46 protein-coding genes and 3 pseudogenes (1 of these 49 only partly in view) are annotated in these 51680 nt (G+C 68.6%); 13 read left to right on the top strand and 36 right to left on the bottom strand.

Annotated elements, in window-relative coordinates:
• Positions 1-87: 87 nt before the first annotated feature.
• Positions 88-801: an ABC transporter substrate-binding protein gene (locus tag ABQE89_RS12245; RefSeq protein WP_448416767.1), complete on the bottom strand. Its 714-nt coding sequence runs from the start codon at positions 799-801 to the stop codon at positions 88-90.
• 115 nt (positions 802-916) lie between these two features.
• Here ABQE89_RS12245 and ABQE89_RS12240 point away from each other — a divergent pair, with 115 nt between their 5' ends.
• Positions 917-2203, top strand: coding sequence for an HNH endonuclease (locus ABQE89_RS12240; protein ID WP_448416765.1), 1287 nt, complete (start codon positions 917-919; stop codon positions 2201-2203).
• Here ABQE89_RS12240 and whiA read toward each other — a convergent pair whose 3' ends face one another.
• From whiA to ABQE89_RS12200, 8 genes are all read right to left on the bottom strand, one after another.
• The gene (gene whiA, locus ABQE89_RS12235; protein WP_448416790.1) at positions 2204-3181 is read right to left on the bottom strand and encodes a DNA-binding protein WhiA; all 978 of its coding nucleotides are present in this window, start codon (positions 3179-3181) and stop codon (positions 2204-2206) included. It lies immediately after the preceding gene.
• Entirely contained in the window at positions 3178-4200 is a 1023-nt protein-coding gene (gene yvcK / locus ABQE89_RS12230) for a uridine diphosphate-N-acetylglucosamine-binding protein YvcK (protein ID WP_448416763.1), read from the bottom strand. The genes whiA and yvcK overlap by 4 nt, the downstream gene beginning before the upstream one ends.
• The gene (gene rapZ, locus ABQE89_RS12225) at positions 4197-5132 is read right to left on the bottom strand and encodes an RNase adapter RapZ (protein ID WP_448416761.1); all 936 of its coding nucleotides are present in this window, start codon (positions 5130-5132) and stop codon (positions 4197-4199) included. Before rapZ ends, yvcK begins: the two co-directional genes overlap by 4 nt.
• A complete protein-coding gene (gene uvrC, locus ABQE89_RS12220) occupies positions 5129-7111 on the bottom strand; it encodes an excinuclease ABC subunit UvrC (protein ID WP_448416759.1) in 1983 nt (660 codons plus the stop codon). The genes rapZ and uvrC overlap by 4 nt, the downstream gene beginning before the upstream one ends.
• 101 nt (positions 7112-7212) lie before the next feature.
• Positions 7213-7665 (bottom strand): PH domain-containing protein, encoded by a 453-nt coding sequence (locus tag ABQE89_RS12215; RefSeq protein WP_448416757.1) that lies wholly within the window; start codon positions 7663-7665, stop codon positions 7213-7215.
• A complete protein-coding gene (gene ribH, locus ABQE89_RS12210) occupies positions 7662-8144 on the bottom strand; it encodes a 6,7-dimethyl-8-ribityllumazine synthase (RefSeq protein WP_448416755.1) in 483 nt (160 codons plus the stop codon). The genes ABQE89_RS12215 and ribH overlap by 4 nt, the downstream gene beginning before the upstream one ends.
• Positions 8141-9412 (bottom strand): bifunctional 3,4-dihydroxy-2-butanone-4-phosphate synthase/GTP cyclohydrolase II, encoded by a 1272-nt coding sequence (locus tag ABQE89_RS12205; protein WP_448416753.1) that lies wholly within the window; start codon positions 9410-9412, stop codon positions 8141-8143. Before ABQE89_RS12205 ends, ribH begins: the two co-directional genes overlap by 4 nt.
• Before the next feature lie 42 nt (positions 9413-9454).
• Positions 9455-10054: a riboflavin synthase gene (locus ABQE89_RS12200; RefSeq protein ID WP_448416751.1), complete on the bottom strand. Its 600-nt coding sequence runs from the start codon at positions 10052-10054 to the stop codon at positions 9455-9457.
• Between the two features lie 87 nt (positions 10055-10141).
• Here ABQE89_RS12200 and ABQE89_RS12195 point away from each other — a divergent pair, with 87 nt between their 5' ends.
• Both ABQE89_RS12195 and ABQE89_RS12190 read left to right on the top strand, forming a co-directional pair.
• Entirely contained in the window at positions 10142-10840 is a 699-nt protein-coding gene (locus ABQE89_RS12195) for an LppX_LprAFG lipoprotein (protein WP_448416749.1), read from the top strand.
• Entirely contained in the window at positions 10801-12405 is a 1605-nt protein-coding gene (locus ABQE89_RS12190; RefSeq protein WP_448416747.1) for an MFS transporter, read from the top strand. The genes ABQE89_RS12195 and ABQE89_RS12190 overlap by 40 nt, the downstream gene beginning before the upstream one ends.
• A 1-nt stretch (position 12406) precedes the next feature.
• On the opposite strand, the gene ABQE89_RS12185 is transcribed toward ABQE89_RS12190, so the two are convergent.
• A complete protein-coding gene (locus ABQE89_RS12185; RefSeq protein WP_448416745.1) occupies positions 12407-12577 on the bottom strand; it encodes a hypothetical protein in 171 nt (56 codons plus the stop codon).
• A gap of 194 nt (positions 12578-12771) precedes the next feature.
• On the opposite strand from ABQE89_RS12185, the gene ABQE89_RS12180 reads away from it, so the two are divergent.
• Genes ABQE89_RS12180 through ABQE89_RS12170 form a run of 3 tightly spaced genes read left to right on the top strand, consistent with a single transcriptional unit; the run spans position 12772 to position 15436 of the window.
• Entirely contained in the window at positions 12772-13335 is a 564-nt protein-coding gene (locus ABQE89_RS12180) for a type 1 glutamine amidotransferase domain-containing protein (protein ID WP_448416743.1), read from the top strand.
• Positions 13336-13390: 55 nt separating this feature from the next.
• Positions 13391-14440, top strand: a complete 1050-nt coding sequence (locus ABQE89_RS12175; RefSeq protein ID WP_448416741.1) for an ABC transporter permease — start codon at positions 13391-13393, stop codon at positions 14438-14440.
• 3 nt (positions 14441-14443) lie between these two features.
• Entirely contained in the window at positions 14444-15436 is a 993-nt protein-coding gene (locus tag ABQE89_RS12170) for an ATP-binding cassette domain-containing protein (protein WP_448416739.1), read from the top strand.
• Positions 15437-15439: 3 nt separating this feature from the next.
• On the opposite strand, the gene ribD is transcribed toward ABQE89_RS12170, so the two are convergent.
• From ribD to ABQE89_RS12130, 8 genes are read right to left on the bottom strand one after another with little or no spacing between them, the layout of a single operon-like run.
• Positions 15440-16441: a bifunctional diaminohydroxyphosphoribosylaminopyrimidine deaminase/5-amino-6-(5-phosphoribosylamino)uracil reductase RibD gene (ribD, locus tag ABQE89_RS12165; protein WP_448416737.1), complete on the bottom strand. Its 1002-nt coding sequence runs from the start codon at positions 16439-16441 to the stop codon at positions 15440-15442.
• Entirely contained in the window at positions 16438-17136 is a 699-nt protein-coding gene (gene rpe, locus ABQE89_RS12160; protein WP_448416735.1) for a ribulose-phosphate 3-epimerase, read from the bottom strand. The genes ribD and rpe overlap by 4 nt, the downstream gene beginning before the upstream one ends.
• 37 nt (positions 17137-17173) lie before the next feature.
• Complete coding sequence (locus ABQE89_RS12155) at positions 17174-18544, bottom strand: RsmB/NOP family class I SAM-dependent RNA methyltransferase (RefSeq protein ID WP_448416733.1); 1371 nt, start codon at positions 18542-18544, stop codon at positions 17174-17176.
• On the bottom strand, positions 18541-19470 hold the full coding sequence (gene fmt, locus ABQE89_RS12150; protein ID WP_448416731.1) for a methionyl-tRNA formyltransferase: 930 nt from the start codon (positions 19468-19470) through the stop codon (positions 18541-18543). The genes ABQE89_RS12155 and fmt overlap by 4 nt, the downstream gene beginning before the upstream one ends.
• A 22-nt stretch (positions 19471-19492) precedes the next feature.
• Positions 19493-20029, bottom strand: a complete 537-nt coding sequence (locus ABQE89_RS12145) for a LemA family protein (RefSeq protein WP_448416729.1) — start codon at positions 20027-20029, stop codon at positions 19493-19495.
• A complete protein-coding gene (locus ABQE89_RS12140) occupies positions 20023-21834 on the bottom strand; it encodes a DUF2207 domain-containing protein (RefSeq protein WP_448416727.1) in 1812 nt (603 codons plus the stop codon). The genes ABQE89_RS12145 and ABQE89_RS12140 overlap by 7 nt, the downstream gene beginning before the upstream one ends.
• Before the next feature lie 48 nt (positions 21835-21882).
• Positions 21883-23883 (bottom strand): primosomal protein N', encoded by a 2001-nt coding sequence (locus ABQE89_RS12135; protein WP_448416725.1) that lies wholly within the window; start codon positions 23881-23883, stop codon positions 21883-21885.
• On the bottom strand, positions 23884-24621 hold the full coding sequence (locus tag ABQE89_RS12130; protein ID WP_448416723.1) for a lysoplasmalogenase: 738 nt from the start codon (positions 24619-24621) through the stop codon (positions 23884-23886).
• Here ABQE89_RS12130 and ABQE89_RS12125 point away from each other — a divergent pair.
• The 3 genes from ABQE89_RS12125 to ABQE89_RS12115 are packed head-to-tail and all read left to right on the top strand — an operon-like array spanning position 24620 to position 27709.
• Positions 24620-25570, top strand: coding sequence for an alpha/beta hydrolase (locus tag ABQE89_RS12125; protein WP_448416721.1), 951 nt, complete (start codon positions 24620-24622; stop codon positions 25568-25570). The genes ABQE89_RS12130 and ABQE89_RS12125 overlap by 2 nt on opposite strands.
• Before the next feature lie 17 nt (positions 25571-25587).
• Positions 25588-26181: a TetR/AcrR family transcriptional regulator gene (locus ABQE89_RS12120; RefSeq protein WP_448416719.1), complete on the top strand. Its 594-nt coding sequence runs from the start codon at positions 25588-25590 to the stop codon at positions 26179-26181.
• Between the two features lie 55 nt (positions 26182-26236).
• Positions 26237-27709, top strand: coding sequence for a flavin-containing monooxygenase (locus ABQE89_RS12115; protein ID WP_448416717.1), 1473 nt, complete (start codon positions 26237-26239; stop codon positions 27707-27709).
• Between the two features lie 62 nt (positions 27710-27771).
• Here ABQE89_RS12115 and metK read toward each other — a convergent pair whose 3' ends face one another.
• The 12 genes from metK to pyrR form a co-directional block, all read right to left on the bottom strand.
• A complete protein-coding gene (metK, locus tag ABQE89_RS12110; RefSeq protein ID WP_448416715.1) occupies positions 27772-28980 on the bottom strand; it encodes a methionine adenosyltransferase in 1209 nt (402 codons plus the stop codon).
• 111 nt (positions 28981-29091) lie between these two features.
• The gene (gene coaBC / locus ABQE89_RS12105; RefSeq protein ID WP_448416713.1) at positions 29092-30336 is read right to left on the bottom strand and encodes a bifunctional phosphopantothenoylcysteine decarboxylase/phosphopantothenate--cysteine ligase CoaBC; all 1245 of its coding nucleotides are present in this window, start codon (positions 30334-30336) and stop codon (positions 29092-29094) included.
• A 16-nt stretch (positions 30337-30352) separates the two neighbouring features.
• A complete protein-coding gene (rpoZ, locus tag ABQE89_RS12100) occupies positions 30353-30670 on the bottom strand; it encodes a DNA-directed RNA polymerase subunit omega (protein WP_448416711.1) in 318 nt (105 codons plus the stop codon).
• Positions 30671-30743: 73 nt separating this feature from the next.
• Positions 30744-31319 (bottom strand): guanylate kinase, encoded by a 576-nt coding sequence (gene gmk, locus ABQE89_RS12095; protein ID WP_448416709.1) that lies wholly within the window; start codon positions 31317-31319, stop codon positions 30744-30746.
• Positions 31320-31335: 16 nt separating this feature from the next.
• A complete protein-coding gene (gene mihF / locus ABQE89_RS12090) occupies positions 31336-31650 on the bottom strand; it encodes an integration host factor, actinobacterial type (RefSeq protein ID WP_006244838.1) in 315 nt (104 codons plus the stop codon).
• A gap of 452 nt (positions 31651-32102) precedes the next feature.
• Positions 32103-32921: an orotidine-5'-phosphate decarboxylase gene (pyrF, locus tag ABQE89_RS12085; RefSeq protein ID WP_448416708.1), complete on the bottom strand. Its 819-nt coding sequence runs from the start codon at positions 32919-32921 to the stop codon at positions 32103-32105.
• Positions 32922-32923: 2 nt separating this feature from the next.
• The gene (gene carB, locus ABQE89_RS12080) at positions 32924-36262 is read right to left on the bottom strand and encodes a carbamoyl-phosphate synthase large subunit (RefSeq protein WP_448416706.1); all 3339 of its coding nucleotides are present in this window, start codon (positions 36260-36262) and stop codon (positions 32924-32926) included.
• Positions 36262-37383 (bottom strand): glutamine-hydrolyzing carbamoyl-phosphate synthase small subunit, encoded by a 1122-nt coding sequence (carA, locus tag ABQE89_RS12075; protein ID WP_448416704.1) that lies wholly within the window; start codon positions 37381-37383, stop codon positions 36262-36264. The genes carB and carA overlap by 1 nt, the downstream gene beginning before the upstream one ends.
• Positions 37380-37877, bottom strand: a complete 498-nt coding sequence (locus tag ABQE89_RS12070) for a PH-like domain-containing protein (RefSeq protein ID WP_448416702.1) — start codon at positions 37875-37877, stop codon at positions 37380-37382. The genes carA and ABQE89_RS12070 overlap by 4 nt, the downstream gene beginning before the upstream one ends.
• 79 nt (positions 37878-37956) lie before the next feature.
• Positions 37957-39249 (bottom strand): dihydroorotase, encoded by a 1293-nt coding sequence (locus ABQE89_RS12065; RefSeq protein WP_448416700.1) that lies wholly within the window; start codon positions 39247-39249, stop codon positions 37957-37959.
• Positions 39246-40193: an aspartate carbamoyltransferase catalytic subunit gene (locus ABQE89_RS12060; protein WP_448416788.1), complete on the bottom strand. Its 948-nt coding sequence runs from the start codon at positions 40191-40193 to the stop codon at positions 39246-39248. The genes ABQE89_RS12065 and ABQE89_RS12060 overlap by 4 nt, the downstream gene beginning before the upstream one ends.
• Before the next feature lie 8 nt (positions 40194-40201).
• Entirely contained in the window at positions 40202-40780 is a 579-nt protein-coding gene (gene pyrR, locus ABQE89_RS12055) for a bifunctional pyr operon transcriptional regulator/uracil phosphoribosyltransferase PyrR (RefSeq protein ID WP_448416698.1), read from the bottom strand.
• A 158-nt stretch (positions 40781-40938) separates the two neighbouring features.
• Here pyrR and ABQE89_RS12050 point away from each other — a divergent pair, with 158 nt between their 5' ends.
• Both ABQE89_RS12050 and ABQE89_RS12045 read left to right on the top strand, forming a co-directional pair.
• Positions 40939-42144, top strand: coding sequence for a serine hydrolase domain-containing protein (locus ABQE89_RS12050; protein ID WP_448416696.1), 1206 nt, complete (start codon positions 40939-40941; stop codon positions 42142-42144).
• A gap of 16 nt (positions 42145-42160) precedes the next feature.
• Positions 42161-43363 (top strand): FAD-dependent monooxygenase, encoded by a 1203-nt coding sequence (locus ABQE89_RS12045; protein ID WP_448416694.1) that lies wholly within the window; start codon positions 42161-42163, stop codon positions 43361-43363.
• Between the two features lie 14 nt (positions 43364-43377).
• Here the strand turns inward: ABQE89_RS12045 and ABQE89_RS12040 are convergent, their stop codons facing one another.
• Positions 43378-45072, bottom strand: a complete 1695-nt coding sequence (locus ABQE89_RS12040; protein WP_448416786.1) for a sensor histidine kinase — start codon at positions 45070-45072, stop codon at positions 43378-43380.
• Between the two features lie 206 nt (positions 45073-45278).
• Between ABQE89_RS12040 and ABQE89_RS12035 the strand changes: the two genes are divergently transcribed.
• Both ABQE89_RS12035 and ABQE89_RS12030 read left to right on the top strand, forming a co-directional pair.
• Complete coding sequence (locus ABQE89_RS12035; RefSeq protein ID WP_448416692.1) at positions 45279-46361, top strand: 3-oxoacyl-ACP synthase III family protein; 1083 nt, start codon at positions 45279-45281, stop codon at positions 46359-46361.
• A complete protein-coding gene (locus tag ABQE89_RS12030) occupies positions 46345-47220 on the top strand; it encodes a 3-oxoacyl-[acyl-carrier-protein] synthase III C-terminal domain-containing protein (RefSeq protein ID WP_448416690.1) in 876 nt (291 codons plus the stop codon). The genes ABQE89_RS12035 and ABQE89_RS12030 overlap by 17 nt, the downstream gene beginning before the upstream one ends.
• A 12-nt stretch (positions 47221-47232) precedes the next feature.
• Here the strand turns inward: ABQE89_RS12030 and ABQE89_RS12025 are convergent, their stop codons facing one another.
• The 5 genes and pseudogenes from ABQE89_RS12025 to otsB all read right to left on the bottom strand — a co-directional run.
• Complete coding sequence (locus ABQE89_RS12025; protein ID WP_448416784.1) at positions 47233-48117, bottom strand: erythromycin esterase family protein; 885 nt, start codon at positions 48115-48117, stop codon at positions 47233-47235.
• Positions 48110-48343, bottom strand: a pseudogene (locus tag ABQE89_RS12020) (erythromycin esterase family protein); the annotation flags it as partial. The gene ABQE89_RS12025 and the pseudogene ABQE89_RS12020, both read right to left, overlap by 8 nt.
• 263 nt (positions 48344-48606) lie before the next feature.
• A pseudogene (locus ABQE89_RS12015) lies at positions 48607-49279 on the bottom strand (phosphoribosyltransferase); the annotation flags it as partial.
• Positions 49280-49357: 78 nt separating this feature from the next.
• The gene (locus ABQE89_RS12010; protein ID WP_448416688.1) at positions 49358-49786 is read right to left on the bottom strand and encodes an Hsp20/alpha crystallin family protein; all 429 of its coding nucleotides are present in this window, start codon (positions 49784-49786) and stop codon (positions 49358-49360) included.
• Positions 49787-49973: 187 nt separating this feature from the next.
• Positions 49974-51680, bottom strand: a pseudogene (gene otsB / locus ABQE89_RS12005) (trehalose-phosphatase); it runs 2258 nt beyond the window's last position.

Here is a 51680-nt window from a genome sequence, read left to right as displayed (position 1 = left end):
GGTCACGTTTGTCTCCCTTATTTCGCCATTTGGCCCTGACAGTCTCCGGCCAGCCTAGTGGTGTGATACAGACCACGCTCGAACTGGTCAGTGCAGCGCCAGGCTCTGGTCGGCGTAGGGGCTACCCAGCCATTTGCGACGAATCCGCTGCAGCGTCCCGTCCTGTTCCAACTCGGCCTGCGTGACGCTGAGTCGCCCGAGAAGCGCCTGGTCAGACCGTTTGACCGCGATCGCGATGTGTTCGACGGTCAAGCCCTTCTGGACGATTTGCACACCGGACACCGGTTTGACGAGTTCGGCCAGCGTGGGCGCCAGCGTGACCAACGCGTCGCAGGCCCCATTCGTCAGGTCGGCCAGTGCGGCACCGGCGTCGCCGCGGTCGTAGGTGCGCACGCTCGCGGCCCTGCCCTCGGCGACGAGGCGCTCGGCCAGCGCCAGGCCGGTGTCGCCGCGCTGCGCGCCGATGATCAACCCGGCGAGGTCGTCGACCGATCTGACCCGCGGACGCCGGGTGACGTCGACCGCCAGGGCCTGCCCGCTGATCAGGTAGGGCGGTGCGAACGTCGCCATGTGCTCGCGGGCGGGCGTGACGCTGATACCCGACGCGGCGCAGTCGTAGTCACCGGCGTTGAGCGCGGCGAACAGGTTGTCGAATTCGGCGCCCTCGACGCTGCCGAACTCGGCGGTGGCGCCGAGCTTCTGGGCAAGCTCGGTCATCAACTCGATATCGAGGCCGGTGTCGCCGGGCATGCCGTTGAAAGGCGGAGCCGGGACAGCCGCGCCGACTCTCAGCGTCTCCATCGGTTCACGGTAGCTGTTGCAGTTGCGCTCGCGCGTAGACCGCGTTTAGGCAGGTCGCAGAACCTTCTCACACACGAGGCGCGATGTGTCGGTCGATTCCGCTATATTCGCACACATGTTCGATATAGCGGATGTGGCGTCGGTGGATCGCACCGCCGACGAGGCTGCGCTGATCGAGCGGATCGCCTGGCTGGAGCAGTTGAAGTCGGCCGCGGCGGCCGGTCAGGCCAGAGCGGCAGCGCTACTGGATGAACGCCGGCGCGCTGACGAGGCCGCGGCAGGGACGCCGAAGGCCAAACAAGGCCGGGGATTGGCAAGTGAGATCGCGTTGGCGCGACGGGATGCGCCGGTGAAGGGCAACCAGCACCTGGGGTTCGCCAAGGCGTTGGTGCACGAGATGCCATACACCCTGGCGGCGTTGGAGCGGGGCGCGCTATCGGAGTGGCGGGCCACCTTGATCGTGCGCGAGTCGGCCTGCCTGGACGTCGATGATCGGCGGCTCTTGGACGCCGAGTTGTGCGCTGAGATAGGCAGTCTTGACGGCTGGGGCGACGCTCGCATAGCTGCCGAGGCCAAGAAGATCGCCTACCGCCTCGACCCACAGGCCGTCGTCGACCGTGCGGCCAAGGCCGAATCCCAGCGCACCGTCACCGTGCGTCCTGCCCCCGACGCCATGACCTATGTGACGGCCCTCCTGCCGGTGGCCCAGGGCGTCGGTGTCTACGCGGCGCTCAAGCGCTCTGCCGACACCACATTCGACGACCGCTCCCGCGGTCAGATCATGGCCGACACGCTCGTCGAGCGGGTGACCGGTCGGCCTGCCGACGTGCCCGAGCCCGTCGCGGTCAACCTGGTGATGTCGGATGAGGCGTTGCTTGGCGGGCAAGACAGCCCGGGGTTAGTCAGCGGGTACGGACCGATTCCGGCAGCGGTCGCGCGTCGACTGGTGGAAGCCGCGGCTACCGACAGCCGGTCGAAGGCCGCGCTGCGGCGGCTGTATCGGCATCCGAAGACCGGATCGCTGGCGGCCATGGAATCGCGCTCGCGCCGCTTCCCCAAGGCATTGGCGCGATTCATCGGTTTCCGCGACCAGACATGCCGAACTCCCTACTGTGGTGCGGCGATTCGGCATCGTGATCACGCCGTGCCTCGAAATCGAGGCGGCCCGACCGACGTGGCCAACGGTCTCGGCATGTGTGAGCGGTGCAACTACGACAAGGAATCGCCGGGCTGGCGAGTCAGCACCGCCGACGAAAACGGCTTGCATACAGCCGAATTCGTGACGCCGACTGGCGCGCACTACCGTTCAATTGCGCCAACGCTGCCTGGACCCCCATTGATCACAGTCAGTAAGGTCGAAGTCAGGATCGGCATCGCACTCGCCGAACTCCACGCGGCATAGTCAAGCGTCTTCGAGCAGATCCGGGGTGACCGCCGACTCGGTGTCGGGAATACCCTCCTGCTTGGCCTTCCGGTCGGCCATCGACAACAGGCGTCGGATACGGCCTGCCACAGCATCTTTCGTCATCGGAGGGTCAGCGAGACGACCCAGTTCCTCCAGCGACGCCTGCCGGTGCTCGACGCGCAGTTTGCCGGCGGCAGACAGATGGTCGGGCACCGTGTCGCCGAGGATCTCCAGCGCGCGTTCGACGCGCGCGGCGGCTGCGACCGCGGCGCGGGCGGAGCGGCGCAGGTTGGCGTCGTCGAAATTGGCCAGCCGGTTGGCGGTGGCGCGCACCTCGCGGCGCATCCGCCGCTCCTCCCATGTCAGTCGGGTGTCCTGGGCGCCCATCCGGGTCAGCAACGCGCCGATGGCCTCGCCGTCGCGCACCACCACCCGGTCGATCCCGCGCACCTCGCGGGCCTTCGCACTGACCCCGAGTCGCCGCGCCGCACCCACCAGGGCCAGCGCCGCCTCCGGCCCGGGGCAGCTGACCTCGAGTGCGGACGACCGGCCGGGTTCGGTCAGCGATCCGTGCGCCAAAAATGCGCCGCGCCAGGCGGCTTCGGCGTCGGCAACGCTGCCGCCGACCACCTGGGCGGGCAGGCCGCGCACCGGGCGTCCGCGCATGTCGAGCAGACCCGTCTGGCGCGCCAGCGCCTCACCGTCCTTGGCCACCCGCACCACATAGCGGGTGTTCTTGCGGATCCCGCTGGCGGACAACACATGCACGGCGGCGTTGTAGCCGTAGAGGTCGTAGATGTCCTTGCGCAGCCGGCGCGCGATGATGCCCAGGTCGACCTCGGCTTCGACGATCACCTGACCCGAGACGATGTGCAGGCCCCCGGCGAAGCGCAGCAGCGACGCCACCTCGGCGCGGCGGGCGCTCACCGAATTGACGAGCAAGCGGCTCAGTTCGTCTTTGACCTCGGCCGTCATCGCCACGGGTCGTCACCTCTCGGTCCATTCACGGTAGATGTGGGCACGGTCGGCTCCTGTCTCGCCGGGGAGGCCTCTCCGCGCAGCAGCACAGCTTCCAGAGCCGCGGCCAGCTTCGCCGGGTCATGTAAAGGTGTACCAGGTCTGGACACATCAGCAAACTCCACGCGGGCGCCGAGGATGTTGGCGGTGCGTCGCAGTTGCTCGCGCTCGCGTTCACTGGGCACCCGGCTCGCGTCGACGACGATCTCGTTGACGGTGAACCCCGGCGCATGTTGGGACAGCACATGGATGTGCCGTTCGACGGAGAATCCCGCGGTCTCCCCCGGCTCGGCCACCAGGTTGAGCACCAGCGCACGGCGGGCCTGCGTGGCCTGCAACGCCGCGGCCAACTGCGGAACCAGGACATGCGGGATCACGCTGGTGAACCACGAGCCCGGTCCGAGGACCACCAGGTCGGCGGCCATGATCGCGTCCACCGCCTGATGCGTCGCAGGCGGGTCACCCGGCAGCAGCCGCACCCGGCGCACCTGCCCCACCGTGGTGGCGATCGCCACCTGGCCGCGAATCACCCGGGGCATCCGGGGATCGGCTTCCAGCCCCGCCACGTCGGCCTCGATGCCCAGCGCGATGGGGCACATCGGCAACACCCGGCCCTTGACGCCCAGGATGCGGCCCACCTCGTCGAGCGCGGCCACGGGGTCGGCAAGCACCTCGTTGAGGCCGGCGAGCATCAGGTTCCCGATGGGGTGACCCGCCAGGGCGCCGTTGCCACCGAACCGGTGCTGGATGATGGTCGCCCACAGTCTGCCCTGCGGACTGTCGGAAGCCAACGCCGCCAACGCCATTCGTAGATCGCCGGGCGGTACCACCTCCAGCTCGTTGCGCAGCCGGCCCGACGAGCCGCCGTCGTCGGCGACGGTGACCACCGCGGTGACGTGCGGGCTGAGGCGACGGGCCGCCGACAGCGTGGCGTAGAGCCCGTGGCCGCCACCGAGCGCGACGATGCGCGAACTCATTCGCGGCCCAGATCTCGGTGCAGTACCCGCACCGTGAGGTCCTCGCCACTGCCCAGCCGCACTGCCAGCGCCTCGGCGATCGCGACGCTGCGGTGCTTGCCTCCGGTGCAACCGATTCCAACCGTCATATAACGCTTTCCCTCGCGCCGATAGCCGTCGATGACGACGTCCAGCAGCTGATGGTAGGTGTCCAGAAACTCCTCCGCGCCGGGCTGCCCGAGAACGTAGTCACGCACCGCGGGATGCTGCCCGCTGTGCGGCCGCAGTTCGTCGACCCAGTGCGGATTGGGCAGAAAGCGCACATCCATCACGGTGTCGGCGTCCATCGGCAGTCCGTACTTGTACCCGAACGACTCCACCGTGACACTGGTGTGTGCGACGGTTTCGCCGCCGAAGGCCCGTTCGATGCTCTCCCGCAGCGCCGGCACCGACAGCGTAGACGTGTCGATCACCAGGTCGGCCACCGCCCGCACCGGTGCCAGCATGGCCCGCTCGGCCGCAATGCCTTCTGCCAGAGTCTGATTGCCCTGCAGCGGGTGGCTGCGGCGGTTCTGCTCGTACCGTCGCACCAGGATGTCGTCGGACGCCTCCAGGAACAGCACCCGCGGGGCGATGTTGCGGGTGGCCAGTTCGTTGCGCACCCAGTCGAGGTCACCGGTGAAACCGCGCGAGCGCACATCCATCACCACGGCCAGCTGGGTGATCCGCGAACCGGCGGCCAGGCCCAGCTCGACCATCCGGGCGATCAGTTCGGGCGGCAGGTTGTCGGCGACATACCAGCCCAGGTCCTCGAGCACCTTCGCCGCTGTGCCGCGACCGGCCCCGGACAGTCCGGTGACCAGGAGCACATCGATGCCCGATTCGGCCCCGTTGCCCGCATCGGTGGCGTCGCGACCGTCCCGCAGTTCCTCTTGCATACCCCGCTCTGTCATCCGGATGCCCTGGCCTGATCATTGCCGATAACCCGATCCGACGCGTCCGAATCGACCGCTGTGCCAAGCGCCTCGACCACCGCACGTGCCGTGGCCATACCGATCCCGGGCACCGCGGTGATCTCCTCGATGCTGGCCTGCTTGAGCCGGGCGACCGACCCGAAGTGGGTGACCAGCGCCTTCCGGCGGTGCTCGCCCAGGCCACGCACCGAATCCAGCGCGGAGGCCGTCATCCGCTTGGACCGTTTGCTGCGGTGGTAGGCGACGGCGAACCGGTGCGCTTCGTCGCGCACCCGCTGCAGCAAATACAGACCCTCGCTGTTGCGCGGCAGGATGACCGGGTCGGGCTCGGACGGCACCCAGACCTCTTCCAGCCGCTTGGCCAGGCCGATCACCGCCACGTCGGTGATGCCGAGTTCGTCGAGCACCGCCTGCGCAGCGTTGACCTGCGGCGCGCCCCCGTCGACGACATAGAGGTTGGGCGGATAGGCGAACTTGCGCGACCTGCCTTCCGGGGCCATCTCGGTGGGGTGCTGCAGGTCGTGCAGGTGCCGGTAGAACCGTCGCCGGGTCACCTCGGCGATCGAGGCGACATCGTCGGAGCGCCCGTCGCCGGCAGCTTCCCTGATCGCGTAGTGACGGTAGTCCGACTTGCGCGCCAGCCCGTCCTCGAACACCACAAGGGATGCCACCACGTCGGTGCCCTGCACATGGCTGATGTCGACGCATTCGATGCGTAACGGCGCGTCGGCCAACCCGAGTGCGTCCTGAATACTTTGCAGCGCAGCGGTTCTCGCGGTGAAGTCACCGGCCCGCTTGAGCTTGTGCTGCGCCAGCGCATCCTGGGCGTTGCGCCGCACGGTCTCGGCGAGCGCGCGCTTGTCACCCCGCTGCGGCACCCGCAGCACCACCCGCGAGCCGCGCAGTTGCGACAACCAGGTCGCCAGTTCGTCGGTGTTGTCGGGCAGACAGGGCAGCAATACCTCGCGCGGCACCGGGTTGAGCGCCTCGTCGGCCGCGCCGTCGAGTTCGGCCTGATCGCCGTAGAACTGGGTGAGGAACTGCTCGACAAGCTGCTCCTGACCGGATTGGCCCGGCTCGCCCTGCTTTTCGACAATCCATCCGCGTTGACCACGCACCCGGCCGCCGCGCACGTGGAATACCTGGACGGCCGCCTCGAGCTCGTCGTCGGCGAAGGCCACCACGTCGGCGTCGGTGCCGTCGCCGAAGACCACCGCCTGCTTCTCCAGCGCGCGCCGCAGCGCCGAGATGTTGTCGCGTAACCGGGCGGCGCGTTCGAAGTCCAACTGCTCGGCGGCGGCGTTCATCTGTCGTTCCATGTCGCGCACCAACCGGTCGGTCTTGCCGGCCAGGAAGTCGCAGAAGTCCTCGACGATGCGCCGGTGTTCCTCGGCGTCGACCCGCCCGACACACGGCGCGGAGCACTTGTCGATGTAGCCCAGCAGACACGGGCGGTCGATCTGGCTGTGCCGCTTGAACACTCCCGCCGAACAGGTGCGCGCCGGGAACACCCGGGTGAGCAGGTCGAGGGTTTCGCGGATCGCCCACGCGTGCGAGTACGGGCCGAAGTAGCGGACCCCCTTGCGCCGGGCACCGCGGTAGACCATCAGCCGCGGATACTCCTCGTTGAGCGTCACCGCGAGCACCGGATACGACTTGTCGTCGCGGTAGCGGATGTTGAACCGCGGATCGAACTCCTTGATCCAGTTGTATTCCAGTTGCAGCGCCTCGACCTCGGTGTTCACCACGGTCCACTGCACGCTGCCCGCCGTCATCACCATCTGACGGGTGCGCGGCGCCAGTCCGGAGACGTCGGCGAAATAGGACGTCAGGCGGCTGCGCAGGCTTTTCGCCTTGCCGACGTAGATGACGCGGCCGTGCGGATCCAGGAAACGGTAGACGCCCGGTTCGACGGGAATCGTCCCGGGAGCGGGGCGGTACGTCGAGGGATCAGGCACGACATCAAGGTTACTGCCGATGCCAAGCGGCATGGGCACCCCGACGGTGGTCCCCGCGGCGCGACGGTGGGCTACGGTCGGACGATGGCGACGGCCCGCGGTCAGCGCGGGGTCGTGCCCTTGTAGCGCTCGACGAGTCGCCGCAACTGGTCCATCGCCTCGACCGCGCGGCCCTTGTCGACGGCCTGGATCGCCATCACCGGGATGTACTCGTCGTCGGGCAAGTCGACACGCGCCCACCGAGCGCCGAGCGGGAATGAGACGTCGACCACATCCGACCACGGGATCAGCCGGTAGCCGAACAGGTTTCGCACCGCGATACCCGCCGCGCCCGCGCGCACCCGGGACCGGGAGAACAACACCACCACACCCGCGATGACCGCGCCGAGCAGCGCGATCGCCACCTGATCGGCAGTCTGGAAGATCACCCCGGTCGACGAGATCTTCAGCAACGCCCCGACGGTGACGTGGATGGCCAGGATCACCGCGGCCGCGGCGTACGCGAAATACGGTGTCAGACGGGGCCGTATCTCGATGTCCCAGTCGTCGCTCATGACCGCGATCGCAACTCCCGAAGGGTCAGCGCGGTCGACAGCGCCGCCGCGGCGGCCTGGGCCCCTTTGTCCTCGGTCGAGGTCGCGAGGCCGGCCCTGGCCAACGCCTGCTGCTCGTTGTCGGTGGTGAGCACACCGTTGGCCACCGGCGTCGCGGAGTCCAGCGACACCCGGGTCAGGCCCTGGGTGACGGCGTCGCACACGTAATCGAAATGCGGTGTCTCACCGCGGATCACCACGCCCAACGCCACGACGGCATCATGGGTTTTCGCCAACGCCTGGGCCACCACCGGTATCTCGATCGCGCCGAGGACCCGCACCACCGTGGGATCGTCGATGCCCGCGTCGGCGGCGACCCGGCGCGCGCCTTCCAGCAGCGCATCGCAGATCGTTTCGTGCCACGTGCTGGCCACGATGGCCAGCGCCACACCGGAGGCGTCGAGCTGTGGCAGGTCGGGTACACCGGCCGCAGGGCTCATAGAGCTCCGCCGAACTCGCCCGGCATGATCTCGTCGTAGTCGTCGAGGCCGGTCAAGTCGTGGCCCATCCGGTCGCGTTTGGTCATCAGGTAGCGGATGTTCTCGGCGTTGGCGCGCACCGGCAGCGGCACGCGTTCGATGATGTGCAGTCCGTAGCCGTCCAGGCCGACGCGCTTGGCGGGGTTGTTGGTCAGCAGCCGCATCGATCGGACCCCGAGGTCGACCAGGATCTGTGCGCCGATGCCGTAGTCGCGGGCGTCGGCGGGCAGGCCCAGCTTGAGGTTGGCGTCCACGGTGTCGTCACCGGCGTCCTGCAGCTGATAGGCCTGCAGCTTGTGCATCAGGCCGATGCCGCGGCCCTCGTGACCGCGCATGTAGAGCACCACGCCCCTGCCCTCGCGGGCCACCATCGCCATCGCGGCGTCCAGTTGCGGGCCGCAGTCGCAGCGCCGTGAGCCGAACACGTCGCCGGTGAGGCACTCCGAGTGCACCCGCACCAGCACGTCGTGCCCGTCGCCGTGAGGTCCCGCGATGTCGCCACGCACCAGCGCGACATGCTCGACATCCTCGTAGATGCTGGTGTAGCCGACCGCGCGGAACTCGCCGTGCCGGGTGGGGATGCGGGCTTCGGCGACGCGCTCGACGTGCTTTTCATGCTTGCGGCGGTACTCGATGAGGTCGGCGATCGAGATCAGCGCCAGTCCATGCTCGTCGGCGAATATCCGCAGCTCATCGGTCTGCGCCATCGCACCTTCGTCCTTCTGGCTGACGATCTCGCAGATCGCGCCGGCGGGCTGCAGACCGGCCATCCGGGCCAGGTCGACGGCGGCCTCGGTGTGGCCGGGGCGACGCAGCACCCCGCCGTCCTTGGCGCGCAGCGGAACCACGTGGCCGGGGCGGGTGAAGTCGTCGGCGACGCTGGTGGGATCGGCCAGCAGCCGCATGGTGGTGGCCCGGTCGGACGCCGAAATACCGGTTCCCACTCCGTTTTTCGCGTCGACGGTAACGGTGTAGGCGGTGCCGTGTTTGTCCTGGTTCACCGCATACATCGGCAGCAGTCCGAGCTTGTCACAGATCGCGCCGTCCAGCGGCACACACAGGTAGCCGGAGGTGTAGCGCACCATGAACGCGACGAGTTCGGGAGTGGCCATTTCCGCGGCGAAGATCAGATCGCCTTCGTTCTCGCGATCCTCGTCGTCGATGACGACGACGGCCTTTCCCGCGGCGATGTCCGCCACCGCCCGCTCAACGGAGTCAAGCCTCGTCATCTCAACAGTATGAACCAATCCCGCACGCGACTTACTCCCCGTCTATTCCGGGGACTGGTTCATCAGCCGTTCGACGTACTTGGCGATGATGTCCACCTCGAGATTCACGTGCGCGCCGACCTCGGCCAGACCCAGCGTGGTGGCCGCCAGCGTGGTCGGGATCAGCGACACCTCAAACCAGTCGTGACCTAGTCCGGAGACCGTCAGCGACACCCCGTCGACGGTGATGGAGCCCTTTTCGACGACATACCGGGACAACGCCATGGGCAGCGCGATCCGCACCACCTCCCAGTGCTCAGACGGTGTGCGCGCGATCACATGGCCGGTGCCGTCGACATGCCCCTGCACGATGTGCCCGCCGAGCCTGCCGTCGACCGCCGCCGCGCGTTCCAGGTTGACCCGGGTGCCCACCCGGACATCGCGCAGGCTGGACCGGTTGAGGGTTTCGGCCATCACGTCGGTGCTGAACGCGCCGTCGGGTGAGACGTCGACCACCGTCAGACACACCCCGTTGACCGCGATCGAGTCGCCGTGGCGCGCATCGGAGGTGACCACGGGCCCGCGCACGACGATGCGCGCCGAGTCCCCGAGGTCTTTTCTCTCGACGACCTCGCCCAGTTCTTCGACGATCCCGGTGAACACGCAACCCAGGCTAGTTGGCCCCGCACGCTCGCGGTGACCGCATCGGCGGGGCGACCGACGGTCGCCGACACCCTCTACGATGCACTCATGCAGACCCGCCTCCTGGCGATCTTCGCCGCCCTTTTCGCCGCCGTTGTCGTTCTCGCAGGTTGCTCGGAGTCCTCCCAGGACACCGGTAAGGAACTGCCCGATGCGGCGACACTGCTGCAGCAGTCGGCCGAAACCACCAAGGCGCAGAACAGCGTCCATCTGAAGCTCACCGTCCAAGGCGAGATCGAGGACCTGCCGATCGAATCGCTCGAGGGCGATCTCACCAACACGCCCGCGGTCGCCGCCCAGGGCAAGGCCAACATCATCTTCCTGGGCCAGCGGTTGGAGGGCGTCGACTTCGTGGTCGTCGACGGCATCCTTTACGGCGCGATCAGCGCGGGCAGCTTCCAGGACTTCGGCCCGGCCGCCGACATCTACGACGTGTCGGCGATCCTCAACCCCGACGCCGGGCTGGCCAACGTGCTGGCCAACTTCTCCTCCCCCGAGGCCGACGGCAGGGAAACCGTCAACGGCGTCGAAACGGTCCGGGTGACGGGCGATGTCAGCGCGGACGCGGTCAACAAGATCGCCCCGCAGATCGCGGCCACCGGCCCCGTCCCCGGCACCGCGTGGATCACCGAAGACGGTGACCACGAACTCGTGCAGGCCAAGCTCGAACCGAGCCCCGGCAACAGCGTGACGATGACGCTCTCCGAGTGGGGCAAGCCGGTGACGGTCACCAAGCCGGCGGTCTGATGCCGGCGTCGCAGGCAGCCGGCACGGGAGTCATCACCTCGGCGACCAACCGCAGGGTCGCGATCAGCGCGGGCAGCCTCGCGGTCCTGCTGGGCGCGCTGGACACCTATGTGGTGATCGCGATCATCCGCGACATCATGTTCGACGTCGGGATCGCGGTCAATCAGATCCAGCAGGTCACGCCGATCATCACCGGCTATCTGCTCGGTTACATCGCGGCGATGCCGCTGCTGGGCCGCGCGTCCGACCGGTTCGGCCGCAAGCTGCTGCTGCAGATCAGCCTGGCGGGCTTCGCCGCGGGCTCGGTGGTCACCGCGCTGTCCACCGACCTGGTGCCGATGGTCATCGGGCGGGTCATCCAGGGCACCGCCAGCGGTGCGCTGCTGCCGGTCACGCTGGCGCTGGCCGCCGACCTGTGGGCGGCGCGCAACCGCGCCGCGGTGCTGGGCGGTGTCGGCGCCGCGCAGGAACTCGGCAGTGTGCTGGGCCCGATCTACGGCCTGTTGCTGGTGTGGGTGTTCCACCACTGGCAGGCGGTGTTCTGGGTAAACGTGCCGCTGGCCGCGATCGCGATGGTGATGGTGCATTTCAGCCTGCCCGCGAGACAGAAGACCGACGAGCCCGAGAAGGTCGACGTGGTGGGCGGCGTGCTGTTGGCCGTCGCGCTGGGCCTGGCCGTCATCGGGCTGTACAACCCCGAACCGGACGGCAAGCAGGTGCTGCCCAGCTGGGGGCTTCCGCTGCTGGTCGGGGCGCTGATCGCGGCGGTGGCGTTCTTCGCCTGGGAGAAGGTGGCCCGCACCCGGCTGCTCGAGCCGGCGGGCGTGCATTTCCGGCCCTTCCTCGCCGCGCTGGGCTCCTCACTGGCCGCGGGTGCCGCGCTGATGGTCACGCTGGTCAACGTCGAACTGTTCGGCCAGGGCGTGCTGGGCCAGGACCAGTCCCAAGCCACCCTGCTGCTGCTGCGCTTCCTGGTCGCGCTGCCGGTCGGCGCATTGGTCGGCGGCTGGCTGGCCACCAAGATCGGCGACCGGATCGTGACGTTCGCCGGCCTGCTCATCGCCGCGGGCGGCTACTGGCTGATCGCGCAGTGGCCGGTCGACCTGCTGACGAGCCGGCACGACCTGGGCGTGATCTCGCTGCCGACGCTGGACACCGACCTGGCCATCGCCGGTATCGGCCTCGGTTTGGTGATCGGTCCGTTGACGTCGGCCACGCTGCGGGTGGTGCCCGCCGCCCAGCACGGCATCGCCTCGGCCGCGGTGGTGGTGGCGCGCATGGTCGGCATGCTGATCGGCATCGCCGCACTCAGCGCATGGGGCCTGTACCGGTTCAACCAGTATCTACAGACCGTGCCCGTCAAGCCGGGGGCCGAGACCCTGGCCGAACGGCTGGCGGCCGAGGCCGAACGGTATCGCGAGGCCTACGTGATGCAGTACGGCGACATCTTCACCGTCACCGCGGTGGTGTGTGTGGTCGGCGCGCTGCTGGGACTGCTGATCAGCGGGCGCGCCGACCGCGCCGAGGAACCGGAGTCCGGCGACCACCTGATGCAGCGCCGGTAGGTCAGCAGCGCTCCAGGCCGCGGCCCATCAGGACCGGTTCGGCCGTCGCGGGTTCCGGCTTCGGCTGCTCATCGTTGAAGACCCGGATCACCCCGCAGACCAACGACTTGATGCCTCGGGGGTCGGGGCGAAGGTCATGGCGAATGTTGAGCCAATCCTGCAATGCAGTCATGCTCTCGTCCTTTGTTCGTCCTCACTCACTTGTGGTGTGTAACTCGTGGGTGGAAGGGCGCATTCCGCCGGGCGACGACGACCGGCCTTGTTTTCCGAGTGTACTGAGGGTCCGCCCTGATTGGCCTCCCGAAACGTCGGGTATGCGACCGAACAGATCACATTTCCGGACCACGACTCGAAGGGGAGAACACCATGGCACCGTCGCTGGACGGCAAGAAGGTCGCGTTCCTGGTGGCGCCCGAGGGCGTCGAACAGGTCGAGTTGACCGAACCCTGGAAGGCCGTCGAACGGGCGGGCGGAACACCGCAACTCGTGTCGACCGAGGTCGGCAAGATCCAGGCGTTCAATCATCTGACGCCGGCCGACACGTTCGAGGCCGACAAGTCCGCGGCCGACGTGTCGGCGGCGGACTACGCCGGCCTGGTGTTGCCCGGAGGAGTGGCCAACCCCGACCTCCTGCGCACCGACGCCGCCGCCGTCGCACTCACCAAGGCCTTCTTCGAAGCGGGCAAGCCGGTGGCGGCGATCTGTCACGCGCCGTGGACGCTGATCGAGGCCGATGTCGTGCGCGGACGCACGTTGACGTCGTGGCCCAGCGTCAAGACCGACCTCGTCAACGCCGGAGCCAACTGGGTCGACGAGGAGGTCGTCGAATGTTCCCGCGGCCCAAACACATTGATTTCCAGCCGCAAGCCCGACGATCTTCCCGCGTTCTGCGACGCGCTGATCGGGGCGTTTTCGGGCACTGTGTCGTAGGACACAGTCCCCCAACTTCGCCCGCGACCGAGCGCGCATCGGTAACGTCGCCGACATGCTGATGGCGGCGCTGCGCGACATGCAGTGGCGACGACGGCGTTTCGTCATCGCGATCCTGTCCACCGCGATCATCTTCGCGATGACGCTGGTGCTCACCGGACTGGCCAACGGATTCCGGGTGGAGGCAAACCGAACCGTCGACTCGCTCGGCGTCGACCAGTTCCTCGTCAAGGCGGGTGCCTCCGGCCCGTTCGTCGGCGCGACACCGTTCGCGCCGGTGGAGTTGCGCCGGGTGGCCGCGGCACCGGGGGTGGCGGCGGCCGCTCCGCTGACCTACGCGGGCGGCACCGCGACACTCGGTGAGTCCACCCGCAACGTCGGCATATTCGGCGCACCCGAGGGCGGCCCCGGCATGCCCGCCGCCTCGGAGGGGCGCCAACCGTCCGCACCCGGTGAGGTGATGGTGTCGAGCACGCTGGGACGCGGCCTGGGTGATGAGGTCGAGATCGCCTCGCAGACACTGAGCATCGTCGGAATCGTGCAGAACTCCACTGCGCTTGCCAACCTGCCCAACGTGTTCCTCACCACCGAGGGCGCTCAGCAATTGGTGTACGGCGCCGAACCGTTGGTCGCCTCGATCGGTGTGCGCGGCACGCTCGACCAGGTCCCGGAGGGCTACCGCACCGTCGATCGGGCCGGGGCCGTCGACGATCTGCTGCGCCCACTACGGGTGGCCGTCAACTCCATCACGATCGTCGCGGTTCTGCTGTGGGTGGTTGCGGCCCTGGTCGTCGGGTCGGTGATCTATCTGTCCGCGCTCGAGCGGTTGCGAGACTTCGCCGTTTTCAAGGCGATCGGCGTGCCGACGGCATCCATCGGAACGGGGCTGGCGATGCAGTCGGTGATCGTGGCACTGCTTGCCGCGCTGGTGGGCGCCGGGCTTTCGATGCTGCTGGGACCGCTGTTCCCGATGCAGGTGATCGTCCCACCGCAGGCCTTCGTCGGGCTGCCGGCACTGGCCTTGGTCATCGGACTGATCGCCAGCGCCACCGGCCTGCATCGCGCGGTCTCCGTCGATCCGGCACTGGCGTTCGGGGGTCCTTGAGCCGTGGGCGATCTCAGCATTCAGAACCTGGTGGTCGAATACGCCAGCGGCGCCGAGACCGTGCGGCCGATCGACGGCCTCGACCTCGATGTCTCGGCCGGGTCGCTGGTCATCCTGATGGGGCCCAGCGGTTGCGGTAAGACCACGCTGCTGTCGTGTCTGGGCGGGATCCTGCGGCCGACAGCGGGCACCATCAAGTTCGGCGATGTCGACGTCACCGCCCTCGACGGCCGGGAACTGACGAACTACCGCCGCGCTTCGGTGGGCATCGTGTTCCAGTCGTTCAACCTCGTTCCCAGCCTCACCGCACTGGAGAACGTGATGGTCCCACTGCTCGCGTCGGGGATGTCGCGCCGCGCGGCGCGCAAGCGCGCCGGGCAACTGCTCGCCAGGGTCGGTCTGCAGGACCGGGTTTCGCACCGGCCCGGCGATCTGAGCGGCGGACAGCAGCAGCGCGTCGCGGTGGCGCGTGCCGTCGCGCTCGACCCACCGCTGGTGCTGGCCGACGAGCCCACCGCGCACCTGGACTTCATTCAGGTCGAAGAGGTGTTGCGGTTGATCCGCGAACTCGCGTCGGGCGATCGGACGGTCGTCGTCGCGACCCACGACAGCCGGATCCTGCCCATCGCCGACCGGGTTGTCGAACTCGTGCCGGACTTTGCACCCACCGACCGCGCACCGGTGACAACCCGGCTGGAGGCCGACGAGGTGTTGTTCGAGCAGGGCAGCATCGGTGATCTGATCTACGTGGTCACCGACGGTCACATCGAGATCGTGCGCGAACTGGAAAGCGGCGGTGAGGAATTGCTGCGGCTGGCGGGTACCGGCGAGTACTTCGGCGAGATCGGCCCGGTGTTCCAGCTGCCGCGCTCGGCGACCGCGAGGGCGCGTACCGACAGCACCGTCGTCGGTTACACCGTGCGGTCGTTCCGGGAACGCCTCGGACTGGGCGGGTTACGCGACGTCATCGAACACCGCGCGCTGTCGCCGGACTGACCGTCAGCCGGGCACCAGGCTCAGCAGCACGTCTGGCCCGATCGGCTCGATGCCGTCGAACCGCCACCGCTGGGCGTGCGCGATCGACAGCACCCCGACGTCGTCGACGGCGGTGATGGGGCCGCCCAACAGGATCGGCGCCACATAGGCCAGGATGCGGTCGATCACCCCTGCCCGCAGGAACGCACCGGCCAGCGTCGGCCCGCCTTCGAGCAGCACATCGGTGCGGTCCGACAGCGCGGTGATGACCTCGTGCGGGTCACGCGTGCGGATCACCATGGTCCGCGAGTCGTCGTTGTTCACCTTGGCGTCCGAGGGGATGTCGCGTTCACCGACGACGACGCGCAGTGGTTGCCGCTCGGCCAGTGAGCCGTCGGGCCGTCGCGCGGTGAGCGCCGGGTCGTCGGCGAACACCGTTCCGGTGCCGACCACGATCGCGTCGGCGACCGCGCGTCTGCGGTGCACGTCGGCGCGGGCGGCCTCGCTGGTGATCCACTGGCTGCTGCCGTCGGCGGCCGCGCTGCGCCCGTCCACGCTGGTGGCGAACTTCCACGTGACGTGTGGTGCGCCGGTGCGTTGCTTGTGCAGCCACTCCCGCAGCGGGCCACCCGCGACGTCGTCAGCGAGCACGCCGACGACCACCTCGACACCGGATTGCGCGAGTCTGGTGGCACCCCCGGCGGCCACCGGGTTGGGGTCGCCGACGGCGTAGCACACCTTCGAAATCCCGGCTGCCACAAGCGCGTCCACGCACGGCGGGGTGCGGCCGTGGTGATTGCACGGTTCCAGCGTCACGACCGCCGTACCTCCGCGGGCGCGCTCCCCGGCCCGGCGCAAAGCGAGGACCTCGGCGTGCGGCCCGCCGGCCGGCTCGGTGGCGCCCACGCCGACGACTTCGTCGTCGGAAGCCAGGATCACGGCACCCACAGGCGGATTCGGGTAGGTAGCGCCCTTCACCCGTACCGCGTGCTCGATCGCGAGGCGCATCGCGGCCTCCGGGGTCATGCGCGCAGATGGTTGGAGGCGGTGGCGGCCTGTCGGCGCAGCGACTGCACCGCGGCGGCGGGATCCTCCGCACTGTAAACGGCCGAACCAGCCACGAAGCAGTCGACGCCTGCGACCGCGGCCTGTTCGATGGTGTCGGCGTTGATCCCGCCGTCGATCTCGACGAGGATCGTCAGTTCGCCGGAGTCCACCAGCCTGCGCACGGTGCCGACCTTGGGCAGCACCTCGGGGATGAACTTCTGCCCGCCGAAGCCGGGTTCGACCGACATGATCAGCACGGTGTCGAATTCCCGCAGGATCTCCAGGTAGGGCTCGATCGGCGTGCCCGGCTTGACCGACAGGCCGGCCTTGGCGCCCGCGGCGCGGATGTCGCGCGCCACCCCGACGGGATTGTCGGTCGCCTCGGCGTGGATGGTGACATTGTGCGCGCCCGCCTCGGCGTACGGCGGCGCCCAACGGTCGGGGTTCTCGATCATCAGATGGCAGTCCATCGGAATCTCGGTGCGCTTGAGCAACGCCTCGACCACCGGCAGACCGATGGTCAGGTTGGGCACGAAGTGGTTGTCCATCACGTCGACGTGCAACCAGTCGGCCCCGGCGACGGCATCGGCCTCGGCGGCCAGATCAGCGAAATCAGCCGCCAGAATCGACGGCGCGATCATCGGCGCACTGCGTCGCTCGCCCGAACCTGCCATGGTCATCACCCTATCTGGCGACTCTTCGCGCAGGCGCTCATGTCACCCTGAGCGCGGCGGCGAACATGGCGTCGGTGCCGTGCCGGTGCGGCCACAACTGCACGTACGGGCCGTCTCCGACGTCGGTGGCGGGCGCGAACAGCGGCCCGGCGTCCACGGCGGTCACCGGGTGGCGGCGCAGCGCGTCGGCGACCACGCCGACGGTCTCGGCGAGATGCGGCGAGCACGTCGCATACACCACGACGCCACCGGGCCGGGTCAGCCGGATCGCCGAGGCCAGCAGTTCCCGCTGCAGCTTGGTCAGCTGCGGCACGTCGGCCGGGGTGCGCCGCCAGCGGGCCTCCGGTCGGCGGCGCAGCGCGCCGAGCCCGGTGCACGGCGCGTCGACGAGCACCCGGTCGAAGCCGGGCGACAGGCCGGGATCGCGCCCGTCCACGCGCTGCACCTGCACCGGCAGCCCGCCGGTGTTCTGCTCGACCAGGTCGGCGCGCCGGGCGGCGGGTTCCACCGCCGTCACCGTGCCGTCGCCGACCAGCGCGCCCAGCAGTGCGGTCTTGCCGCCCGGCCCCGCGCACAGGTCCAGCCAGCGCCCACCGTCGGGCCCGTCGAGTTCGGCCCGGGTGAGCGCGAGCGCCACGAGTTGGGAGCCCTCGTCCTGCACCAGCGCGGCGCCGTCGCGCACCGGCGCCAGCCGGCCCGGGTCGCCGCCGGGCAGGTAGACGGCGTACGGGCTGTAGCGGCCCACGGTGCCGTCGACCTGCGCGGCGAGATCCTCGGCGGTCAGCACCCCGGGTCGGGCCGCCAGATGCACCGACGGGCGCTGGTCACCGCTGGCCAGCAGCGCGTCGAGTTCGTTCGCGCGCGCGCCGAGCGCGTCGGCGAACGCCTGGGCGATCCACCGCGGATGCGCGTGCACGAACGCGGTATGGCCCACCGGGTCGGCGGTGGCGTCGGGCGCCAGTTCGTCGACCCAGGACTTCTCGTCGCGCGCGGAGATGGTGCGCAGCACAGCGTTGACGAAACCGGCTCGGGCCGAATCGAATTCGATACCGGCCTGCTCGACGGTGGTGGATACGGCGGCGTGCGGTTCGACGCGGGTGCGCAGCAGCTGATAGGCGCCGAGCCGGAGCAGGTCCAGTAGCACCGGGTCGATGTCGGCCGGTGGGCGGCCCGCCGCCGCACCGATGACGGCGTCCAGCAGCCCCCGGGTGCGGCAGGTTCCGTAGGTGAGTTCGGTGGCGAATGCGGCGTCCCGCCCGGAGATCCCGCGCTCACGCAGCAGGGCGGGCAGGGCCAGGTTCGCGTAGGCGTCTCGCTCCGAGACGGCGCGCAGCACGTCGAACGCGGCCCGGCGGGCCGGATCCATTGCCCTGCGGCCTGGCCGACGCGGGTTGCGGGGCCTGCTCATTCGGCACGCGCGGTGTCGTCGAGTCGCGCGCCGCGGGCCCAGTCGGCGGCCGCCATCAGCTTCTTGCCGGGCGGTTGGATCGTCTGCAGCACGACCGGCTGGGATCCGGTGCCGATCCGGACGCCGTCGCGTGTGACGCTGATCTGTCCGGGCGCCATGGCAGCGGCCGTCTCGTCCACGGTGACGGGGCCCAGCTTGACGCGCAGGTCACCGATCATCGTCCAGGCACCGGGATTCGGGGTGACCGCCCGGATCCGTCGCTCGACGACGTGGGCGGGCAGATCCCAGCGCACACGCGCCTCCTCGACGGTGATCTTCGGCGCGACGGTGACGCCGTCGACGGGTTGCGGGACCGGCTGCAGCGAACCGTCGGCGATGCCGTCCAGCGTCCTCTCCAACAGCACCGCACCGGACACGGCCAGCCGGTCGAGCAGATCGCCAGCGGTGTCGGTGGGCCGGATGGTCTCGGTGACGACGCCGTAGACCGGCCCGGAGTCCAGCGCGGGTTCGATCCGAAATGTGGTGGCTCCGGTGATCTCGTCGCCCGCGGCGATCGCGGCCTGTACCGGTGCGGCGCCACGCCATGCCGGCAACAGCGAGAAGTGCAGGTTGACCCAGCCGTGTTCGGGCACCGCCAGCAGACGTTCGCTCAGCAGCGCGCCGTAGGCGACCACCGGGCAGCAGTCCGGCGCCAGTTCGCTCAGTTCGGCGACGAACTCCTCGGAGTTGGGGCGGGCCGGCCGCAGCACCGGGATGCCGTGGTCGAGCGCGAACCGGGCCACCGGTGACGGCGACGGCTTGGCCCGCCTGCCCGAGGCGGCGTCGGGGCGGGTCAGCACGGCGATCACGTCGTGGCGGGCGGACTCCACGAGCCGCTGCAGCGACGGCACGGCGGGTTCGGGAGTTCCGGCGAAGACGAGACGCACCGCGCCAGTGTAGAAGCGACGCTCAGCGCGGTGTCCGGTAGTACTCCCGTTCGTCCACCCCGGCCAGCGGCGCGACGAACATCCAGGGGATCGTGCCGAGCAGTCCGTTGAGGGTGGCCACCGCGTCGTTGTAGTACTGCCGCGCGAACGCCAGCTTGTTCTCCGTGTCGGCCAGGTTCTGCTGCAGGTTCAAGAAGTTCTGCGACGAGTTGAGCGCCGGGTAGGTCTGGCCGAGTGCCAGCAACGGCGCCAGGGCCCGCTCCAGGTCGTGTTCGGCGGCGCTGCGTTCGGCCACCGAGCGCCCGGCCGTCGCCGAGGTCAGTGCGGCCCGCGCGTCGGTGACGTGATCGAGGATGCCCTTTTCGTGGGCGGCGAAGGTCTGCACCGTGTGCACGAGGCTCGGGATCAGCGACGCGCGCCGGGTCAGCTCCACGTCGATACCCGACAGCGCCTCGGCGACACGCACGTCGGCGGCGCGGATCCTGTTGTAGCCGATGACGAAACCGGCCAGCGCCAGCACCGCCAGCACCAGCACGACGATCAGCAGAAGCCTCACCACGATCCGCCGCCTCCTCCCCCGCCGCCGCCACCTCCGCCGCCTCCGCCGCCGCCGCCTCCGCCACTGCTGGAGGACGACTGGGACGCGGTGTAGTGGCTGATCGATGACGATAGCGCCGATTCGAACGTATCGAAGCCCGAAGCGGAGCCGCCCGCGGACAGCCCCCAACCGCCGGCCGAGGACGAGTGGTACCAATCCGGTTGCGGGGCAGGCGTGCCCGTCGACGTCTGGTACTTCTTGGCCCACAACGCCGCCGCCCCCGCCGCCACGGCGAACGGCACGTAGGCGGAGTAGAGATCCTTGCGCGCACCGAAGTCGAATCGGGCCTCGGCGGAGTCGGTGGTCAGCAGGCGGTGGAATCCTCCTGCACGAGACCACAGTTCACGTCCTGCAATGGTGCGCCGAGAGCCCACGCCTTGCTGCCACGCTCCGATCGAGAACAGGAAGAACGCCGCGAACGGCAGCGCCCATATGGTGGCCGGGAAGAACCAGCGGAACACCCCGAAGAGCATCAGGACAAATGCGAGGGCGTTGGCGGCGCGCAGCCACAGTTCGCGGTTGGCGCTCACCATCAGTCCGTTGACGCGGGCCCACTTCTCGACCGCGGCGGCCATGTCGGTCTTGGCCTTGGCCAACTTCTCGCCGGACGTGACGCTCTTCTTCGCCTCGAACTCCGCGCCGGGTCCCATCACCTTCAGGGCCGAGCCCACCGCCACGCCGACCGGGTCGACGTCGGCCCAGGCGGCCCGCGTGGCGGTTCCGCGGATCTTCCAGTGGTTGTCTCTGACCTGGGTCAGCTCGACGAGGCCGCGTTCGGCGAGATGGAAAAGCGTCGCGGTGAGCCCGTTCTTGGGCACCGCCTCGGTGCGGATGTACTCGAGTTGCACCGGCCCGAGTCCCGGCGGCGGGGCGTACTGCAGCGGGAAGCCCGGTGAGGGTTCGACGGTGGTGCGGTACCAGAAGTACGCGCCGATCCCGAACGCCACGGTGAGGATCGCGACCCACACCACGCCCGGCACCGACTGGCCCAGGACCCGGTCCCAGGGGTGCGGCCAGGGTAGTTCGGCCCGGGGCGGGGTCGGCACGTCCACGCCCGCCCGGACCGTGACCGGTGTGCGCGGCGGCAACCGCAGTGCCGACAGTTCGACTCGGTCACCGCTGATGGTCAGGTCGACACATGCGGTGCCCACCCCCTGGCCGACCGAGCACTGTGCCTGCGGGACGCGGCCGGGCAGCGTGACGGTGATGTCCGCGCGGTCGATGCGGTTGTTCCAGCCCGGCGCGATGACGTTCCAGTAGAACACCGTCGGGAAGGCCTGCGCGCCGCCGGTCGACGTGGCGAAGGTCGCCTCGGCGCCGACCGTGGCGGGGTCCAGCACGCCGTCGATGGTGTAGCGGATCTCGAACACGTGGGTGCCGGGGCTGAGGTAGCGCTCGGGGTCGCCGATCTTGGCCACCCGGAAGCGTTCACCGCTCTCCCACAACATCTGGTAGGTCATCGGTCGGCCGTCGACCAGAATCGAGGTGACCTCGGGCGTCTGCCGCACCCGGGGGCTGTTCGGGTTGGCGACGTCCCAGTACTTGAACAGGCCGTGTCGGCCCGCGGGGAATTCGGCGGTGATCGTCTCGACGGCGTCGAGGTTGCCGTCGTCGTCGACGTCGTAGTCGGCCCGGTAGTGGGTGAACACGACGGGGTCGTAGACGTCGTCGGCGCCACCTTGGGTCCCGCCTTCGAACACCACCGGCCACGCCACACCAAACGCGATGAGTGCCAACGGAATCAGCGCGAGCAGCAGCCGCCGCATGTTCACCTCCCGTCCCGTGCGGGCCGTCTCAGGGGCAAATCGTCGGAATCACCCTATGTGCAACGGGTCGATTTGCACACGAACCGGCGGGTGGTCGTGGCGCGCGCTGAGTATCCCGACGGCCTTGCGCAGCGCCGCGGCCAGCGCCAGGCCGCCGTCGCGAGGCACCCGGACCAGCATCCGGTTCACCGGGTCGTCCGCAGGCAGGCCCGGTGGCCTGCGCGCGCCCGCGGGCAGATCGACGGGGCCCAGCAGTTCGGCCGCGCCGGGCAGTTGCGCGGTGTCCAGCAGGGCGTGCACCGCCTCGGGTGGGCCGTCGACCGCGGCGATGTGCACGGCGGGCGGCAGACCCACCTCGGCGCGCGCGTCGAACTCGGCGTCGGCGTGCCCGACCGGGTCCCAGCGGATCAGCGACTGCACCGTCGGGATCGCCGACTCGGCCACCACCGCGACCACGCCGCCGTCGTCACGACCGCGCACCAGGGTGGCGGCCAGCATCCAGCGGCGCAGGGTGTCCTCGGCGGCCCGCAGATCCTGCCTGCCGAGCAATGCCCAGCTGTCCAGTAGTAGTGCCGCGCCATATCCTTGCGCTGCAACGGGTTCGGCCCCGGGTGTCGCGACCACGACCGCGGGCTGGTCGGGCACGGTGTCCACCATCGCGTCGCCGCCCGAAGTGATCACGGTGGTGCCGGCGAACGCCCTGCCCAACTCCTCGGCGGTGCGGCGCGCGCCCACGACGACCGCGCGCACGGCGTCGGCGCCGCAGCGGGCGCAGCGCAGCGCCCGCTCCTCGCGACCACACCACCGGCACACCGCGCCCACGGTGTCGCGGTGCGGCAACGACATCGGGCCGGTGCAGGTGCGGCAGCGCGCAATCGTGCGGCAGCGCGCGCACGCCAGGGCGGGCACATAGCCGCGCCTGGGTACCTGCACGAGGACGGGCGCCCCGGACTCCAGCGCCCGGCGCGCGGCCTGCAGGGCCATCGACGGCAGCCGCGCGGTGCGGGCGGCCGGGTCGCGTTCCTGCGCGTAGCCGCTGTCCTCGACCGCGACGACGCGCGGCGCCCGCGACCGCACCACCGGCCGCAACGCCACCAGGTCGTGCGCCCAGCGGCTGCGCACCAGGGCGTGCGCCTCGGCGGTGCGGGCGAAGCCCCCGACTAGCGCGGCGCACCGCAGTTGGTGGGCCCGCAGCATCGCGACCTCCCTGGCGTGCGGATACGGGGCGCGCGGTTCGGCCAGGCTGTCGTCGCCGTCGTCCCACACCATCACCAGGCCCAGATCGGCGACGGGCGCGAATACCGCGCTGCGGGTGCCGATGACCACCCGGGCGCCGCCGCGCAGCACCGAAAGCCACCGCCGGTACCGCTGCGCGGGCCCCAGCCCCGCCGACAGCGCCACCACCCGCGACTCGTCGACGCATCGCAGGGCGGCGGCCGACATGGCGTCGACGTCGCGCTGATTGGGCACGATGACCAGCACACCGCGCCCGGCCCGCACGGTCACCGCGGCCGCTTCGGCCAGGCGGTCGGCCCAGGCCTCACCGGGCAGCACCTGCCAGACCGCCCGTGCGGCGCGTCCGTCACCGAGCGCGGCCAGGTACTGCTCGCCGCGGCCGTAAGCCGCCCACGCCGAGGTGTCGACGGGTTCGACGCTCACCGGCGCCAATTGCGGCGGCGCCTGCTTCTCGGCGCTGGCGTGCCGTGGCGGGACCGCCAGCCGCAGCACGTCGGCGCGGGTGCCGGCGTACCGCGCGGCGACGGCGTCGGTGAGCCGTCGCACCTCCGGGGTCAGCACCGGCTGCGCGGAGACCACCCGGTCCAGCCATCCGAGCTTGCCGACATGATCGGTGTCCGAACGTCTTTCGAGCACGAAGGCGTCGACCAGGCGGCCATGGAACCGCACCCGCACCCGCACCCCCGGCTGCGCGTCGTCGGACTGCTCGGCCGACACCAGGTAGTCGAACTCGCGGTCCAGGTGCGGTACGGACAGCATCGGCAGCACGCGCGCGATGGGCTCGTGCTCCGCCTGCTGCCTGGTGGTCGTCACCTAGGCAGATGTAGCAGATGCGGCCGACGGCGACGCGGCGCCGGTGGCGCGGCCGAAGAAGAAGCCGGCGGTGATCAGCAACAGCGATGCGCCGTACGCCCACCAGATCGGCACCGCGAGCGCCTCCGACCGCAGAATGAACCGGCTGATCCCGATCATCGCGTCCGACACCGCGAAACACACCGCGCCCAGCGCCGTCCACGGCGTGGGCAGCCGGGCCAGCAGCGCGGCGCAGACCATCGCGCCGAGCACCGCGATGTAGAGGGTGACCGGCAGCGCCATCCCGTCGGCGATCAGCCGCGGCCAGAACCACACCAGCAACGCGGCGCAGGCCGCGACGGTGACCGCGGCCGCGGCCATGCGCGGTTTCGACGGCGCCACCAGCGGCAGCAGCGCGGCCAAAAAGCACAGGTGCGCGACCAGGAAGGCGGCCAACCCGAGCACGAACGACGGCTCCCACCACGGCATCGCCAGCAGGAAGTCCCCGGCGGCCGAGAACAGCAGCGCCGCGACGAGCCAGCGCCGCTCCACGGTGATCGGGTGGGTCAGCGCCGCGATCGCCAACAACACCGCCGCCAGTGCCTTGACCGCGGGCTGCATGCCGAACTGGCCGGTCAGCTCGGCTCCCCACGGCAGTCGTGCGGCGGTGACGACGAGAAAGACCCCGTAGCAGGCACCGACGACGGCGGCGGCCGTCCACAGCCGCCTGGTTCGCCGATGTGCGTACGGTGTCCCCATGTCCGTCAGCCGGGAACCCCTGGATGCCATCCTGCAGAAGGTACTTGAGGCGGTTCCGTTTCAGTTGACAACCGACGGCGGTGTCGAGGCGGCGCGGCAGCGGTTCGGTGACCTACCGCAGCGTGAGGTGCATCCCGAACTGACCACTTCCGACCGCGCCATCGCCGGGCCCGCCGGGCCGATCCCGATCAGGGTGTACCGGCCCATCGAGACCGCGGGCGTCCCGCCGGTGGTGGTGTTCATCCACGGCGGCGGGTGGTCGGTCGGCGACCTCGACGGCTACGACGGCATCGCCCGCCGACACGTGGTCGGCGCCGACGCGGTGGTGGTGTCGGTCGACTACCGGTTGGCCCCCGAGCACCCCTACCCGGCCGCGGTCGACGACGCCTGGGCGGCCACGCAGTGGGTCGCCGAACACGCCGAGGAGCTGGGTGTCGACGCGAACCGGCTTGCGGTGGCGGGTGATTCGGCGGGCGGCAACCTGGCGGCGGTGGTGACCCAGCTGGCGCGGGACGCCGGCGGGCCGCCGATCCGCTTTCAGCTGCTGTGGTATCCGTCCACGACGTTCGACAGTTCGCTGCCGTCGTTCACCGAGAACGCCGAGGCGCCCATCCTGGACTCCGCCGGGTGTCGTGACTACACCCGCTGGTACGTCAAGGGTGCCGACGGGTTGGACATGTCGAACATGCCCGCCACGCTCGCGCCGGCCCGCGCGACGGACCTGTCGGGGCTGCCGCCCGCCTACATCGGGACCGCCGGCCACGATCCGCTGCGCGACGACGGGGCCCGCTACGCCGAACTGCTGGCCGCCGCCGGGGTTCCCGTCGAACTGCACAACGCGCCGACGCTGCCGCACGCCTTCGTCGCCTACGACGGGGTGGTGCCCGCGGCGACCGAGGCGACCGCTCGCGGGATGGCGGCGCTGCGCAGGGCGCTGCACACCGACTGATCGCGAAAGGAGCGCCAATGCCCAGGCCGTCGCGCCGCTCCGAGGTACGCGCGACAGCCGCGCGCGTGATCCGCGAGCTCGGGTACGGCTCGGCCAGGATGGATGTCATCGCCGACGAGGTCGGGCTGAACAAGGGCACGCTTTATCACTACTACCCGTCCAAGAGCGCGATCCTCTATGAACTGCTCTCCGACCAGGTCGACGCGACTCTGGCGTTGCTCGCGCAGGTGCCCACCACCGGATCGGTGACCGATCGCGTGCGTGAACTGGTGCGCCTCCAGGTGGGCCACGTGTTCACCCAGTACGACGAGTTGGCGGTGTTCTTTCACGAATTGCCGCTGATCGACAAGCATCTTCCCGAGGCGCAGGCCGCCGATCTGCGTCGCCGGATCGGCCGCTACGAGCGGTTCACCAAGCGACTGCTGAACTCCGGGATCCGGTCGGGTGAGTTCCGAGACGTCAACGCCAGCATGGTGATGTACTCGATCATCGGCATGCTGGCCTATGTGCCCGCGTGGTTTCGCGGCACGACCGAGAACGCCCGCGCCCAGCTGGCCGAGGAGCTGTGCGACTTCGTGCTGCACGGGTTGCTCATACCGTCGGGGCTTTGACGGTGCGCCCGGTGTCCGGTGGAATTGGGGGCGCCCCCGACGGAAGGCCGCACCCATGCCCGACCACCACACCGTCATCGTCGGCGCCGGATTCTCCGGCATCGGCGCTGCGATCAACCTCGACAGGGCCGGGCTGGGCGACTACCTGGTGATCGAGGCCGGCGAGGGGCCCGGCGGCACCTGGTACTGGAACACCTATCCCGGTATCGCCGTGGACATCCCGTCGTTTTCCTACCAGTTCTCGTTCGAGCAGAGCGCGGACTGGTCGCGCACCTATGCGCCGGGCGAGGAATTGCGGGCCTACGCCGAGCACTGCGTCGACAAGTACGGTCTACGGCCCAAGATCCGGTTCAACACCAAGGTGCGCGCCGCGGCGTTCGACGACGACGAGAACCTGTGGCGGCTCGCACTCGACACCGACGAGACGGTGACCGCCCGTTTCCTCATCAACGCCTGCGGGGTGCTGATCACCCCCAACCTGCCCGACATCGACGGGGTCGACTCGTTCGCCGGGCTGACCATGCACACCGCCCGCTGGGATCACGACCAGGACCTCACCGGCAAGCGCGTCGCGGTGATCGGCACCGGCGCCTCCGCGGTGCAGGTCATTCCCGAGATCGCACCGATTGTCAAGCAGCTCACTGTCTTTCAGCGCACACCGATCTGGTGCTTTCCCAAGGCCGACGTGCCGCTGCCGCCGGCGGCGCGTCAACTGATGCGGTTGCCCGGCGGGCACGCGGTGCAGCGCCTGCTCAGCCAGGCCTACGTCGAGTTGACGTTCACGCTGCCCGCGCAGTACTTCACCGTCAACCCGATGGCCAAGAACATGTCCAAGGTCGGCGAGGCGTATCTGCGCAAGCAGGTTCACGACCCCGTCGTGCGGGACAAGCTCACCCCGCGCTACGCCGTCGGCTGCAAGCGACCGGGCTTCCACAACACCTATCTGTCCACCTACAACCGCGACAACGTGGAGTTGGTCACCGAGCCCATCGACAAGATCACCGGCTCCGGCGTGGCGACCGTGGACGGTCAGACCCGCGACATCGACGTGCTCATCCTGGCGACCGGCTTCAAGGTGATGGACACGAGCGACATGCCGACGTATTCGGTCACCGGATCCGGTGAACGCTCCTGGCGCCGGCACTGGGACGAGCACCGACTGCAGGCCTACGAGGGGGTCAGCGTGCCGGGCTTCCCGAACTTCTTCACGGTGTTCGGGCCCTACGGCTATGTCGGGTCGTCGTACTTCGCGCTGATCGAGACCCAGACCCACCACATCGTGCGCTGCCTCACGCAGGCCCGGCGCAAGCGTGCGCGTCGCGTCGAGGTCACCCAGGAGGCCAACGACCGGTACTTCGCCGAGATGATGCGCAGACGCCACCGGCAGATCTTCTGGCAGGACAGCTGTCGGCAGGCCAACAGCTATTACTTCGACAAGAACGGCGACGCGCCGCTGCGGCCGACCACCACACTGGAGGCGTGGTGGCGCAGCCGCCGCTTCCCGCTCGACGACTACGCGTTCAGCTAGCGATTTGTGTGCGTTTTGCTGCGGTGAGCGATCCTAAACGCACACAAATCGCCGGCCGGGAACTAGACCGAGGCCTTGAGCTCGTCGACCTTGTTCAGCTGCTCCCACGGCAACTCGACATCGGTGCGGCCGAAGTGCCCGTAGGCCGCGGTCTGGGCGTAGATCGGGCGCAGCAACTCCAGATCGCGCACGATCGCGCCGGGGCGCAGGTCGAACACCGAGGTGATGGCCTTCTCGATGCGGGCCGGGTCCACCGTCTCGCTGCCGAAGGTCTCGACGAACAGCCCGACCGGGGCGGCCTTGCCGATCGCGTAGGCCACCTGCACCTCGGCGCGCTCGGCCAGACCCGCCGCGACCACGTTCTTGGCCACCCAGCGCATCGCGTAGGCCGCCGAACGGTCCACCTTCGACGGATCCTTACCCGAGAAGGCGCCGCCGCCGTGGCGGGCCCATCCGCCGTAGGTGTCCACGATGATCTTGCGGCCGGTCAGCCCGGCGTCGCCCATCGGCCCGCCCAGCTCGAACTTGCCGGTGGGGTTGACCAGCAGCCGGAAGTCGGAGGTGTCCATGGTGTCGTGGTTCAGGTCGGCGAGCACGGTGTTGACCACCTTCTCGCGGATGTCCGGGGTCAGCGTGCCGTCCAGGTCGATGCCCGCGGCGTGCTGGGTGGACAGCACCACGGTGTCCAGGCGCACCGGCGTCGTGCCGTCGTACTGGACGGTGACCTGGGTCTTGCCGTCGGGGCGCAGGTAGTCGAGCACCCCGTTCTTGCGGACCTCGGTCAGCCGCCGCGCCAGCCGGTGAGCCAGCGCGATCGGCAGCGGCATCAGCTCCGGGGTGTCCTTGATGGCGTAGCCGAACATCAGGCCCTGATCGCCCGCGCCCTGGGAGTCCAGCGGGTCGGCGGCGCCTTCCACGCGGGTCTCGTGGGCGGTGTCCACACCCATCGCGATGTCGGGCGACTGGGCGCCGATGCCGATGTTGACGCCGCAGGTCTCGCCGTCGAAGCCCTTCTCCGAGGAGTCGTAGCCGATCTCCAGGATGCGCTCACGCACAGTCTTGGTGATGTCGGCGAAGGCCTCCTTGGCCGCGGTGGTCACCTCACCGACGACGTGCACCTGGCCGGTGGTCACCAGCGTCTCCACCGCGACACGCGATCGGGGATCGTCGGCGAGCAACGCGTCGAGCACCGAGTCGCTGATGGCGTCACAGATCTTGTCGGGGTGGCCCTCGGTTACCGACTCACTGGTAAACAGCCGCGCTTTGCTCACTTCGATCCCTTCCGGTACTTAGCCTGCCGAATTTTAAGTTTTTCCTGTTGCACCCAAGCGTGCGCCCCGGCCGCGCGCAACCCTTGTGCGCAGCCAGTCGCATGATTCGAGTTATCTGCTGTTCTGCAGAAAGGCCACGATCGCGTCCACGATACGGCTGGCCATCCGAGTCTTCGAACCGTGTTCCAAAGCGGACTCCGTGCCGTCGGCCGCGAGCAGCCATCCGTCGTTGTTGTCCACTTCGAACGCCCGATTCTCACCGACGGCGTTGACGACTAGCAAATCACACCCTTTGCGCTGCAGTTTGGCCCGGGCGTGGAAGAGCACATCGCCGGTGGCGTCGCCGGTCTCCGCGGCGAACCCGACGATGGCCCGCATGTTGGGCAGCTGGCCGTCTGCGCGGGCCCGCACCGTGCCGGCGAGCACGTCGTCGGTCCGGGTCAACTCGATGACGTTGAATTCCTGCGCGCCGCCCTTCTTGATCTTGCTGGTCTGCACCGTCGCCGGCCGGAAGTCGGCCACCGCGGCGGCCATCACCAGCACGTGGGCGGCGGGTGCGTGCTTGGAGACGGCGTCTTTGAGCTGCGCGGCCGAACCGATGTGGACCACCTCCACACCCGCCGGATCGATCAGTCCGGCGGTGTTGCCGGCGATGAGCGTGACCTCGGCGCCGCGCTGGGCCATCACCCGCGCCATCGCGTAGCCCTGCTTACCGGAGCTGCGGTTGCCGATGAAGCGCACCGGGTCGATCGGTTCGCGGGTGCCGCCCGCGGTGACGAGCACCTTGACCCCGGCGAGGTCGTAGGGCAGGGCGTCGGTGCGGTCCAGCAGCAACTGGGCCAGAGTGGTGATCTCCTCGGCCTCGGGTAGCCGGCCCGCCCCGCTGTCGGTGCCGGTGAGCCGCCCGGAGGCCGGTTCCAGTACCACCGCCCCGCGGCGGCGCAACGTCGCGACGTTGTCGACGGTGGCGGGATGAAACCACATCTCGGTGTGCATCGCCGGGGCGAACAGCACCGGACATCGCGCGGTGAGCAGCGTGGCGGTCAGCAGATCGTCGGCGCGGCCGGCGACCGCGCGGGCCAACAGGTCCGCGGTGGCCGGAGCGACGACGACGAGGTCGGCCTCCTGGCCGATCCGGACGTGAGGCACCTCATGGACGTCGTCCCAGACGCCGGTGTGGACCGGGTTGCCCGACAACGCCTCGAAGGTCGCCGCGCCGATGAACCGCAGCGCGGACTCGGTGGGCACGACGCGGACCGAATGGCCGGCCTCGGTGAGTTGGCGGACCACGGTGGCCGCCTTGTAGGCGGCGATGCCTCCGGCGACACCGACGATGATCCGCTTGCGGTCCGTCACGCCAAAGGGCCCTTAGCTACTCGCCCTCGGTGTGCTCGAGCAGGTCCTGGTGGATCTCACGCAGGGCGATCGACAGCGGCTTCTCCTGGAGCCCCGGTTCGACCAGCGGGCCGACGTACTCGAGAATGCCGTCGCCGAGCTGGTTGTAGTAGTCGTTGATCTGGCGGGCGCGCTTGGCGGCGTAGATCACCAGCGCGTACTTGCTCGACACGCGTTCGAGCAGCTCGTCGATGGGCGGGTTGGTGATGCCCAGCGGGGTGTCGTATGCGCCGACGACGGACGTGTCGTTGTCGTCCACAGCGGTCAGCGCAGTGTCGGCGGGCGAAGTGCTCACGTAAAAATCTCCTGGCGTTTTGCGGGAATGCATGGGTGGCTCTCGGAAAACCCACGCCGTATTGGGCGCATGCTCAGTCAGGGCCTACCAGCAAGGATACCAATTCCGCGCAGGCCGACTCCAATTGACTGTTGACCACCACGACGTCGAAGTCGCCCTGGGCGGCCAATTCGGCCCGTGCGGTGGCCAGTCGGCGGGCCATCACCTCGGGGGTTTCGGTGCCGCGGCCGGTCAGGCGGCTCTCCAGCACCTCCCAACTGGGCGGGGCCAAAAACACCGTGAGGACCTCGGGCATCGACGCCTTCACGGCGCGCGCACCGGCGAGATCGACCTCGATGAGGACGGGTCTGCCGGCGTCGATGGCATCGCGGACGGGCTGGGCGGGAGTGCCGGAGCGGTGCAGACCACCGTGGATTTCGGCCCACTCCAGCAGCGCCCCACCGTCGATCAACTGTTGGAACCGATCCTCGGTCACAAACGAGTAGTCGACGCCGTCGACCTCACCGGGGCGAGGCGCCCTGGTGGTGACGGACACGCTGAAATACAGGTCGGGAACGCGGTCACGCAGGCAGCGGACGACAGTCGATTTCCCGACGGCGGAGGGACCGGACAGCACAACCACCCGACCGGCCCCCCGGCCGGCGCTCAACGTAAAGCGCCCGGGACTACTGGTCGAACTTTTCCAGCAGCGCCTTGCGCTGACGATCGCCGAGGCCACGCAGCCTGCGGGTCGGGGCGATCTCCAGTTCGGTCATGATTTCCTGCGCCTTGACCTTGCCGACCTTGGGCAGGGCTTCCAGCAGAGCGGAAACCTTCATCTTGCCCAGGACCTCGTCGGTCTCGGCATCCTTGAGCACCTGCTTGAGGTTGGTGCCTCCGCGCTTGAGCCGATCCTTGAGTTCAGCCCGGATTCGACGTGCGGCGGCAGCCTTCTCCAACGCGGCCGCGCGCTGTTCGTCTGTCAACTGGGGAAGGGCCACGGGTTCCTCCGTCTCGTCACCATCTTGTTTTTCATCTCGGCTGACAGGAAAAACTCCAGAACAGCCAGCGACGACGACCGTACCCACGCCGCCTGACTAAAGCGAACCCCACCCCCGGCTTTTGCCGTCAAAAGCCCAGCGTGTCAGGGCGGCGACGGAATGACCGCGCGCGTCCTCCACGACGCCCCAAGCCGGCTCGGTCGCCGTGTTTCGCGGTGGAATTGCCTGAAAGTCAACGATTTTGGCGAGCCACCGGCAATCTCGCAGCCGGCGCCGTCGGTTCCGCACCTGGCCGCGGCGGCGCCGTGACGAGAATTTGAAAAATTTTCGCTGGTCAGCGCGTGTCGGGCGTGTCGAAATCGCCCAGCGCGTTACGCCTGTGACTGAGGTTTTCTGCTGTTGTTTATGTGACATATGTGACAGCAGGTGCGACGCGGGCCCCGTTCGGGGCATCAGGCCAGGTAGGCCACCGCGTCCCGGATCCGCTCGGCGGCGCTCCGCAGCGCCGTCACGTCCGGGCCCGCACGCAATATCTCCCGCGACACCGCGGGGAGCAGCGGGCCGCGCCCGCCCCCACGCAGCCCACCCAGGGCGTCGGGACGTCCGCCCTGCGCGCCCACCCCGGGCACCAGCACGGGACCGCCCAGGGCGCCGAGATCGGGCGGTTCGGGCACCGTGGCGCCGACGACGACCCCCACCGAGCCTGGTTCGGCCGCGTGCTCGCGGTTGACGGCCCCGGCCGCGTCGACGATCGACTGCGCGACAGTCGCGGATCCGGCCACCGCGCGCTGGATGGCGCCGCCCTCCGGGTTGGAGGTGGCGGCCAGCACGAACACCCCCCGGCCGCGGGCGTGGGCGAGGTCGAGCAGCGGGTGCAGCGACCCGAAGCCCAGGTACGGCGAGGCGGTGACCGCGTCGACGGCCAACGGTGAATCGCCCACCCACGCCTGCGCGTAGGCGGCCATGGTGGAGCCGATGTCGCCGCGTTTGGCGTCGGCGAGCACCAGCACCCCGGCCGCCCGCAACGCGCCGATCGTGCGCTCCAGCGCCGAATAGCCCGCGGCGCCGTACGCCTCGAAGAACGCCACCTGCGGTTTGACGATCGCGAAATCGGCGAAGGCCTGCACGCAGATCTCGCTGAACGCGCTCAGCCCGTCGGCATCGGCCGACAGATCCCATGCGCGCAGCAGTTCGGGATGGGGATCGATGCCCGGGCACAGCGGTCCGCGCGCCGACACCGCCTCGGCCAGCCGACGACCGAACCCGGCCACCGCTACGGCACCAGCACGCTGTGCAGTTCCTGCAGCGACATCACGCCGATGTCGCCGCGGATGGCCGCCTCGATGCCCTGTACGGCGGCCGAGGCGCCCTGCACGGTGGTCACACACGGGATGTTGTTGGCCACCGCCGCCGAGCGGATCTCATACCCGTCGACGCGGGGCCCGGAGTTGCCGTACGGAGTGTTGATGACCATGTCCACCTCACCGGCCTTGATCAGGTCCACCGCGGACGCGGCGGGCCTGTCGTCGCCCGGCGGCTGGAAGTGCTTGCGGACCTCGTCACACGGAATGCCGTTGCGGCGCAGCATTTCCGCGGTGCCCTCGGTGGCCAGCACCCGGAACCCCAGGTCCGCCAGCCGTTTGACCGGGAACACCAGTGAGCGTTTGTCGCGGTTGGCGACCGAGACGAACACGGTGCCCTCGACCGGCAGCGACCCGTAGGCAGCGGACTGGCTCTTGGCGAACGCGCTGCCGAAGTCGCGGGCGATACCCATCACCTCGCCGGTCGACTTCATCTCCGGGCCGAGCAGGTTGTCGATCTGCGCACCGTCGGTTTTGCGGAAGCGGTTGAACGGCAGCACCGCTTCCTTGACCGCGACGGGCGCATTGCGTGGTGTCGTCGCGCCGTCGCCGCTGCGAACCAGCAGCCCTTCCTCGCGCAACTGGGCGATGCTGGCGCCCAACATGATTCGCGCGCACGCCTTGGCCAGCGGCACCGCGGTGGCTTTCGACACGAACGGCACCGTCCTACTGGCCCGCGGATTGGCCTCCAGGACATAGAGGACGTCGTCTTTGAGGGCGTACTGCACGTTGAGCAGTCCGACCACGCCGATGCCATGCGCGATCGCCTCGGTCGCGCGGCGCACGGACTCGATGTCGCTGCGGCCCAACGTCACCGGCGGCAGCGCACACGCGGAGTCACCGGAGTGGATACCGGCTTCCTCGATGTGCTCCATGATGCCGCCGATGTACACCTCGGTGCCGTCGCACAGCGCGTCGACGTCGATCTCGATGGCGTCCTCGAGGAATCGGTCGACGAGCACCGGATGTTCGGGCGAGAGCTGGGTGGCCCGGGTGATGTAGCCCTCGAGGGTCTCCTCGTCGTAGACGATCTCCATGCCCCGCCCGCCCAGCACGTAGGACGGCCGCACCAACACCGGATAGCCGATGTCGGCGGCGATCCGGCGAGCCTGCTCGAAGCTGATCGCGGTGCCGAACTGGGGCGCGGGCAGCCCGGCGTTGTTGAGCACCTCGCCGAACGCGCCGCGGTCCTCGGCCAGATCGATGGCCTTTGGGCTGGTGCCGACGATCGGCACACCCGCCTGTTCCAGACGTTCGGCCAATCCGAGCGGGGTCTGGCCGCCGAGTTGCACGATCACCCCGACGACACCGGGCCCGCCCTCCCCGGAGGCCTGTTCGGCGTAGTAGACCTCGAGCACGTCCTCGAACGTCAACGGTTCGAAGTAGAGCCGGTCGGCGGTGTCGTAGTCGGTGGACACCGTCTCGGGGTTGCAGTTGACCATCACGGTCTCGAAGCCGGCCTCGCTGAGCGTGGTGGCGGCGTGCACGCAGCTGTAGTCGAACTCGATACCCTGCCCGATGCGGTTGGGACCCGACCCGAGGATGAGCACCTTGGGCCGCTCGGTCTGCGGTGCGACCTCGCTCTCCGCCGCGGGATCGAGCTCGTAGCTGCTGTAGTGATAGGGCGTTTTGGCCTCGAACTCCGCCGCGCAGGTGTCGACGGTCTTGAACACCGGGTGAATGCCCAGCCGGCTGCGCAGCGCACGCACGCCGACCTCACCGGCCAACTCCGGTCGCAGCGCGGCGATCTGACGGTCCGACAGTCCGTGGTACTTGCTGCGACGCAGCAGATCGGCGTCCAGCACGGGGGCTTCGAGCAGTTCGGCGCGCAGGGTGACCAGCCCGGCGATCTGCTCGACGAACCACGGGTCGATGCCCGAGGCCGCCGACACCTGCTCGACGGTGGCGCCCCGGCGCAACGCCAACTCCACACTGTAGAGCCGGTTGTCGGTGGGCGAGGTGAGGCTGTCCAGCAGCTCGTCGCGGGTCAGGTCGGGATCGGCCGCGGTCCAGAACCCGCCCCGGCTGGCTTCCAGTGAGCGCATCACCTTGCCGAGCGCCTCGATGAAGTTGCGGCCCAGCGACATCGCCTCCCCGACCGATTTCATCGTGGTGGTCAGGGTGCCGTCAGCGCCGGGGAACTTCTCGAAGGCAAACCGCGGCGCCTTGACCACGACGTAGTCCAGGGTGGGCTCGAAGCAGGCCGGGGTCTCGCCGGTGATGTCGTTGACGATCTCGTCGAGCGTGTAGCCGATCGCGAGCCGAGCGGCGATCTTGGCGATCGGAAAGCCGGTCGCCTTGGACGCCAGCGCGCTCGACCGCGACACCCTGGGGTTCATCTCGATGACGATGAGCCGACCGTCGGTCGGGTCGACGGCGAACTGGATGTTGCAGCCGCCGGTGTCCACGCCGACCTCACGCAGGATCGCGATGCCCAGATCGCGCATCGTCTGGTACTCGCGGTCGGTCAGCGTCATCGCCGGAGCGACGGTGACCGAGTCCCCGGTGTGCACGCCCATCGGGTCGACGTTCTCGATCGAGCACACCACCACCACGTTGTCGTTGCCGTCGCGCATCAGCTCGAGTTCGTATTCCTTCCACCCGAAGATGGACTCCTCGATCAGCACGTTGGCACTCGGCGAGGCGGCCAGACCGTCACCGGCCATCCGTTCGACGTCGTCGGCCGAGTACGCCATGCCCGAGCCCAACCCGCCCATCGTGAACGACGGCCGCACCACCACCGGCAGTCCGAGTTCCCCGACGGTCTCGCGGACCTCGTCCATGGTGAAACACACGCGCGAGCGGGCGGATTCGCCGCCGACCTTGGCCACGATGTCCTTGAACCGCTGTCGGTCCTCGCCGCGTTGGATGGCCTCGAAGTCCGCCCCGATCAACTCGACGCCGTACTTGTCGAGCACACCGCCCTCGGCCAGTGCCACCGCGGTGTTCAGCGCGGTCTGACCGCCCAGCGTCGCCAGCAAGCCGTCGATCTTGTTGCCGCGCTCGGCCTGCTGGGCGATGACCCGCTCCACGAACGCGGGCGTGATCGGTTCGACATAGGTGTGGTCGGCGTACTCCGGGTCGGTCATGATCGTCGCCGGGTTGGAGTTGATCAGCGTGACCTGCAGGCCCTCCGACCGCAACACCCGGCAGGCCTGGGTGCCGGAGTAGTCGAACTCGGCGGCCTGGCCGATGACGATCGGCCCGGAGCCGATCACCAGCACGTGGTTGAGGTCAGTGCGCTTGGGCATTACTCGGCCTCCCCCGTCATCAGGTCGACGAATTGGTCGAACAGATAATTCGCATCATGTGGGCCGGCCGCCGCCTCGGGATGATACTGCACCGAAAATGCTTTCCCATCAACAAGTTTGACGCCCTCAACCACGCCGTCATTGGCGCAGGTATGGCTGACGACCGCCTGGCCGAATTCGGTGTCGAACCGCTCCCCCGCCTCACCCTCCAGAGCGAAGCCGTGGTTCTGCGCGGTCACCGCGACCCGTCCGGTGGCGTGGTCGATCACCGGGATGTTGATGCCGCGGTGGCCGAACACCATCTTGTAGGTCGACCGGCCCAGCGCGCGGCCCAGTATCTGGTTGCCGAAGCAGATACCGAACAGTGGGATCCCGGCGCCGAGAACCTCACGGGTGAGCGCCACGATGTGATCGGCGGTGGCGGGGTCGCCGGGCCCGTTGGACAGAAACACCCCGTCGGGCTTGAGGTCGGCGATCGCATCGAAGCCCACCGTCGAGGGCAGCACATGGCTGCGGATGCCCCGGGACGCGAAGTTTCGCGGTGTGCTGGTCTTGATGCCGAGGTCGACCGCGGCGACCGTGAGCCGTTGCGGCCCATCGGGTTCCACCACATAGCTCACATCGGTGCTGACATCGCCCGCCAGATTCGCGCCGAGCATCGAAGGCTGGCCGCAGACCCGGACCAGCAACTCGTCGAGATCGGTGAGCGCGTCGCCGCTGAAGATCCCGGCCTTCATGGTGCCGAAGTTGCGCAGGTGGCGCACCACGGTGCGGGTGTCGATGCCCGCGATGCCGACGACGTTCTGCCGGACCAGTTCGTCCTGCAGCGTTGACGACGCCCGCCAATTGGAGGCCCGCGGCGACGGGTCGCGCACGGCGTAACCGGCCACCCAGATCTTGTCGTCGCGACTCTCGGCGTCCTCGTGGTTCCAGCCGGTGTTGCCGATCTGCGGTGCGGTGGCCACCACGATCTGGCCGTGGTAGCTGGGATCGGTGAGCGTCTCCTGATAGCCCGACATGCCGGTGGAGATCACCGCCTCGCCGAGCGTCTCGCCGACCGCGCCGAACGCGGTGCCGGTGAAGACGCGCCCGTCCTCGAGGACCAGAACTGCCTTACTCATGCGGCCTCCAACCAGCGGTCGTAGTCGGCGCGATCGTCGGCGCGGAAGCCGGTGTCGATCTCGGTGCCCGACGGCAGCCGCCATCGAATGGCGAGGATGCCCTCGTGGGTCAGCGCCTTGCCCGCCAGGCCGCGCTCGGTGCGAATCGCCGTGATCGACTCGTCGGGTATCCAGATCGGGACGGCGCCGGTGCGCTGCAACATGATTCCCTCGGGGTAGCGGGTCAGCACGGCCTTGTTGCGAAACCCGAGGTCGCCGACGACGACGCGGTCGTTCCAGCGCGGAGCCAGCGTGCTGCCGACATACAGCCCCTTGGTGGGCGGCACCAGGGCCGGTCCCACGCTGTCGGGCAGCGCGGGCAGCGTGCCGATCATGTGCGCCTGGCGTTCGGCGCGCCGGCGCCAGCCACGGATCATCAGCTGGATGACCACCGCGATCGCGACGGCCACCACGGCCGCCATGACCAACGACCCGACCAGGGTTCCGGTGTTCACGCGCCACCCCCACCCCGCCCAAACGGACAAATGGGTGGGAAAAGGCGAGTGCAATACACCATTTCGTCGATCTGGGCGCTCACGCTGGGCTCTTCCCGTCGCGCGCGGTGACCTTGCCGCGCAGCGTGGTCAGGGTCACCGCGGCGGGCAACTCCATCGACTCGTAGGGCGTGTTCTCCGAACGGCTGGCCAGGGCGTTGCCCTCCACGGTCCAGGTGACGTCGGGGTCGACGACGGTCAGGTTGGCCGGTTCGCCGACGGCCAGCGGCCGGCCCTGGTCGGGCAGCCCGACGATGCGGGCGGGGTTCTCGCTCATCACCCGCGCGACGTCGCGCCAGCCGAGCAGACCCGGGCGCACCATCGTCTCGACCACCACCGACAGCGCGGTCTGCAACCCCAGCATCCCCGGCCGCGCGTTGGCGAACTCGCACATCTTCTCGTGCTCGGCATGCGGGGCATGGTCGGTGGCCACACAATCGATGATGCCTTCGGCCAAGGCCCGGCGCAGTGCCTCGGCATCGCTGCTCTCGCGCAGCGGTGGGTTCACCCGGTTGCGCCCGTCATAGGTCTCCAGCCGCCGGTCGTCGAGCAGCAGGTGGTGTGGAGTCACCTCGGCGGTGATCGAAATCCCTTGCGCCTTGGCCCACCTGACGAGCTCGACGGTGCCCGCCGTGGAGGCGTGGCAGATGTGCACCCGCGCCCCGGCATCGCGGGCCAGCAGTGCGTCGCGCGCGACGATGGACTCCTCGGCCGCCCGCGGCCAGCCCGCCAGCCCCAGCCGGGCGGCGTTCGGACCCTCATGGGCGACCGCGTCGACGGTCAGCCGCGGCTCCTCGGCGTGCTGGGCGATCAGCACACCGAGCCCGGTGGCGTACTCCAGGGCTCGCCGCATGATCAGCGGATCGTGCACGCAGACCCCGTCGTCGGAGAACATCCGGACCTGCGCGGCCCCGGCGGCCATCATCCCCATCTCGGTGAGCTGGGTACCCGCCAGGCCCATCGTCACCGCGCCGACCGGGTGCACGTCGACGAGCCCGACCTGCTGGCCCCGATGCCAGACATGGTCGGTGACCACCGGGCTGTCGGCGACCGGGTTGGTGTTGGCCATCGCGAACACCGCGGTGTAGCCGCCGAGAGCGGCTGCAGCCGAACCTGTTTCGATGTCCTCGGCATATTCGCGACCGGGCTCGCGCAGATGGGTGTGCAGATCGACGAAGCCGGGTAACAGGATCTGCCCGGTGGCGTCGTAGACCTCGGCGGTGTCCGGAATCGCGAGATCCGGGCCGATCTGCGCGATCTGACCGTCGCTCACCAACACGTCGACCCGGTCGCCCTCGCCGTATAGCCGCACCCCGCGAATCAGCAGGCTCATGCGCTGATCACCTCCTGCTCGGCACCCACCAGCAGGTGGAACAGCACCGCCATTCGCACATGCACCCCGTTGGAAACCTGTTGCAGTACCGCCGATTGCGTCGAGTCGGCGACGGAGTAGGCGATCTCCATACCGCGCACCATCGGGCCCGGATGCAACACGATCGCATTGCCGGGCAGCATCGCCTGGCGCTTCTCCGAGAGCCCGTAGAGCGTCGAGTACTCGCGCGCGGACGGGAAAAACCCGCCGTTCATCCGTTCGGCCTGCACGCGAAGCATCAGCACCGCATCGGCGATCGGCAGTTCGGCGTCGAGGTCGTGGGAGACGGTCGCGGGCCACTCGGCGACCCCGACCGGCAGCAGGGTGGGCGGTGCCACCAGCACCACCTCCGCGCCGAGGGTGTGCAGCAGATGGACGTTGGAGCGGGCCACCCGGCTGTGCAGCACGTCACCGACGATCACCACCCGCTTGCCCTCGATGTCGCCGAGCCGCTGGCGGATGGTCAGCGCGTCGAGCAGCGCCTGGGTCGGATGTTCGTGGGTGCCGTCGCCGGCGTTGATCACCGTCGGACCGCCGTCCTCGGCGGCGGTCCACTGCGCGAGCTGCTGCGGCGCACCGGAGGCGGGGTGACGGATGATCAGTGCGTCGGCGCCCGCGGCGCGCAGGGTCAGCGCGGTGTCACGCAACGACTCGCCCTTGGCCACCGAGGATCCCGATGCGCTGACGTTGATCACATCGGCGCTCATCCACTTGCCCGCCACCTCGAACGACACCCGGGTGCGGGTGGAGTTCTCGTAGAACATCGTGATGATGGTCCGCCCGCGCAGCGTGGGCAGCTTCTTGACCTCACGGCCCAACAGCGCATGGCTGAACCGGTCGGCGTCGTCGAGGATGGCCAGCGCTTCGTCGCGGGACAGGTCGGCGGCCGACAGCAGGTGCTTCATCGCTCGGGTCATCGTGGCGGCCCCCCGTGCGGCGCGATCCACACACCGTCGATGTCGTCGTTCTCGGCCAGGCGCACCTTGACATTCTCACTGCGCGAGGTGGGCACGTTCTTGCCGACGTAGTCGGCCCGAAGCGGCAGTTCGCGATGGCCGCGGTCGACGAGCACCGCCAACTGCACGGCGCGCGGCCTGCCGATGTCGCGCAGCGCGTCCAGTGCCGAACGCACCGAGCGCCCGGAGTAGAGCACGTCATCGACGAGGATCACCAGCGCCTGGTCGATCCCGCCCTCGGGGATCGAGGTGTCCTCCAGCGGCCGCGGCGGTTTGATGTTGAGGTCGTCGCGGTAGAGCGTGATGTCCAGCGCACCGTGCGCGACGGTCACGCCCGAGAACTCGTTGATCTTCTGTGCCAGCCGTGTGGCCAATGTGACCCCGCGGGTGGGGATTCCGAGCAGCACGACGTGCGGCGGTCCGGCCGGATCATCCAGCGCGGTCTTCTCGATGATCTGATGAGCGATGCGGGAGATGGTTCGGTTGACGTCCGCTGCGGACATCAGTACTCGGTCACCATCCGTTGGGCCCGACATGTCTGGCGGCACCAAGCGGCTCTGACCTCCTTCTCCGCCTCACGGGACGGCTCGTTAAAGGACGTCGAAACTGCGGCGAGCTTAGCACCCGCGTGCGGACGGGCACGTCGGCGACTCGTATACCGGCCCGCCGAGGGTGTGTCAGTACGCTGGCGCCGATGAAACTCGACGCCAATCAGGCATCGGTGCGCGAAGCCATCGACGCGGGCCTGCTCGCCGGCGCGGTCACGATGGTGTGGCGGGCCGGGCAGGTACTGCAGGTCAACGAACTCGGCCATCGCGACCTGGAGGCGGGCCTGCCCATGCGGCGGGACACCATCTTCCGCATCGCCTCGATGACCAAACCGGTCACCGTCGCCGCCGCCATGACGCTGGTCGAGGAGGGCAAGCTGGCGCTGGCCGATCCGGTCACCAGATGGCTGCCCGAGCTGTCCGAGATGCGCGTGCTCGACGCGCCCGGTGGACCGCTGGAGAAGACCCATCCGGCGCGTCGCCCGATCACGGTCGAGGACCTGATGACCCACCGCAGCGGGCTGGCCTACTTCTTCTCGGTGACCGGTCCGCTGGCGCGGGCGTACTCGCGGGTCTCGGCCCGACAGAACCCCGACGGCTGGCTGGCCGAGGTGGCCGCGCTGCCCTTGCAGCACCAGCCTGGCGACCGGCTGACCTACAGCGTGGCCACCGACGTGCTGGGCATCGTCTTGGAGCGCATCGAGAACAAGACGCTGCAGGACGTCCTCACCGAACGGATCCTGGGCCCGTTGCAGATGGCCGACACCGCGTTCTACGTCGACGCCCGTAACCGTGGCCGGGTCGCCACCATGTACCAGCTCGCCGACGACGACACGCTCAGCCACGACGCGATGGGCCCGCCCCCGGTCTCGGCGCCACCGTTCTGCATGGGCGGCGCGAACCTGTTCTCCACCGCCGACGACTATTTGAGGTTCGCCCGGATGCTGCTCGCGGGTGGCGAGGTCGACGGCGTGCGGGTGCTCTCCGAGGAGTCGGTGCGGACCATGCGCGGCGACCGGCTGACCGACGAGCAGAAGCGCCATCCGTTTCTCGGGATGCCGTTCTGGGTGGGCCGCGGGTTCGGGCTCAACCTGTCGGTGGTGACCGACCCGGCGCGGTCGCGCCAATTGTTCGGCCCCGGCGGTCTGGGCACGTTCAGTTGGCCGGGCGCCTACGGCACCTGGTGGCAGGCCGATCCCAGCGCCGACCTCGTCGTCATCTACCTCATCCAGAACATGCCGAACTTCGGCGCCGACGCGGCGGCCGCCGTCGCGGGCAACACGGCCCTGCTCAAACTGCAGTCCGCCCAGCCCAAATTCGTCCGCCGGACCTATCAGGCGCTCGACCTCTAGCGTTTATTCTGGCCGCATGGCACAGCCGACCGTGGTGGTCAGCGGCGCGGGCATCGCCGGGCCTTCCCTCGCGTTCTGGCTGACCCGCAACGGATACCGCGTGATCGTGGTGGAGATCGCGCCGGGCGTGCGCCCCGGCGGCCAGACCGTCGACCTGCGCGGTGCCGGCGGCGACGTGGTCGAGCGGATGGGCCTGATGGACCAGATGCGAGGCCTCGCACTCCAACAGCGCGGCGCGGCCTGGGTGCGCTCCGACGGCACTCGCCGCGCCGAGATGCCCGTGACCGCGTTCGACGGGAACGGGCTGGTGTCCAAGCTGGAGATCCTGCGCGGTGACCTCGTCGGCGTGCTCTACGAGGCCACCAAAAACAGCGCCGAATACCGGTTCGGTTGCACCGTCACCGAAGTCGCCCAGGCCGACGACGGCGTCGACGTGGTCCTCGGCGACGGCACCCGGTTGCGCGCGGACCTTCTCGTCGGTGCGGACGGTCCGCATTCGACGGTGCGCCGCATCGTGTTCGGGCCCGAGGAGCGGTTCGTCACACCCATCGGCGGATACAACGCCTGGTTCTCGGCACCCGACACGGTCGGTCTCGACGGGTGGTATCTGCTGTATCAAGCCCCCGGTGGACTCAACGCCTCCATGCGGCCCTCACATGACCCGGCAGTCGCCAAGGCCGGCTTGGCTTTCCAGTCGCCGCCGATCGCCTACGACCGACACGATCTCGACGCGCAGCGCCGGATCCTCGTCGAGCGGTTCGCCGGTGCCGGTTGGCATTGCGACCCGCTGCTGGCGGCCGCCGCAGAGGCCGACGACTTCTACTTCGACTCCTTCGCCCAGGTGCGCATGCCGTCGTGGTCATCGGGGCGTGTCGCACTCGTCGGCGACGCCGGCTACTGCGCGTCACCGCTGAGCGGAATGGGCACCAGCCTGGCATTGGTGGGCGCCTACCTTCTGGCCGGCGAACTCGGCACGGCGGGTTCTGTTGGCGCCGAAGGGGTCCGGGCCGCGTTGGCGCGCTACGAGACGCTGATGCGGCCGTATGTCGATGCCTGTCAGGACCTGCCCAACACCATCGACCGCTACGCGCCGATGACCGAGAAGGACATCGCGGCCAATGCGTTCGTGATGAAGTGGATGCAGCGCTGGCCGGTTCGCCCCGTCGCCCAGCGGTTGTGGTTCACCGCGGCGCAGTCAATCGACCTGCCCGACTACTGAGGCGTCAGCAGAATTCATTCGGCGCCCAGGCACGGGGCTGACCACCGCACCACTGTCCCCTCATCGAGCGTGCTGTAGACGGTGAAGTCTCCGCCGACATCCAGAGCACGCTTGTGCAAGTTGTTCAGACCGCTGCGGGTGATGTCAGCGCCGCTGAAGCCCCGGCCGTTGTCGACGACTTCGATGGTGAGGTCCTCTGACACGACGACACTGACGGTCAGCGAGGTAGCGTCGGCATGTCGAACAGCGTTGCTGACCGCTTCGCGGACAACGGCTTCGGCGTGATCGGCCAGTTCGGCGTCGACGATCGACAGCGGGCCCGTGTACTGCGCCGCGATGCGCAGTGCTGGGTTCGAGAATCGGGCGACGACCTCGTCGAGACGCTGCCTCAGGCGGGTGGTCACAGTCGATGACCCGTGTAGATCGAAGATCGCGGTGCGGATCTCCTGGATGACCTGCTGGAGGTCATCGACACAATCCGAAAGCCGTTGTCGCACCTCGGGAACTCGGGCCCGCGGAAGGACTCCTTGAAGCGACAGGCCGACGGCAAAGAGTCGCTGGATCACGTGGTCATGCAGGTCTCGGGCGATGCGGTCCCGGTCGGTCAGAATGCTGAGTTCGTGCACTTGGTGCTGTGCGGTCGCCTGCTGCCAGGCCAGCGCTGCCTGGTCGGCGAACGCTGCCATGATGTCGAGCTGGTCATCGGTGAACGGTTGTGCACTCGCTGGGCGAAGCGCGACGAGAACACCGGCGACGGCGTCCGCGGTACGAAGGGGAAGCACAAGTGCCGGGCCGGCGGTTCCCGGGTCGCTGAGCACGTCGCCGAATCGGTCAAAACGTGCGGGCCGGCGCCCGGCGAACGCTTGGCCGACCAACGATTCTTCTACCGGCAGCGACGGTGGCAACGACACAGGGCCATCCACTGACGTTGCCGCGATGACCAGTTCGTCCACCTCGTCTGGCGGCGCCTCGGGATCTGACGGCACTGCCACGAATGTCAGTTCGGCACCGCTGAGCTGACGAGATTTCTCCGCGACCAAATGGAACACTCGGGCTGGGTCGGTTCCGGCGAGCAGCTCCGTCCCGATGTCGCGGGTGGCCGCGATCCACGCTTGACGAGTCTTCGCCGACTCATACAGGCGCGCATTGTCGATCGCGATGCCCGCCGCGGCTGCCAGAGCCTGAACAAGCACTTCGTCGTCCTCGCTGAACGGTTGGCCGCCCGCCTTCTCCGTCAGGTACAGGTTGCCGAAGACCTTGTCGCGGATCCTCACGGGCACGCCGAGAAAGGTCCGCATCGGTGGATGGTTCGGGGGAAATCCGACGGATGCGGCATGGTGGGCGATGTTGTCCAAGCGGATGGGTTTGGGATCGTCGATCAGGACACCCAGGACGCCGCGGCCCTCCGGCAGGTGGCCGATTTTCGCGCGCAGCTCCTCGTCGATGCCCTCGTAGACGAACTCCACCAGTTCGTGTTCGTGCCCGCGCACACCTAACGCTCCATACCGAGCGTCCACCAGCTCGATGGCGGTGTGCACGATGGTCTTGAGCGTCTGGTCGAGCTCCAGACCCGACGTCACCACCAACATGGCTTCGACGAGACCGTCCATCCGATCGCGGCCCTCGACTATCTGCTCGATACGATCCTGGACCTCCATGAGCAGTTCTCGAAGCCGCAGCTGCGACAGGGTTTCGCGCAGGGGAGCCATACCTGTGTCCACCCGCAGGTCGGCCTCGTCGGTCACCACCCCATCGTCCACTTTTCTGGACGTGTCGGGGCGCGTTCCGGGCATAATTTGACGGCTCCGAAAGCCGTGGGCTGCGTGACGAAGGTCCCCAGCGCCGGGGACCAAAGCGATTATCTGCCTCTGTCGGCGCAACCGAGCCTTAAACGGTGCGTACTCATTGGCTCCTGATGGAGGTCGCACAACAGGACCGCACCACACCGTTCGGCACCCGCCTGGCGGGCGCCGGCCGGCACCTGCCGCGCACCCACCTCACCACCGACGAGCTGATGTCGACCGCACGGCATCACCCCCACATCGACCTCGAGCGACTGACCGGCATTCACGAACGTCGGGTGTCCGTCGGCGATGAGGATTCACTCAGCCTGGCGACCTCGGCGGTGGTGGACTGTCTCGACAAGGCTCGATGCGACGCAACCTCCGTCGATGTCGTGATCAACTGCAGCATCACCAAGTTCCGCGGAGGCTTGACGCAGTGGCTGGAACCGACGATGAGCAGCGCGATTGCCCATGCGATCGGCGCCGACGGCGCAATAACCTTCGACATCAACAACGCATGCGCGGGAATGTTGACCGGTGTCACGATCGCCAACAATTGGATCCGGCGCGGCGCCGTCGAACGCGCACTAGTGGTCAGCGGGGAGTACATCTCCCAACTGGGCCGAAACGCCGCCCGCCACATCCACAACATCATGAGCAAAGAACTCGCGTCGCTGACGCTCGGAGATGCGGGTGCGGCGCTACTTCTCGAACGCGCCACCGCCGGCTCCGAGGGCATCTCTGTTGCCGGCTTCACGACGGTCGCGGACTACAGCCGGCTCTGCCTCGGCTATCCGAAGGGACCCGATCCGGGTGCCCGGATGTTCACCGATGCCCGCGGTATCCACCGGGCCGCGATGTCCAACACGCCACCGCTGTTGCACGAAGTCCTCGAGACGGCTGGCATCGCGATGCACGACATCGATCACGTGATCACCCACCAGACATCGGCACGCGCAATCCGCAAGGGAATGGCCGAGGTCACGATGACGTTCGGCGAGGCCCCCCGCCACGATGCGGTCATTACCGTCGACCGGTACGGCAACACCGCCTCGACCACACACACCGTGGCCCTGATCGAAGAACTCGAAGCCGGCCACATCCGGTCGGGCGAGACGATCGCCCTCATCGCGCTGGCCTCCGGCCTGGAGATCGGCGTGGTGCTGTTGACGTTGGACGAGACACTGGTGAGCAGCTATGGGCACGATCATTGAAAACGTCCACGTCACCCGCGGTGGGTGGCGGCGACGGCACAGCGCGCTGCGTCTCGCCGACGCGGCGGCGAAAGGCTGCCTGCGCGGGGCGGGGCGACATCCGCGCGACCTCGACCTGCTGGTCAACGCCGGCCTTCACCGTGACCGCAACCTGGGCGAACCCGCCCTTGCGGCGATGATTCAGGACGACATCGGAGCGAATCCGGAGGACCCGCACGCCAACGGCCACGGAACCTTTTCCTTTGACGTCGCCAACGGAACCTGCGGCGTCATCACCGCACTGCAGATCGTCGATGGATTTCTCAGGTCCAGCACCGTCGACAGCGCGCTGATCGTGGCGAGCGACGCCGACCCCGGCGGCGCGTCCAGTGAACACTTCCCGTATTCCCCAGTTGGAGCGGCAATGTCATGTACCTGGGACGCCGGCCACGACGGGTTGGGTCAGGTGTATTGGACCAACAAGCCGGATGGCGGCGAAAGCTACCGCGCGACGGCTGGACTCGTCAATCGGCACAATGTCCTTCGACTCGCCGAGTCCCAGGATTTCGAGGTTCTCCTCGCCGAGGCCGCCGCCGAGGCGGCCCGTCGCTGCCTTCGCGAAGAATCCCTCGACACAACGGACGTCGACGTGATTGTCGCCGCCCCGGCCCGGCGGGCGTACCGGGCGGCCCTTGCCGAGCGGCTCGGGGTCGCGGCGGGCGCCGTCGTCGTCGCAGACGACGAGCACACCCACACCGCCTCGCTGGCAGCGGCGTTCGAACGGGGTACCCAGCGGCTTCCAGGCGGAGCACGTGTCCTGCTCGTGGCCGCGGCGGCGGGGATCACGGCAGGCGCCGCGCTCTATCGGATACCGGGCTGACCGCCGGCGCTGTCACAGGCCGGTCGGATACGTCTCCGGCGTCTCCCCGGCCACCCAGACGCTGGTGACCTCGAGCGGTTCGAGGGCGCGGGTGTCGTCGACGTGGATGATCGCGTCGAACTGTTCGGATGGGCGAACGTGGTAGTAGTGGCTCTGCCGTTCGGTTTCGGGCAGATAGATGACGCCGATGGCGCGGCTCAACCGGACGGTGTCCAGCGGTTCGGCCGCCGAGTGGTCGATGATCGCCGACACCACGAAGTCCGGATCGCCGGTTTCGTGGAAGAGTTCTTCCACGCTGCCGTTCACCGCGGGCCGCACCACTTTTCGCTCTGCGATCCCGCCCCATTCGCCGGCTGCGGTGACCGTGCCGGTATACGTGGTGAACCCGATCAGCCGGCAATCGTCGCCGTACCGTTCTCGCGCCAGCTGGCCCAGCGTCAGTTGGCCGTCGCCGGTGACTTCGGTGGCCCGTGCGTCGCCGACGTGAGAGTTGTGTGCCCAGACCACGATTCGCGCCGGTTCACGGCCGTTGTGGCGGTCCAGATGGGTCTGCAGCGCTTCCAACGTCTGGGCCATGTGTTGGTCACGCAGATTCCACGAGGTGACCCGGCCGCTGAACATGGCCCGGTAGTATGCCTCCGCGTTGCGCACCGTGAGCGCGTTCTGCTGCGCGTAGAACGCCTCGTCCTCGGCAAGCAGCCCGTTGCAGTGTGCGTATTCGACCGCATTGCGCTGCATTTCGATGAGTTGGGTCCAGCGCTTGTCTCTCGCAGGACTGGCCGGCGCCGAAGGCCGCCGCGAAACCGTACGCCTGTCCGTCGTCGGCCGAGACGTGGTCGAAGCACGCGTACCGGGCGCGCGCCCGCGCCGCCGCGCGTAGGTCGACCTTGTCGAGATAGGCGATCACCTCCTGCATCGACCGATGCAGACTGTACAGGTCCAGCCCGTAGAAGCCGGCCTGCCGAGCGCCGTCCGAGCGGTGTCGCCGGTTGTGGGCGTGCAGCCAGTCCACGAAGTCTCGGACCACGACGTTGCGCCACATCCACGCGGGAAACCGCTCGAAGCCACGAATTGCTTACTCGGCTGTGGTGTCCTCGCCCAGCCCCCGCACGTAGCGGTTGACGCGGTACGCGTCGGGCCAATCCGCCTCGGCCGCCACCGCGCAGAAGCCCTTCTTCTCGATCAGCCATTTGGTGATCTCCGCGCGCGCTTCGTAGAACTCGTGAGTGCCGTGCGAACTCTCACCGATCAGGACCACCCGCGCATCGCCGACGATCTCCTCGAGCGCTTCCGTGGGCGGCAGCCCGCCGGGCGCGCGCACCGCGGCGGCGCGGATGGTCTCGGCTGCCGACACCCGCGTATCGAGCCGAGAGAATGTCGTCTCCGTGGTCGGAGCGGCCAGTAGGTCGCGCACTTCCTGGTCGCTGACCTGACGGAAGTCCCAGTACCATTCACCCACCGCGCGGAACGGGGTGGGCATCGTCGCACAGACAGCGTCGTCGACCATTCCGGCGAATTGCCGGCACGTCGACTCCGGCGCGGCCGGAACCGCGACCACCAGCGCCTTCGGGTTCCGTTCCCGCAACGCCTGTACCGCGGCGAGCATGCTCGAGCCGGTCGCCAGGCCGTCGTCGACCAGGATCACCGTCCTGCCGGCCACCTCCAGCGGCGGTCGGCCGCCCCGGTAGACGGCCTCGCGCCGGATCAGTTCTCGCCCTTCACGTTCGGCGACCTCACGCAGCTGCTCAGGCGTGACGCGCAACGCCCGCAGCACGTCGTCGTTCACGACGACGTGCCCACCGCTGGCCAGCGCGCCCATCGCGAACTCTTCGTGGCCGGGTGCGCCGAGCTTGCGCACGATGAACGCATCCAAGGGGGCACCGAGCGCCGCCGCCACCTCCCAGGCCACCGGAACCCCACCGCGGGCCAGCCCCAGCACCACAACGTCCTCACGACCCCGGTAGGCGCTGAGCAGTTCGGCCAGGACCCGGCCCGCTTCGCGGCGGTCACGGAACACCCGGCCGGGCGCGTTGCGCAACGATTCGGTTGCTCGAGCCATCGTTGTCGTCCCTCGCCTGATTCGATGTGATGCGGCGGTCCCGGGGACCGCAGACCCCGGGACCGACCGAATCGATTACTACTTGGCCTCGACCGCGATGCGCTTCTCTGCCGGCTCGACCGTCTTGGCGACCGGTACCGACACGGTGAGGATGCCCTTGTCGTAGGCGGCCTTGATGCCGTCCTCGTCGGCGCCCGGGGGCAGCATCACCGAACGCATGAACGAGCCATAGGAGAATTCGGAGCGTCCGTTGGTCTTCGTCTCGGAGCGCTCGGCCTTGATGGTGAGCACGCCCTCGCGCACCGAGATTTCGACGTCCTTATCCGGGTCGACACCCGGAATCTCGGCGCGAATCTCGTAGCTGTCCTCTTTGTGTTCGTCCTCGACGCGGATGATGTGGCTGCCCAGCGCGGGACGCAGGTTCGCCCATGACGGGAAGCCCTCGAAGAACTCAGCCAGATCCGGCCAGAACGAGCGCGGACGTTGCTGGGTGGGAAGTTTGCTCATGAATGCCTCCTTTGCGACGTCGGTGTGTCGTTGACGGTTCCATCCCAACACCGCGCCGACATCGCCCGATAGGGACGGAAGTCCCGGTCCGCCAGGGTCCTTCGTCGCAGGGCCACCGCCGTACCTACAAACGCCGGGCGCAGGATTCGTTGCGGTCCGCCGAATCAGAACGGGCTTGAGAAGCCGGCTATGAGCGCTGAGGGCGGCTAGGAAACCGGATGGTGCTACCCGGGGCCAGGTGTTCGATCCGGCCTCGGCATTCGATCATCACCGGCCGAACATCTCGTGGGTCGACACTGACCTCTGCGCCCTTGCCGCTGACGCGTACATGCAGGTGATGACCGCGGTAATGGAGCGGAAAGCCGAGTGCACCAAGGGACTCCGGCCAGTTGGGCGCGAGGACCAGACGATCGCCGCGGGTCTCCAGCCCGGTGAAACACCGCTGAATGAGATCGACACTACCGGCCATTGCGGCCAGATGAATCCCCTCGGAAGTGGTGCCACCCTGTATGTCGGCGACGTCGGACTTGAGAACCTGTTCAAAGAATTCCATCGCGTGGTCGCGGTTGGCCCGCGCCAAGACCCAGGTGTGCACGACAGCGCTCAGGGTTGATCCATGCGATGTCCGCGCCAGGTAGTAGTCGACCATCTTCGGGATCTGGTCAGGGTCCAAGCGGTAGCCGAGCCGAGTCAGCAATTCCCGTAGTTCGTCGGAGGACAGCAGGTACAGCAACATCAACGCGTCGGCCTGCTTAGATGCCTTGTAACGGTTGACGTCATCGTTCTCGGCCTCCAGAATCCGGTCCAGCCGCCGGATATCGCCGTACCGTTTCCGATAGAGGGGCCAGTCCAACTCCGCCAACGCTTCGTATCCGTCGAACTGACTGATGATGCCGTCGTGGAACGGGACGAACATCCGGCGACTGACGTGCTCCCACTGCTCCAGTTCCTCGGTGGTCAGCGAGACTTTCTCGCGGAGGTCCAACCGGTTGGGTAGCGGCATCGACTCGAGTGCCTCGACGGCCCTCAGGATGACCCACACGGCCATCACGTTTGTGTAGGCGTTGCTGTCGATGCCGTCATAGGGACGCTCCGGATAACCGGAGTGGAACTCGTCGGGCCCGATGACGCCGGAAATAGCGTAGCGGTCGCACTTTTCGTCATACGTCGTTCTGCTGACCCAGAATCGAGCTATCTCCACCAGCAACTCGCTGCCGTAGTCGATCAGGTAGGCCAGGTCGCCGGTGACCTGGTAGTACTGCCACACGTTGTACGCGATCGTGATACCGATGTGGTGCGCGCGGTGACTGGCATCGGGATTCCACCGCCCCGACCGGGGGTTCAGATGCATGGCTTGACTTTCCTCGCGACCATCGCTGCCGGACTGCCACGGAAACATCGCACCGCAGAAGCCGGCCAGCCTTGCGGCCCGGCGAGCTTCGGGCAGCCGTCGATAGCGGTAATGAAGCGACGCCCGGGTGATCGTCGGATACCGAAGGTTGAGCACGGGGAAGATGAACAGTTCATCCCAGAACACGTGGCCGCGGTACGCCTCGCCATGCAGTCCACGGGCCGGTACGCCGACGTCGAGGTCTTCACCGTGGTAGGAGACGGTCTGCAGCAGGTGCAGCAGATGCAACCGCAGGATGCGTAGTTCGTCGAAGTGATCTTCGAATTCGATCGAGAGCCGCTCCCAAAGGTGTGCCCACGCAAAGACATGCGCAGCTCGTATGGTCGCGAACCGCCCCTGGCGTTCCAGCCTCCGTTCGGCCCCGGTGGCCGGTTCCGATGTGGCGGTGTCGCGTCCGGTCACCAGGCTCACGATCTTCTCCACCGTCAGCTCCTGGCCCCCGTTGAGGTCGGTGAAGATCTCATGGCCGATCTCGAATTCCTC

The organism is Mycolicibacterium sp. XJ1819 (genome assembly GCF_053483675.1).
The sequence above is the reverse complement of the archived record's forward strand: the minus strand, read 5'-3'. Positions and strand labels throughout refer to the sequence as shown.

What these genes read in the sequence shown, in the direction of transcription:
- ABQE89_RS12125 (WP_448416721.1), top strand. Translation starts at nt 24,620, where the DNA reads ATGTCCGTCAGCCGGGAACCCCTGGATGCCATCCTGCAGAAGGTACTT.
- rapZ (WP_448416761.1), bottom strand. Translation starts at nt 5,132, where the DNA reads ATGACAGAGCGGGGTATGCAAGAGGAACTGCGGGACGGTCGCGACGCC.
- ABQE89_RS12120 (WP_448416719.1), top strand. Translation starts at nt 25,588, where the DNA reads ATGCCCAGGCCGTCGCGCCGCTCCGAGGTACGCGCGACAGCCGCGCGC.
- ABQE89_RS12130 (WP_448416723.1), bottom strand. Translation starts at nt 24,621, where the DNA reads ATGGGGACACCGTACGCACATCGGCGAACCAGGCGGCTGTGGACGGCC.
- ABQE89_RS12185 (WP_448416745.1), bottom strand. Translation starts at nt 12,577, where the DNA reads ATGACTGCATTGCAGGATTGGCTCAACATTCGCCATGACCTTCGCCCC.
- ABQE89_RS12215 (WP_448416757.1), bottom strand. Translation starts at nt 7,665, where the DNA reads ATGAGCGACGACTGGGACATCGAGATACGGCCCCGTCTGACACCGTAT.
- ABQE89_RS12035 (WP_448416692.1), top strand. Translation starts at nt 45,279, where the DNA reads ATGGAGGTCGCACAACAGGACCGCACCACACCGTTCGGCACCCGCCTG.
- ABQE89_RS12040 (WP_448416786.1), bottom strand. Translation starts at nt 45,072, where the DNA reads ATGGCTCCCCTGCGCGAAACCCTGTCGCAGCTGCGGCTTCGAGAACTG.
- ABQE89_RS12045 (WP_448416694.1), top strand. Translation starts at nt 42,161, where the DNA reads ATGGCACAGCCGACCGTGGTGGTCAGCGGCGCGGGCATCGCCGGGCCT.
- carA (WP_448416704.1), bottom strand. Translation starts at nt 37,383, where the DNA reads ATGAGTAAGGCAGTTCTGGTCCTCGAGGACGGGCGCGTCTTCACCGGC.
- ABQE89_RS12175 (WP_448416741.1), top strand. Translation starts at nt 13,391, where the DNA reads ATGCTGATGGCGGCGCTGCGCGACATGCAGTGGCGACGACGGCGTTTC.
- ABQE89_RS12245 (WP_448416767.1), bottom strand. Translation starts at nt 801, where the DNA reads ATGGAGACGCTGAGAGTCGGCGCGGCTGTCCCGGCTCCGCCTTTCAAC.
- ABQE89_RS12050 (WP_448416696.1), top strand. Translation starts at nt 40,939, where the DNA reads ATGAAACTCGACGCCAATCAGGCATCGGTGCGCGAAGCCATCGACGCG.
- whiA (WP_448416790.1), bottom strand. Translation starts at nt 3,181, where the DNA reads ATGACGGCCGAGGTCAAAGACGAACTGAGCCGCTTGCTCGTCAATTCG.
- rpe (WP_448416735.1), bottom strand. Translation starts at nt 17,136, where the DNA reads ATGGCAGGTTCGGGCGAGCGACGCAGTGCGCCGATGATCGCGCCGTCG.
- yvcK (WP_448416763.1), bottom strand. Translation starts at nt 4,200, where the DNA reads ATGAGTTCGCGCATCGTCGCGCTCGGTGGCGGCCACGGGCTCTACGCC.
- ABQE89_RS12180 (WP_448416743.1), top strand. Translation starts at nt 12,772, where the DNA reads ATGGCACCGTCGCTGGACGGCAAGAAGGTCGCGTTCCTGGTGGCGCCC.
- ABQE89_RS12030 (WP_448416690.1), top strand. Translation starts at nt 46,345, where the DNA reads ATGGGCACGATCATTGAAAACGTCCACGTCACCCGCGGTGGGTGGCGG.
- ABQE89_RS12205 (WP_448416753.1), bottom strand. Translation starts at nt 9,412, where the DNA reads ATGACGAGGCTTGACTCCGTTGAGCGGGCGGTGGCGGACATCGCCGCG.
- ABQE89_RS12060 (WP_448416788.1), bottom strand. Translation starts at nt 40,193, where the DNA reads ATGAAGCACCTGCTGTCGGCCGCCGACCTGTCCCGCGACGAAGCGCTG.
- ABQE89_RS12240 (WP_448416765.1), top strand. Translation starts at nt 917, where the DNA reads ATGTTCGATATAGCGGATGTGGCGTCGGTGGATCGCACCGCCGACGAG.
- ABQE89_RS12155 (WP_448416733.1), bottom strand. Translation starts at nt 18,544, where the DNA reads ATGAGCAGGCCCCGCAACCCGCGTCGGCCAGGCCGCAGGGCAATGGAT.
- ABQE89_RS12140 (WP_448416727.1), bottom strand. Translation starts at nt 21,834, where the DNA reads ATGCGGCGGCTGCTGCTCGCGCTGATTCCGTTGGCACTCATCGCGTTT.
- ABQE89_RS12195 (WP_448416749.1), top strand. Translation starts at nt 10,142, where the DNA reads ATGCAGACCCGCCTCCTGGCGATCTTCGCCGCCCTTTTCGCCGCCGTT.
- ABQE89_RS12010 (WP_448416688.1), bottom strand. Translation starts at nt 49,786, where the DNA reads ATGAGCAAACTTCCCACCCAGCAACGTCCGCGCTCGTTCTGGCCGGAT.
- carB (WP_448416706.1), bottom strand. Translation starts at nt 36,262, where the DNA reads ATGCCCAAGCGCACTGACCTCAACCACGTGCTGGTGATCGGCTCCGGG.
- ribD (WP_448416737.1), bottom strand. Translation starts at nt 16,441, where the DNA reads ATGACCCCGGAGGCCGCGATGCGCCTCGCGATCGAGCACGCGGTACGG.
- ABQE89_RS12065 (WP_448416700.1), bottom strand. Translation starts at nt 39,249, where the DNA reads ATGAGCCTGCTGATTCGCGGGGTGCGGCTATACGGCGAGGGCGACCGG.
- ABQE89_RS12115 (WP_448416717.1), top strand. Translation starts at nt 26,237, where the DNA reads ATGCCCGACCACCACACCGTCATCGTCGGCGCCGGATTCTCCGGCATC.
- pyrR (WP_448416698.1), bottom strand. Translation starts at nt 40,780, where the DNA reads ATGTCGGGCCCAACGGATGGTGACCGAGTACTGATGTCCGCAGCGGAC.
- ribH (WP_448416755.1), bottom strand. Translation starts at nt 8,144, where the DNA reads ATGAGCCCTGCGGCCGGTGTACCCGACCTGCCACAGCTCGACGCCTCC.